We start from the raw sequence: 56,069 nt of genomic DNA, 5'->3' as shown, positions 1-56,069 counted from the left end.
AGCGCGGCGGGAGGCAGGTGCACGCTCCGGCCGAAGCCGAGCTCCGTGACGGTCAGGAACCCCTGCGGGGTCTCGGCGCCCAGGTCGGCGGCGACGATCGCGTCGGCGACCACGAGGGAGCCGGTGGGGGCGGCGGGAACGAACCCGCCGCCGATGCCGGCGGAGACGACGAGGCCGTAGCCGCCCGGGCCCTGCGGCGCGGGGGCCAGGGCCAAGGCGGTCGCGGCGCCGGCCGCCGCGGCGGCCGGGCCGACGCCGGCCACGAGGACGTCGAAGTCTCCCCGGCGGTGGATGAGGTAGCCACCGGGGAGGGTGCGCGGCCCGGGACCGGGGGTGTGGTCCGGATGCGGTGTGGGCTCGGACAGACCGGCGACGACGGAGTCTGCCTCCGCCGTCACCGCGGTCACGATGAGCACGCGCACAGGGGGTACGCGACTAGCTCTTGAGCTTGAGGTTGAACGCCCAGACGGCGAGCGGCTTGCCGTCCTCGCCGACCTGCACGATGTTCAGCTTCTTCGAGGCCGGGGCCTCGCCCTGGCCGCCCGTCGAGAAGACATCGGCGCCCGGGAAGCTGCGGTAGGTGTTGGAGGAGGGCTCGGTGATGGGCTGTCCGTCGAGGACGGCCTGCCACTTCTTGCCGTCCTTGACGACGTCCGGCTCGACGCCGAGACGGAGGGTGTCGCCGCGGGCGTACTCGATGCTCTTGGCGCCCTTGAGGTCGGTGAAGCACTCCTGGACCTTCTCCGCCGTGAGCTCCGTGCCGTCGTTGCAGGCGGACTCGGTGGACACCGACGAGGTGCCGACCGTCACGGTCGCCAGCGGCGTCGGCTTGTCACAGGCGGAGAGGAGGAGGAGGCCGGCGGATACGGCTCCGAGGGCCGCGACGCTGCGGCGGCCCCTACCCGAGAAAAGCGGTGCGGTCATGAGCCGAAGGCTATCGGGCCGGTGCGCTGCGCTGCTGCACGGGGTCCCGGTGTGGCTTCCACCGGGCGGCCGGGATTTCCGATCCGGCCGCGGGACGGCCTCGCAGGGGGCGCGAGGCGGGGTTACGCCACCCGTGGGCGGGACGGCGTACGGGTGTCGCTGGGGTGGGTGAGGACCCCGCGCAGGGCCATCACCGTGCCCAGGGCCACGATCGCGGCGGCCACGGCCATGCCGAGGGCGCCGTTCAGGGGCAGGGCGATGCCGATCGCGCCGCCCAGGACCCACGCCACCTGGAGCAGCGTCTCCGAGCGGGCGAAGGCCGACGTGCGGACGGCCTCCGGGACGTCGCGCTGGATCATCGCGTCCAGCGAGAGCTTGGCGAGGGCCTGGCAGAAACCGGCCGTCGCGCCGAGCACGGCCACGAGGACCCCGCTGAAGAAGACCGCCGCGACGATCGCGACGGCGAGGGTCAGGCACAGCACCGCGGCGATGATCACCTCGGGCGCGCGCGCCCGCAGCCACGCGCCCGCCGCCGTCCCGCAGGCGTTCCCCACGCCCGCCGAGACCCCGACGATGCCCAGCGAGACCGCCGCGCTCTGTCCCGCGAGCGGGTGTTCGCGCAGCAGGAACGCCAGGAAGAAGATCAGGAACCCCGACAGCGCGCGCATCGCCGCGTTCGCCAGCAGCCCGCACAGCACCGGCCGGCTGACCGTCCGCAGCCCCGGCCGCTTCGAATGCGCCTCGTGCGTGGACAGGCGCGCCCGCCGCTCGCCCTTCGCCTCGTCCACCTTGTGCGGAAGGGTGAACGCCGCGAAGGTTCCCCAGATGAAGATCACGCACGCCCCGTAGAGCGGCCACGGCGGTCCGATCGCGTGCAGGCCGGCGGCTACGGGTGCCGCCGCGCCCGTGGCCAGCAGGCCGGCCAGCGTGACCCGGGAGTTCGCCTTGACCAGCGAGAAGTTGGGTGGGAGGAGCCGGGGCACCACGGCGCTGCGTACGACGCCGTAGGCCTTGGAGGCGACGAGGACCCCGAGCGCGGCCGGGTACAGCTCCAGGCCGCCGGTGGCCACCGCGCCCGACATCATCACCGCCAGCAGCGCCCGTGCCAGCATCGCGCCCGCCATCGCGGCGCGCCGCCCGTGCGGCAGGCGGTCCAGCAGCGGGCCGATCACCGGGGCCAGGACGGTGAAGGGGGCCATGGTGATGGCGAGGTACAGGGCCACCCGGCCGCGTGCCTCGTCCGTGGGGACGGAGAAGAAGACGGTGGAGGCGAGCGCGACGGTGATCATCACATCGCCCGCGCCGTTGATCGCGTGCAGTTCGATCAGCTTGCCGAGACCCGATTCGCCGGCCCCGTGCGCGTGCGTGGCCCGCCGGATCCCGCGCGCCGTACCGGTGAAGGGCAGGTGCAGGGCACGCCCGACGGCCCGGCCGGCCCGCCTGGCCGGTCCCGAGCCGTCGTCGGACGACCGTGCGGGTGCCACGTCGCCCATAGTGCCCCAATCGGCCCGTTGAAACCCGTCCCGGCGCGTCGGGCGGAGATGGCCGGTAGTGGGGTTGTCCGCGAATCGGACCTTGCATGTGGGACGAAGGCGCCGGAGGGGGTAGCGTGCGTAGCGCGCCACCGGCGGCTGCTCCTGGCCGCGCGCCTCTTAGCGATCCTGCAAAATGGATCGCAGGTAGGTGCGCCCTGGAACCCGATCGGGCGCGGACGTCGACGCGGCCCTCTGGTCCGCTCCGCCCGCGCTACGTAGGGACAGCCGACGGGTCGTTGTGGACGACAAGTACGGACGGCGCACTCGTGAGACGGCGTAGGAGAGAACGAGACCTGTGAGTGCTGCGACGACGCGAAGCCGTACCCCCGACCGCCTGTGCGTCGAGGCGGTAGACCTCGCCCGCGCGTCGGCTGAGGAAGCCGCCGCCCCCGGAGTGGTGGGCGCACACCTCGCCGCCGTATCGGAGGGTGACAGGGTCGTCACGCACTTCTTCGAGTGCAAGGACCCGGCCTACCGGGGCTGGCGCTGGGCCGTGACGGTGACCCGCGCGTCCCGTGCGAAGAACGTCACGCTCGACGAAACGGTGCTGCTTCCGGGCGACGACGCCCTGCTGGCCCCCGAGTGGGTGCCGTGGAGCGAGCGGCTGCGTCCGGGGGACATGGGCCCCGGGGACCTGCTCCCCACGGACGCCGAGGACCTGCGGCTGGAGCAGGGCTGGTCGGGCGAGGACGCGCCGCCGCCGAACTCGGTGGTCTCCTCGGAGATGGCCGAGCTCGTCGAGGCGGAGGACGCCGACGTCACGGACCGCGCGATCGTCCCGGTACGCGGCTCCATCACCTCGGTGGCCGAAGAACTCGGCATGCGCCGTGCGCGCGTCCTGTCCCGCTACGGCCTGCACAGCGCGGCCGACCGCTGGGACGAGTCCTTCGGCGCGAAGACCCCGATGGCGCAGGCGGCCCCCGCGTCGTGCGTGTCCTGCGGCTTCCTCGTCGCGATCGGCGGCTCCCTGGGCCAGGCGTTCGGTATCTGCGCGAACGAGTTCGGACCGGCCGACGGCCGCCTGGTCTCCCTGTCCTACGGATGCGGCGGCCACTCGGAGGCCGCCGTCATGCCGAAGCCCCCGCGGCCCGCGCCGCCGGTGCTCGACTCCATGGCCGCGGACGAGTTCCCCCTGCGCCCGGCCCCCGACTCGGGCTCGGTCCCCGCGGCGGACGAAGAGGTCCTGGCGGACCTCGGCCACTCCTGACCGGCTGAACGGCTGACCGGCTGACCGGCATGGCGAAGGGCCCGGACCTCCACGGAGGTCCGGGCCCTTCTTCCCTGCCGGTCAGGGGCAGGGGCCGGGTGTCAGGCCGATACCCCGGAGGTTTCCTGGGGCCGCTGCTCCGGATCCGGCTGCTGCGTGCCGGGCCGGCCGGCGGGGGCCGGGTCCGTCCCGGTCGCCGCGACAGCGGCCCGCGCCGCGGCCTCGCGCCGCTTGCGCAGGAAACCGGGGGTCCAGTTCTTCAGCTTCATGGCCGGGGACTCGATCAGGTACCAGGACAGCGCGGCCAGGACCACCGTGCCGGCCATCGCCAGCAGCAGGAACACGGGCTTGCCGTACTTCGCGTAGCCCAGCATGGCCAGCGACTGCTCCACGGTGAACCCGTAGATGTAGATGCCGTACGAGAAGTCGCGCTTGCGCCCGATCTTCTGGAACGGCTTGGGCAGCCTGACCGCGAGCCAGATCAGCAGGTAGGCGAAGGTCGGGTACCCGAAGACGAAGAACCCGCCGAAGACCAGCGAGGCGGCGAGCACCACGACGGAGCCCAGCGCCAGCAGGTCGTTGACCGGCAGCCGGTCGCGGTAGAGCTGGAAGGTGCCGCCGAGGAGGAAGGCGAAGACCAGCACGATCAGGGAGTGCACGCTCATGGCGCCGAGCGCCGGGACCGACACGGCGGAGCCGAGGTCGCCGGGGATGCCCCGCCACTTGGGGGATTCGATCCAGTCGTTCAGGATCACCAGGCCGAGGGCCACGACCGCCAGCGGAAGAAACTTGCGGGCCCGCTGCAGGACTCCGGAGGCGCCGAGTATGCCGACCATGACGTAGCAGAGGATCTCGTACTTCAGCGACCACAGGGCGCCGTTGATGCCCCCGTCGAAGTTGGTGCCGCGGGCCTTGCCCTCGGCGATCACCCCGGATATGTCCCAGCCGTTGCTGATCGCGGTGGTCCAGGTGCCGGAGAGGTACCCGAGGGGACCCTGCGGGTGGTTCCAGTAGCCGTTCAGGCTGCCGTGGAGCCAGTAGTAGAGCGCCGGGATGATGACGAGCGCGGAGAGCAGCAGCGAGCCCCACAGGCCCGGCAGGATGCGCAGCGCGCGGTGCCAGGCGAAGCGCCCGGCGGTGATCCGGGCCCCACTGCCCGTGATCATGAAGCCGGAGAGGACGAAGAAGCCGACCACGGCCATCTTGCCGACGTCGGTCTGCTGGCCGCTGTAGCGCCACAGCGGGTCGAGCGGGCCCCAGCCGAGGGGGTAGACGTGCGAGAGCACGACCGACGAAGCGAGGAGCAGCCGCAGCACGCCGAAGCTGTTGGCCCGTGAGGAGTAGACCTCGGCGAGCGTTCCGCGATGGCCGGGCAGGACTCGTCTGTTGCGGGACATAGGGGGTTCAGGCTTCCTGGGAAGGGGGTTCCGGGGGAGCTCGCCCGGCAACGGGTCGAGGACCTCACCGGATCGTACCGACGGGCGGCCGGGCCGGTGAGGCCCTCGGAGCACGTGCTCGGGTCGGAGCGGTCAGCTTCGGGCGGTGACCTCGGCGGCCCAGAGGGCGGCGACCGCCTCGCGCAGGGTGCGGTCCGGCTTCCAGACCAGGGCCTGCTTGATGGCGGTGATGTCGAGCTGCTGCCACTCGGTCTCCGGGCCGGTGCCGTCCGGCGCGGGAACCTCGGTGACGTTCGTCGGTACGCCGCTCTCCTCGATCAGCAGCTCGACCAGCTCACGGGCCGAGCTGGCCCGGCCCAGGCCCACGTTGAGGACCGGGGGCGCGGGCACCGGGGCGAGCGCGGCCATGATGGCGTCGACGCTGTCCTGGAGGTCCACGAAGTCGCGCTGGGCGGTCAGCGGCGCGAGCGCCAGCTCCGCGACGGTCCCGGCGGACCGGGCCTCGGCCAGCTTGCCGGCCATGACGCCCAGCAGGCTGTGCGAGGGCTGGCCGGCGCCGACGACATTGCCCAGGCGCAGCACGATGGCGTCCAGGCCGTCCTCGCGGACGGCGTCCGCGATCATCGCGGTGGCGCGCAGCTTCAGCTGCCCGTAGACCATCGGCGGCCGGGGCACGGAGTCCTCGGCGAGGGAGACGCCGATCGGGCAGAGGCCGTACTCGTGCACGCTGCCGAGGTGGACCAGCCGGGGCGGCTGCGCCATCGTCCCCAGCGCTTCGAGCAGGCGGGCGACCATGCCGACGTTGGCGCCGACCATCTGCTCGTCCGTCAGGCCCCACATGCCGCCCGCCGCGTTGACCACCACGTCGATCCGGTGCTCCGTGAGCAGCGCGGCCAGGTCGGCCGGCGGGTCGACGGTGAGGTCGAGGCGGGCGAACGCGCCGGGCAGCGGGACGGCGGGCGCCTTGCGCGCGATGGCGAGCAGACCGTGACCGCGCTCGGCGAGCGTGGCGCAGATCGCCCGGCCTATGAAGCCGGTGCCGCCGAGGACTGCTACACGGGGCAGAGAAGGGCTGGTGTCGTGCATGGGCGGGCTCCGGGCGGTCGAGTGGGGGACGGTGGGTGGTGGCGGGCCCTTCGCTGGGTGGTCGAGGGGCCGGGGGGCGCCGCGTGCGGCCGCGGGCGGTACGGCCGCGCCGCGGTGCTATCGGTGGTCGGCGCCGACGGCGTGCCGGAGCAGGGTGCGGGTGCCCTCGCTCTGCTTGTTCTTCAGCGCGCCCGGGACCATGGTCAGCGCGTGGATCCGGGAGGACAGGTGCAGCCGGGAGGCCTTGGCGGCCTTCGTCCAGCCCTGCGCGTCCAGCCGGTCCGCGACCTCCATGAAGAAGCGGTTGGCCTCGGCGAAGCGCTTTCCGGTGAAGGCCTGCTGGGAGGAGATGCTGACCGCGTGCCGGCGGTACTGGAAGCACACCGTGTCGGTGACGAGCATCTGCTCGCCGGCCTGGACGAGGTCGATCTCCAGCGCCAGGTCCTGGGTGACCTCGAGGTTGTCGCGCAGGCCGGCCTTGCGGACCGCGTCGGTGCGCCAGCACATGGCGGGGAAGTACAGCCAGTTGCCGCGCAGCAGGCTGACGGCGAGCCGCTCGCCCTCCATCAGCAGCCGGCCGCGCACCTTGGGCGTGTACAGCAGGCGCTTGGACTGGTCGACGAGCCCGTCGGTGGGCTTGCCGTCGCCGTCGATGACCTGGACGCCGGGCTGGATCATGCCGATGCCCGGGTGCTCCGCGATCAGGGCGCGCACCGTGGCGACGTACTCCGGCAGCATGATGTCGTCGGTGCCCATCATGACGAAGTGCTCTTCCCGGACCAGGCCGATGCACTTGCGGTAGTTGCCGGTGACGCCGAGGTTCTGCTCGTTGCGCTGGTACGAGACGCGCGGGTCGCCGAGGGCGGCGAACCAGCCGGGTACGTCCGGCTCCTTGCCGTCGTCCACCACGGTCAGGCGCCAGTTCGGGTCGCTCTGGGCCAGGATGCTGTGCACCGCGGCCTGCATCAGGGCGACGTCGCCGTAGTACGGCAGCATGATGTCGAGAGTGGTCGCGGACGGCGCACCGGGGGTTTCGGACATGGGTTTCACCATACGGTGCATGGCATCGGGGAGGGTAACCCCCGGTCCGGGGCGGGGAGACGGGCCCGGCCGGGCCGCCGGACGGCGTCCGGTCCGGGGACGAGGGCTCCCGACCGGGCAGTACGCTGAGAAGACTATGTGCGTACTCGCCACCTGTGGCGCCGGTTGTCCTCATGCTCCGGCGGACCCTGTGGCTCAGATCACGGTAACCGGCGCGTCCGGTTCCGGTCCCGGGGAGCAGCTGTGGGTGTGGTGAGTACGGAGGGCGCCGAGGCGAGCGCCGCCGCGGGCGCCGAGGAGGGCGCCGAGGCGAGCGGGTCGCGGTCACCGCTGGCCCGCGTGCTCACGTCCCTGCCGCCGGGCACCCAGCTGGTCATCGGCGGCACCATCGTCATCGGCGCCGCCTCGTACATCCACCTCATGGCGGCCGGCCACAGCCTGTCCACCACGGACGCGGCCTCCTTCTCCGTGCTGTGGACGATCCTGATGTCGGTCGGCCTCGGACTGTTCTTCCCGGTCGAGCAGGAGCTCACCCGGATCGTCGCGGCCCACGAGGTCCGCGGCGAGGGCATGTCCCGGGTCCTGCACCGGATCACCGTGCTCAGCCTGGGCCTGATCGCCCTGCTCGCGGCGGGGGTGGCGCTCGCCGCCCGGCCGCTCGCCGACACGTTCTTCAACGGCCGGCTCGACATGGTCGCGGCGCTGGGGCTGTCCTTCGCCGCCATGGCGGTCACGAACGTGACCCGGGGCGTCCTGGCGGGCCTGGGCCGTTTCGGCCCGTACGGACTCCAGCTGGCCGTCGACGGCGGCCTGCGGATCGCCCTCGCCGCGGCCTTCGCGCTCGGCGGGGTCAGCTCGCCCCTGGCCTTCGCGCTGATCCTCACGGTGGCGCCGCTCGTCTCGGTCCTCGCCACCGCGCGCCCCGTGCTGCGCGGCATCACCCGGGGCGGCCCCGCGGACGGCTGGTCCGCGCTGCTGGGCGGGCTCGGCCCGCTCATCGTGTCGACCCTGCTGGCGCAGGTCGTCGTCAACGCCGCCGTGGTCAGCTCCAAGCTGCTGGCGCCGACCGACGGCGCGCTGGTCGCCGGGCTGCTCAACGCGATCGTGCTGGCCCGCGTGCCGCTCTTCGTCTTCGGCTCGCTCCAGGCCTCCCTGCTGTCCGGGCTGTCCTCGGCCGCCGCGGCGGGGGACCGGGCGGGCTTCTCCAAGCTGCTCGGCCGCACCTGCCTGGTGGTCACCGGCCTCGGCGTGTGCGGAGGCGTGCCCGCCACGCTGCTCGGGCCGTGGCTGATCCACGTGCTCTTCAACGCCGACGACGTGCTCGGCCGCGCGGAATTCTTCTTCATGTCCGCCGGAACCCTCTTCTACATGCTGGCCATGGTCCTCGGACAGGCCCTGATGGTCCTGCACAAGCACCGGCTCCAGCTGGTCGGCTGGGCCGTGGCCACCCTGGTCGTGCTCGGCGCGACCCTCCTGCCGGGCGAGGTCGCCACCCGCGTCTGCCTCGCGTACGCCCTCGGCGCGCTCTCCGCCGTGCTCGTCATGGCGGCCGCGCTCTGGCTGACCTTCCTGCGGGTGCGCCCCGGGCAGGCCGAGCCGTCCGCGGCGTCCGAGGCCGCCGAGCGGACCGCCACCACGGCCTGAGCCGCGGGCCCGCCCGGGCCCGCCCCGCCGCGCCCGTGGCGGCGTACCCTCGGCCCATGGGGGAAGCGGACATGGTGGGACTGGACGGCCGGGTCACCGGAACGGTCGGGCCGGGGCTGGTGGGCGAGGTCATCGTGCGGATCCGGGGCGGGGCCGAGCACTTCCTCGCGTACCCGGCGCCGGGGACGGGGAAGCTGGCGGTCGGGACGGTGGTCACGGTGGTCGAGTACCTGCCGCCGCGCACGGTGTACGTGATGGCCGCGTACGGGGACTGACGCCGTCGGCGCACCCGCCCCGACCTCCGCGTATCAAGATGGCGACAAGAATGCGCCGCCGTCTTCACGCGGCTCCCGCGCGGGCGCAGACTCGCCTTCTCGGTGGCGGACGCCGCCGTGGAACGGGGGGAGTTGCCGATGCCTATCGGCGTACTGGCGGGCGTCGTCGTCGGCGCGATCGTGGTCGTGATCGGCCTGTTCAAGCTCATGTGGCGGGTCGCCGAGCCCAACGAGGCGCTGGTCATCTCCGGCTCCGCGCACAAGACCGAGGGCATCGGGGAAGGCATGGGCTTCCGCATCGTCACCGGGCGCGGAACGCTCGTGGTGCCCGGGGTGCAGGCCGTGCGGAAGCTGTCGCTGGACCTCAACGAGACCCAGCTGAACGTGGACTGCGTGACCCACCAGGGCATCCCCCTGCGGGTCAAGGGCGTGGTCATCTTCAAGATCGGCGACGACTTCGTGTCCATCGCCAACGCGGCCCGCCGCTTCCTGGACCAGCAGAAGATGATGCCCGAGCGGGTGCACATCGTCTTCGCGGGCCACCTGCGCTCCATCGTGGGCGGGCTGACGGTCGAGGACATGATCCGTGACCGCGAGAAGCTGACCGGTCAGACCCGGGCGGCCTGCGGCACGGAGATGGAGAAGCTCGGGCTGATCGTGGACTCGCTCCAGATCCACGAGATCGAGGACCCCACGGGCTACATCAAGAACCTGGCGATGCCGCACGCGGCCGCGGTGCAGCGGGACGCGCGGATCGCGCAGGCCGACGCCAACCTGCGGGCGACGGAGGCCGAACAGGCCGCCTTCGCGCGGATGTCGGAGGCGACGCGGGACAGCGAGATCCTCCAGGCCGGCTACCAGGCCGAGCGGGACAAGGCGGCGGCGACCGCCCGGCAGGCGGGCCCGCTCTCGGAGGCGGCGGCGCGCCAGGAGGTCGTGGTCCAGGAGACCCGGGTCGCGGAGCTCGAGGCGCACCGGCGCGAGCAGCAGCTCCAGGCGGACGTGCGCAAGCCCGCGGACGCGGCGGCGTACGAGGTCAGGACCCGGGCCGAGGCGGACCGCGACGCCCGCATCTCGGCGGCGCAGGCCCGGGCGAGGGAGACCGAGCTCGCGGCGGCCGCGGAAGCCACCCGGGTGACGACGGCGGCCGGGGCCGAGGCGAAGGCGACGGAGGCACGGGGTCTGGCGACCGCGACGGCCACCCGGGCGACCGGTGAGGCCGAGGCGGCGGCGACGCAGGCCAAGGGCCTCGCGGAGGCGGCGTCGGCGAAGGCGAAGGGCCTCGCGGAGGCGGAGGCCATCAAGGCGCGGGCCTCCGCGCTGGCCGAGAACCAGGAAGCGGTGGTCGCTCAGCAGCTGGCCGAGAACTGGCCGGCGATCGTGGAAGCGGGCGCCGGGGCCTTCGGCAACGTGGAGCACATGATCCTGCTGAACGGCGCGGAGGGCATGTCGGACATGTTCGCGAAGGCCCTGACCATGGGCGGCACCGGCCTGGGCCTGGCCCGCCAGCTCCTGTCGTCGATGTCCCCGCCCCCGGCGGCCGCGCCGGCCGCCGCGCCCGCGGCCGCCCCGGCGAACGGAGCCCCGGCCGGGACGGCCCACCCGACGGCCCACCCGATGTCCCACCAGATCCCGATCCAGGAGGCGTAGCCCGTCCCCCGCCCGGCCCGTCCCCCACTCCACCCGGCCCGGCCGGCCCGGGTGGGGGACGGGCCGCCGGTCACCTCTTCGGCGGGCGGCGGCGCAGGATCCGCTTCGCCGCCAGGGTCAGGACCGTGGCCGCCACCAGGACGAACGCGCCCTTCGTGAAGGTGCCGCCCTCGGCGGACGGCGGGGTGGCCGCACCGGGGCCCGGGGCGGCTCCCGGAGAGGCGGGGGCCGGGGACGCCGCCGACGCGGGCGCGGTCACCGGGACCGCCACGACGCGGCTGTTCGCGCCCTCCGCCCCGAACATCAGCGCCTTCCCGTCCGCCGTGTACGTCACGGACTCCGCCTGCCCCTGCCACGGCGCGGCCACCTGCTCCCCGTCCCCGGCCGGCCGGCCGTCCTTCCACGGGTACGTCTTGGCCCACAGGTACCCGCGCAGCGCGAGCCGCCCCCCGTCCGGGGAGAAGGCCCCGTCCGTGACCCACGGGACGTCCCCGATCCGCCGGAAGGTGTTCGTGCCGGACGCGGACAGTGCCTCCGGTCCCTCGTAGAGGCCGCCCGCCCGCTCGTCCTTGCTCGCGATGTACACCCGCCCGGTCACCGGATGCACCATCAGCGCCTCCGCGTTCCGCGGCCCGTCCGCGTACTTCACCGTGAACTGCTCGGCCTTGACCGTGGCGTCGCCGAGCGTCTTCGGCTCGGGGAAGCGGTAGATCCACACGTGGTCCCAGGAACCGCCCAGGTTGTCCCCGATGTCGCCGACGTACAGCTGCCCGTCGGGTCCCAGCGAGATCGCCTCGATGTCCCGGGGCTTGCCGACGCCCGTCATCGTGATCCGGGCGACCGTCTTGCCGGTCGCGGAATCCACGGCGTACACGTACGGCCCGTCGTCGCTGTCGTTGTGGGTCCAGTAGACGCCCGGGTGGACCCGGCTGGCCGCGAGCCCGCTCGACTCCTTGATCCGGGGGTCGGTGAGGGTGAACCCGGACGGGGCGGGACTCGGGGCGGCGACGGAGGCGACGGCGGTGACGGAGGCGACGGCCGCGGCGGCGGGTCCGGCCGTCACGGCCAGAACGGCCAGGGCACAGAAGGCGGTCGACGACAGCAGGTGCGGGCGCATCCCCCTAGCCTGCCAGCCCGCCCCGCGTGTCCGGCATCACAGGGGCGCCGGTCGCGTGATCCGCGATGATGACCGGATGCGTTTCATGTTTGTCGGTGATTCCATGACCATCGGACGCGCCGGCGACTACACGTGGCGCTACCGGATGTGGCAGCACCTCAACGACACCTTCGGCGGCCCGTACGAGATCGTCGGCCCGCGCAGCGAGCTGTACGACACCTCCACGGACGTGCCGGCCAGCCACGCGTACGCCGACCCCGGCTTCCCGGAGCAGGCCCGCCGCCACCTGGCCGGCTGGGGCGAGGGCTGGCAGCACATGGCCCCGCTCATCGGGCCCGCCGCCCGCTCCGGCGGGGCCGACGTCCTGCTCGTCTCCCTCGGGCTCATAGACCTCGGCTTCTACACCGACGCCGAGGCCACCGCCGCCAACGTCCGCCTGTTCGTCGCCGAGGCCCGCGCCGCCCGCCCCGCGATACGGATGGTCCTGCTGCCGGTCATCCCCAACGTCCGGGCCCAGGACGACGCGCCCTTCGCGGCGGAGGTCGAGCGGTTCAACGAGCTGCTCGCCAAGGCGGTCGCCGACCTGTCGACCGCCGCCTCGCCGATCCTGCTGGCCGCGCGACCGGCCTCGTACGAGATCCACCACGACACCTACGACGGCACCCACCCCAACGCCTCGGGCGAACACCGCCTGGCGGGCGAGTTCGCGGCGGTGCTGCACCAGGCGTGGGGCATCGGCGCCCCCTACCGGCCCCGCGAGGACGCCTGACCGGCCTTGCCGGCCCGACCGCCCGGGCGCGACGCGCGGCGGGGCACGCCTACGCCCCGCACGGACGGGTCTTGCTTCGAGTCCACTCCAAGCAGTTGGCTAGTGCCCCATGAAGTACACACAGCTCGGACGCACCGGTCTCAAGGTCAGCCGACTGGTCCTCGGCACCATGAACTTCGGCCCCCAGACGGGAGAGCCCGAAAGCCACGCCCTCATGGACGCGGCCCTCGACGCCGGTATCAACTTCGTCGACACCGCCAACGTCTACGGATGGGGTGAGAACAAGGGCCGTACCGAGGAGATCCTCGGCACCTGGTTCGCCCAGGGCGGCGGGCGCCGGGAGAAGACGGTCCTCGCCACCAAGGTCTACGGGAGCATGGCCGCCGAGGGCGAGCCGTGGCCCAACTACGACCGCCTGTCGGCGCTGAACATCCGGCGGGCCGTCGACGCCAGCCTGAAGCGGCTGAACACGGACTACATCGACCTCTACCAGTTCCACCACGTGGACCGGCTGACCCCCTTCGAGGAGATCTGGCAGGCCGTCGAGGTCCTGATCCAGCAGGGCAAGATCCTCTACGCGGGTTCCTCGAACTTCCCCGGCTGGAAGATCGCCCAGGCCAACGAGACCGCGGCGCGCAACGGGCGGCTCGGCCTCGTCAGCGAGCAGTGCCTCTACAACCTGGCCGAGCGGCGCGCGGAGATGGAGGTCATCCCGGCCGCCGAGGCGTACGGGCTCGGCGTGATCCCGTGGTCCCCGCTGCACGGCGGCCTGCTGGGCGGGGCGATCCGCAAGTCGGCGCAGTCCGGGCGCTCGGCCACGGGCCGCTCGGCGGACGCGCTCGCCAACAGTTCCGTCCGGGCGCAGGTGCAGGCGTACGAGGATCTGCTGGACAAGCACGGCCTGGAGCCCGGCGAGGTCGCCCTGGCCTGGCTGCTGACCCGTCCCGGGGTCACGGGGCCGATCGTCGGGCCGCGGACGGCGGAGCAGCTCGCGTCCGCGCTGCGGGCGGTGGAGCTGGAGCTCTCGGAGGAGGTGCTGGCCGGACTCGACGAGATCTTCGCGGGGCCGGGAGCGGCGCCGGAGGCGTTCGCCTGGTAGGTGCGGGGGCGGGCGGGTGCGGCGGCCCTTCGGCTGCCGCTACTGCCCGACCGCGGCCGCCACGGCCACGACGACGAACATCAGGACGAGCACACCGGCCATCACGCGGTTTCTGGTCTTTGGATCCACCCGTCGAGACTAACGCGGCTGTCGCGGCGCCGTGGACGCAGGGCCCGTGCCGGACGCTCCGCGGCCCTCAGCCGGAGAGCGGCCAGGCACCGACGGTCTCGTAGCGGGGCTGCTCGCCGGGTACTCCGCCGACGGGCAGGTTGCTGCGGACCAGGCTGAGGGTGGAGACCCGCCAGGGGGTGCCCTCGAAGGGGGCGAGCCGCTCGACGTACGGACGCACGTCGGCCGACTCGTCGCGCAGCCGGCCGAGGGTGAGGTGGGGCGTGTACCGGTGGTGCTGGTCCATCGCCACCCCGGCCCGGCGTGCGGCGGCGTCGGCCCGCTCGGCGAGCATCCGCAGCGCGTCGAGGTCCCCGGCGCCGCCGACCCACAGGGAGCGGTGGCCGAAGTGGCCGGCGCCGTGCAGGCGCAGCGCGAAGCACTCGGTGCGGGCCGCCGCGCGGGCGAGCCGCGCGTGCAGCTCGGGGAGCAGGCGCTCCTCGACCTCGCCCATGAAGGCGAGCGTGAAGTGCCAGCCCGCCTCCGCGGTCCAGCGCAGGTGGTCGTCGCGCAGGGGACGCACGGCTTCGGCCAGTTCGGCGACGGCGGTCGCGGGCGGCAGGACGGCGGCGAACAGTCTCATGGGCCGAGCGTAGCGACGCGGTCCGGGTGCGGCACCGGGGCCGGCCCGCGCCCCCGCGCCCCGAGCCCCTGGAGGGCGGGGCCGGGGCCGGGTGGCCCTACGCCGCCGTGACCAGCTCGCGGGCGCGCGGGGCCGGGACGAAGGTGACGCCGTGGCGGTTCACGCTGAGGCGGAGGTTGCCCACGCGGGAGAGCACGAGGCCGATCGCCAGGGCCGCGGCCAGCGAGACCGCTCCGCCCGCTGCCATGCCGATCCGCGCGCCGTAGGTGTCCGTGACCCAGCCGACCAGGGGCGCGCCGATCGGGGTGCCGCCGGTGAAGACCATCATGAACAGGGCCATCACCCGGCCCCGCATCTCCGGGTCCGTGGCCATCTGCACGCTGGAGTTCGCCGTGACGTTGACCGTCAGGCCGAACACGCCGATCGGCACGAGCAGCGCCGCGAACAGCCAGAAGCCGGGTGCGAAGGCGGCCACCAGGAGCAGCACGGAGAAGATCACCGCCGCCGCGACCAGCAGCCGCAGCCGGGACAGGCCCCGCCGGGCCGCGAGCAGCGCCCCGGCGAGGGAGCCCGCCGCGATGAGCGTGTTGAACAGTCCGTACGTGCCCGCGTCCCCGTGGAACACCTCGCTGACGAACGCCGACAGCCAGATCGGGAAGTTGAAGCCGAAGGTGCCGATGAATCCGACGAGCGCGATCGGCCAGATCAGCTCGGGCCGGCCGGCGACGTAGCGCAGGCCTTCCCGCAACTGGCCCTTGGCGCGCGGCTGGACCTCGACCGGGTGCAGCTCGTCCGTGCGCATCAGCAGCAGGCCCACGATCGGGGCCGCGAAGGACAGGCCGTTCAGCAGGAAGGCCCAGCCGGAGCCGACGGCGGTGATCAGGACGCCGGCGATCGCCGGGCCGACCAGCCGCGCGGACTGGAAGTTGGCGGAGTTCAGGCTGACCGCGTTGGCCACCTGGTCCTTGCCGACCATCTCGGGGACGAAGGTCTGCCGGGCCGGGTTGTCCACGACGGTGACCAGGCCGAGCAGGAAGGCGGCGAGGTAGACGTGCCAGACCTGTACGTGGCCGGCGAGGGTGAGGACGGCGAGCGCGATGCCGGTGAGGCCCAACGCGGTCTGGGTGCAGAGGAGCAGCTGGCGCTTCGGGAGCCGGTCGGCGAGTACGCCTCCGTAGAGGCCGAAGAGCAGCATCGGCAGGAACTGCAGCGCGATGGTGATGCCGACGGCCGAGGCGGAGCCGGTCAGGGAGAGGACCAGCCAGTCCTGGGCGATGCGCTGCATCCAGGTGCCGGTGTTCGAGACGACCTGACCCGTGGCGAAGAGCCGGTAGTTCCGGATCTTCAGCGAGCTGAACATCGAGTTCTTCGGGTTCCGGGGCTTCCGCGGGTTCGGTGCCTTGCGCGCGTTCCGCGCTTTCTCGGCGTTCGCGCCCGCGGCGCGCCCGGCGGCGCGCGTAGTGGTGGATGTATGGCCGGGGGCGGAGTCTGCTCCGGGTCCCGTACTCAAAAAGGGTCGCCTCCTGGTGTCGTTCCTATAGGTGCGCGAGCTTGTCCAGGACGGGCGCGGCCTCGCGGAGCTTGGCCCATTCGTCCTCGGTGAGCCCGGCCGCGAGCCCGGCCAGGAAGGCGTTGCGCTTGCGACGGCTCTCTTCGAGCATCGCTTCGGCCTCCTCGGTCTGGCGGACCACCTTCTGGCGGCGGTCGTCGGGGTGCGGCTCCAGCGTGACCAGTCCCTTGGCCTCCAGCAGCGCCACGATGCGGGTCATCGACGGCGGCTGTACGTGCTCGCGTCGGGCCAGCTCACCGGGGGTGGCCTGGCCGCAGCGGGCGAGCGTGCCGAGCACCGACATCTCGGTGGGGCTCAGCGATTCGTCGACGCGCTGGTGCTTGAGGCGCCGGCCCAGCCGCATGACGGCGGAGCGGAGGTCGTTCACGGCGGCGGCGTCGTCGCCATGGGAAAGGTCATGCATGTTCTTTAGAGTAACTCATTACTCTACCTAAGGAACACCAGGTATCTCGTGTCACTCGTACGGGTGAGTCGGTTCCGGAAAGTGACACGCGTCCCCGCCCCGTGCCCCGACTCTTTCGGCATGGGGACACATGTGCTGAGCATGCGCATAGACGGGGAGCTCCTCGACAGGCTCCGGACTCATGCAGCCAAACGCGGAATGAGCGTCCAGGACTATGTGGTCCGGACGCTCATTCGCGACGACTTCGACGAACGCTTCAAGGCGGCCGTCGACGAGACGGAGAAGTTCTACGGGCTCACGTGAGGCCCGCGAGGCCGGTGAGGCTCGTGAGGTCCGTGGGACCCGTGGGATCCGTGGGCCTGTGGCCTAGGCGAGGCCGAGCGCCGGCATCGCGTAGTAGAAGACGAACACCGCCGACACGATGTACATGGCGGTCGGGACCTCGCGGCCCCGGCCGGTCGCCAGCCGCAGGACGGCGAAGGTCACGAAGCCGATGCCGATGCCGTTGGTGATCGAGTAGGTGAAGGGCATCATCACCATGGCCAGGAAGGCCGGCACGGCGATGGTGAAGTCGTCCCAGTCGATGTCCCTGACCGAACCGGCCAGGATCAGGAAGCCGACCGCGACGAGGGCGGGGGTGGCGGCCTGCGAGGGGACCATCGTGGCGAGCGGGGTGAGGAACAGCGACACGGCGAAGAGGCCGCCGGTCACGATGTTCGCCAGGCCCGTCCGGGCGCCCTCGCCGACGCCCGCCGTGGATTCCACGAAGCAGGTGGTGGCCGAGGACGAGGTCGCGCCGCCCGAGGCGACGGCCAGGCCGTCGACGAACAGGACCCGGTTGATCCCCGGGAAGGTGCCGTCCGGCCTGGTCAGCTTGGCCTCGTCGCCGACGCCGAGGATGGTGCCCATGGCGTCGAAGAAGCAGGACAGCAGCACGGTGAAGACGAAGAGGATGCCGGTCAGCATCCCGACCTTGCCGAAGCCGCCGAACAGGCTGACCTGACCGACGAGCCCGAAGTCGGGGGCGGCCACCGGATTGCCCGGCCATTCCGGGACGGTCAGGCCCCAGGCCGCGTCGGGGAGCCCGACGATCAGCTGCACGGCGACGGCGGCGAGGGTCATGACCACGATGGAGATCAGGATCGCGCCGGGGGTCTTGCGGATGATCAGCGTCAGCGTCAGCAGCACGCCGATCACGAAGATCAGTACGGGCCAGCCGTGCAGGTGTCCGTTGCTGCCGAGCTGGAGCGGGACCGTGGTGTGCGCGAGGTCGGGCACGCGGGTGACGAAGCCCGAGTCGACCAGGCCGATCAGCATGATGAACAGGCCGATGCCGATCGCGATGCCCTTGCGCAGGCTGAGCGGGACGGCGTTCATGACCCGCTCGCGCAGGCCGGTGGCGACCAGCAGCATCACCACGAAGCCGGCCAGGACCACCATGCCCATGGCGTCGGGCCAGCTCATGCGCGGGGCGAGCTGGAGGGCGACCACGGTGTTGACGCCGAGGCCGGCCGCCAGCGCGATCGGGACGTTGCCGATGACCCCCATGAGGAGGGTGGAGAAGGCGGCCGTCAGGACGGTGGCGGTCACGAGCTGGCCGCCGTCGAGCTGGTGCCCGTACATGTCCTTCGCGCTGCCCAGGATGATCGGGTTCAGCACGATGATGTAGGCCATCGCGAAGAACGTGGCAAAGCCGCCGCGGACCTCGCGGCCGATGGTCGAGCCGCGCTCGGAGATCTTGAAATAGCGGTCCACGGGGGCCGACGTGCTCATACGGTCCTGGTCCTCATTGGTGGTTCATACGGCGAAAATGGGCCATTCGCAAACCGTTTCAGTATGAACACATGAACGAAGCGTCGTCTATCTCCGCGCGTAGACCTTGGGCCGGGCGGCCTAGACTGGTCCCCATGGCGAAATGGACTGCGCAGCACGAGGCCCCCGAGCCCCTTGAGGGCCCGGTCGTCGGGACCGTCCTGGGCGGCACGATCCTGTGGTTCGCCCTCTTCGTCGTCCAGCTCCCCTTCTACGGGTGGTTCGCCGACCGGGACCTGCTGTGGTGGGTCTGGACCTGCGCGGCCGGCGGCGTCCTCGGCCTGATCGGCCTCTGGTACGTGCGGGGCCGCGACGCCGCCCTCAAGCGCCACGCCGCCGCCGCGGCCGAGTCGGCCGCGCGGGGCGAGGACGGGCCGGCGGGTACGGCGCCCCAGGCGGGCTAGGTGTACTGCCCCGGCCGGACCGGCCGGACCGGCCGACCGGCTGGGGCCCGTCGGACCCCGGGGGCTACCAGGGGAGGATCCGGCTCATCCCGAAGTCGGATCTTCGGGCCTCTCGGCGGGTGAACCGTTGAATCGCCCTTTACCGTCGAAAGCATGACGCAGCGGGCGAGGATCGAAGCAGAGGGACCGGAGCCGGGCCCCGGTGGCGGCGGCGTGACCGCCGGGACCGCGATCGACGCGGGCGCCGAGCTCGATCCCGTCCACCCGGTCAAACCACCCGCACCACGGTTCAAGCCCGCCGGGCTGACCACCGCCGAAGTCGCCGAGCGCGTCGCGCGCGGCGACGTCAACGACGTCCCCGTCCGCAGCAGCCGCTCCACCACCGAGATCGTCCGCGGCAACGTCTTCACCCGGTTCAACGCGATCATCGGCGTGCTCTGGGTGATCATGCTCCTCGTCGCACCGATCCAGGACAGCCTCTTCGGATTCGTGATCATCGCGAACACCGGCATCGGCATCATCCAGGAGATGCGGGCCAAGAAGACCCTCGACGGCCTCGCCGTCATCGGCGAGGCCAAACCCAGCGTCCGCCGCGACGCCAGGGCCGCCGAGATCTCCACCTCCGAGATCGTCCTCGACGACGTCATCGAGCTGGGCCCCGGCGACAAGGTCGTCGTCGACGGTGTCGTCGGCGAGGCCGACGGCCTGGAGATCGACGAGTCCCTCCTGACCGGCGAGGCCGACCCCGTCCTGAAGAAGCCCGGCGACCCGGTCATGTCCGGTTCGTTCGTCGTCGCGGGCGGCGGCGCCTTCACCGCCACCAAGGTCGGACGCGAGGCCTACGCCGCCCAGCTGGCCGAAGAGGCCTCCCGCTTCACGCTCGTCCAGTCCGAGCTGCGCTCCGGCATCTCCACCATCCTCAAGTACGTCACCTGGATGATGATCCCGACCTCCATCGGCCTCATCGTCAGCCAGCTGATCGTCAAGGACAACAACTTCAAGGACGCCGTCGCCCGGACCGTCGGCGGCATCGTCCCGATGATCCCCGAAGGCCTCGTCCTCCTCACCTCCGTCGCCTTCGCCATCGGAGTCATCCGGCTGGGCCGCAAACAGTGCCTGGTCCAGGAGCTGCCCGCCATCGAGGGCCTCGCCCGCGTCGACATCGTCTGCCTCGACAAGACGGGCACCCTCACCGAGGGCGGCATGGACGTCACCGAGTGCCGCCCGCTCGGCGGCGCGGACGCCGCGTACGTCGAGAAGGTGCTCGGTGCCCTCGGCGAATCCGACCCCCGCCCCAACGCCAGCCTCCAGGCGATCATCGACGCCTACCCCGACAGCGCCGAGTGGCGCTGCACCGAATCGCTGCCCTTCTCCTCCGCCCGCAAGTACAGCGGCGCCAGCTTCAGCGAGGGCGACGGCGAGAACAACACCTGGCTGCTCGGCGCCCCCGACGTGCTGCTCCCGGCCGGGGACCCGGCCCTGGAGGAGATCGACGAACTCAACGAGCGGGGCCTGCGGGTCCTCCTGCTGGGCAGGGCGGCCCGCGAACTCGACGACGCGGCCGTGGCCGCCGGGGTGAGACCGACCGCCCTGGTCGTCCTGGAGCAGCGGCTGCGCCCCGACGCCGCCGACACGCTGCGCTACTTCGCGGACCAGGACGTCAAGGCGAAGGTCATCTCCGGCGACAACGCGGTCTCCGTCGGCGCGGTCGCCGGCAAGCTCGGGCTGCCGGGCGCGCAGAACACCGTCGACGCCCGCTCGCTCCCCACCGATCAGGCCGCCATGGCCAAGGTCCTCGACGAGAACTCCGTCTTCGGCCGCGTCACCCCGCAGCAGAAGCGGGACATGGTCGCCGCCCTCCAGTCCGGGGGCCACACGGTCGCGATGACGGGCGACGGGGTCAACGACGTGCTCGCGCTCAAGGACGCCGACATCGGCGTGAGCATGGGCTCGGGCTCCGAGGCCACCCGCGCCGTGGCCCAGATCGTGCTGCTGAACAACAGCTTCTCCACCCTCCCCTCGGTGGTCGCCGAGGGCCGCCGCGTCATCGGCAACATCACCCGCGTCGCCACGCTCTTCCTCACGAAGACGGTCTACTCGGTGCTGCTGGCCGTCCTGGTCGTCTGCTCCCAGGTCGAGTACCCGTTCCTGCCGCGCCACCTCACGCTGCTGTCCACGCTGACCATCGGCATCCCGGCCTTCTTCCTGGCCCTGGCCCCGAACACGGAGCGGGCCAGGCCGCACTTCGTGAAACGCGTGATGCGGTACGCGATCCCCGGCGGTGTGATCGCCGCCGTCGCCACCTTCGTGACGTACCTGGTCGCCCGGCACCACTACACCGGCCCGGACGCCCTCCAGGCCGAGACCAGCGCGGCGACGCTCACGCTGTTCCTGACCTCCATGTGGGTGCTGGCGATCATCGCCCGCCCGTACACGTGGTGGCGGGTCGGCCTGGTCGGCGCGATGGGCGGGGCCTTCCTGATCGTCCTGGTCGTGCCGTGGCTGCAGGACTTCTTCCAGCTCAAGCTGGAGGGCGCGGTGATGCCGTGGACCGCCGTGGGCATCGCCGCCGCCGCGGCCGTGCTCATCGAGTTCACCTTCCGCTGGGTGGGCCGCAAGTTCCCGGTGTAGCAGCCGGCCCCCGGGGGCCCGCACCACCGGCCGCTCGGACCGTCTCCCCGGCGGGCCGTCAGGCCGCCAGCGCGTGCTCGGTACGGGCGCTGATCCGGGTGCGCAGCGCCAGGGTGCCCGCCGCGCCGAGCAGGCCGGTGACGAGGGCGCCCCACCACAGCGTGCTCGCCCCCAGGCCGGTGTAGAGGGCGACGCCCAGGGTGAGCGCGGCGAAGCGGGCGACTCCCCAGGTCCAGGAGAAGGCGCCCTGGTAGCGGCCGCGCGCGTCGGCGGGGGCCAGGTCGGCCACCACGGAGGCCGCGATGCCGGCCACGGCCACCTCGCCGGCCGACCAGACGGCCACCGAGACCACGTACCCGGTGACGGAGTCCGCGAGCCCGGTCAGCGCCACCCCGGCGGCGATCAGCGCGCTGCCGGCCGCCTGCACCGGCAGCTGCGGCAGTCCCGCGAGCCGGGCCGTGACGAACGGCTGCAGCGCCACCACCAGCACGGCGTTGACCGCCGCGAGGGACCCGTACACGGCCGGCGAGAACCCGCTGTCGCGGACGGCCAGCGGCAGGGCGACCTCGGTCAGCGAGTAGACGAACAGCTGGATCCCGAGCAGCGGGAGCAGGGCGAGCAGCAGCCGGTCCCGCAGGACGACCCCGTAGCCCAGGCCCGTGCCCGCGCGCGGCGCGGTGCGGGCGGGCTCGCGCAGCCGGGTCGCGACCACGACCGCGTAGACGAGGGCCGTGCCGGCGTCGACGGTGAAGAGCAGCCAGTACCCGTGCGCGGCCAGGAAGCCGCCGAGCACTCCGGCGACGGCCGTGCCGATGTTGACGCCCCAGCCGAACAGCGCGTACGCGGGCTGGCGCCAGCCGGTGTCGACCGCGTCGGCCATCAGCGCGTAAGCGGCGGGCGGGACGGTCGCCCCGGCCGCGCTGAGCAGCAGGGCCGCCGCGGCCATCGTCCACACGCCGGGGGCCAGGAACAGCGCTCCCTGCGCGACGGCGGAGCCGACGAGCCCGATCAGCATGGCCGGGCGGCGCCCGATCCGGTCGGCGAGCAGCCCCCCGAGCGCCGGGCCGAGCAGGTTTCCGGCGCCCAGGGCGCCCAGGACGAAGGAGATGTCGGATCCGGTGATGCCCCGGTCGGCCATCAGGAAGACCAGGAAGGGGGTGACGAGGTGCCCGAGCCGGTTGACGACCGTGCCGGCGAAGAGGGTCCACACGGTGGGCGGGAGACCGCGGAAGGAGGAGAACATGCGGGCAGCCTGCGCCCTGGCCACCCGCGGTCCGTATTGATTAAGCTCAGGACGAATCCAACGGGCATACGGGGGCTGGCAGATGGACTCGGGACTCACGTTCTCCGCCGCGGACCTGGCGCAGACCCGCTTCGCGGTGTCCCCGATGTGGGAGGTCGTCACCAGCTTCCGGCTGCTGAAGGACGAGGCCGAGCCGCCGCTGCACCGCCGCTGGGCCGCGCAGGTGCGGCCCCGGCTGTTGCGCGCGGGCCTGCACCGGGGCTGGCTCGCCGCCCTGATCCCGGGCGACGGCTACCTCGCGGACTTCCTCAACCCGACCCCCGCCGGGCCGTTCCCGCAGCTCCCCGCCGAGCTGGCGGCGATCCGGCGCAGCAGCCCGGAGCAGGTGCGCGCCGATCTCGCCACCCTGGCGCTCAAGTCCTCGCCCTCGCCGCGGCTGCGGTTGCTCCACGAGGAGCCCGGGGCCGTGCTGGAGAAGGTCACCGCCGAGATCGAGACGTACTGGGAACTCGCGCTCGCGCCCTACTGGCCGCGCATCAGCCAGGTCCTCGAGGCGGACGTGTTCCACCGGGCCCGGCAGGTCGCCGAGCACGGCTCCGCGCACGTGCTGAACGAACTCCACTCCAGCGTCAGCTGGGACGCCGGAACCCTGCGCATGGTCCGCCGGCAGTGCTCGCTGAACCGGGCCGAGGCCGGTTCCGGACTGCTCCTGGTGCCCTCGGCCTTCGCCTGGCCCCGCGTGCTGACCCGGTCGGTGGCCCCCGAACCGCCCCAACTGGCCTATCCCGCGCGGGGCATCGGCACCCTGTGGGAGCCCCGGTCCACCAAGGCCTCCGACGCGGTCGCCGCCGTACTGGGCCGCTCCCGGACCCTGCTCCTCGCCGAGCTGGACACCCCGGCCTCCACCACGCAACTGGCCCTCCACACCGGCCTGTCCGCCGCCGCGGTCTCCCAGCACCTCACGGCGCTGCGCGACGCGGGCCTGGTCACCGGCCACCGTGCGGGCCGCTCGGTCCTGTACGCCCGCACGGCCATCGCGGACGCGCTGCTGACACCGGCGGGCGCCGGTCCTTCCCGGCCGTCGCCGATCCGTCCGCCGGGCCGGTCCTGACCACCCCGGGCCGGTCCTGACCACCCCGGGCCGGTCCTGACCACCCCGGACCGGGCCGCCCGGGGAGCACGGCGGCCGGGTCTCCGGCGCCCGCGGCGGGCGCCGGAGGCGTTGCTCAGTCGAACCAGCGGTCCCGGGCCAGTTCCGCCGTGCGGGACGGGTCCTCCAGCAGGGCCGCCACCTCGAAGCGGCGCGGCCACTGGCCCGCCGACCAGGCGAGGGCCGCGGCCACGCCCTCCAGGGTGGAGGCGTGCAGGGTGCCGTCGGGGGTGCGCCGCCAGTCGAGTTCGATGCCGCCCGCGAGCAGTTCCTCGTGCTCCAGGTAGCGGAGCGGGGTGGCCGGCCCGAGGAGCTGGAGGACGGATTCGGGGACCTCGTGCTCCTCGCCCTCCGTGGTGACCTCCGCCGGGACCGTCTCCGAGAGCCGGCGGACCTGGAACAGCTCGGCCAGGTCGGCGGCCCGGGAAGGGGCCACGGGCAGGAGCGGGAGTCCCGCCGTCAGGGGGAGCAGGTCGGGAGCGTCCGCGATCACCGCGTCCCCCGCGTCCACCACGACCACCTCGCCGTCGATCACCGCGCGCAGCTCGTCGGGCAGGGTGACCTGCTCGGGGTCCAGATCGGCCAGCGCCCCGTACAGGGCGTGCAGCTGGCGGCCGCCGACCTCGCGGTCCGGGTCGGCGAGCCGGCCCAGGAGCTCGGCCGCGCCGCCGGGTTCGTCCAGCAGGGCGGCCACGGAGGTGCGTACGCCGAGGGCCCGCAGGACCTGCTCGTCCTCGAAGCCGGTGGCGTCCGCCGGGGTGTAGAGGCCCGCCAGCAGCGGATCGCCGCCCGCCGCGCGCAGGCCGGCCGGGCGGCGGCCGTCGAGGACCGGGTGGTCGCGCAGCCACCAGGCGGTGTACGGGCGCACGGAGCGGGTGGTCCCGTCCGGGAGCAGGATCCGCACGGGCTGGGTCAGGGCGTCGCGCAGCGGGGGCTGGGCGAGCATGGCCAGGGCTTGCGGCCAGCAGTCGTCGTCGACCAGGTCGAGGTCCCGTACGGCGATCAGCTCGGTGGCCACGGGCGGGACGGGGGTGTCGGGGAGCTGGTCCAGCACGTCCTCGCACCACACGTCGACCGCGTCGAGCAGGCCGGCGTCGTCGGGTTCGGCGAAGTCCCCGTCGCGGGGCTCCATTTCGTCCGGGTCCAGGACCACGTCGGTGGCGCGGACCAGCTGGAACCCGGCCAGGACGCCGACGGCCGTAAGGGTCCGCGCGTCCCAGCGGGCCACCAGCTCGGCGTCCACGTACGGGATCTCGTCCTCGCGGATGACGGAGGCGAGCGGGGAGCCGGGCAGCAGCAGTTCGCCGGCCGGGGTCGGCTCGCCGTCCTCGTCGGGCAGGGCGAGCGCGCCCAGCCACGGCTCGTCGCCGGGCGACAGCTCGGCGTCCCGCACCAGTCCGAGGACGATGTCGGCCAGTTCGTCGGGGTCGGGCGCGTCCTCGTCCCAGATCTCCCCGGCGTCCAGGGAGGCCGCGACGGCCGCCCGCACCTGCGGGGTGGTCAGGACGGCGCGGGCGGTCGCGGGGAGCGCGCCGAGCTTCTCCAGCAGCGGGTGCACCGCGTCCGGGTGGGCCACCTTCAGGCCGAGCCGGGCCAGGCTCCCCGGGGTGTCCGGGCCGGGAAGCATGATGTGCCGGGGGCCGATGGCGGTGCGCCCGTCGGCCAGCGGCACCGGCAGGCCGGAGAGCCGGTCCGGGTCGACGCCGGCGAGGCTGTCGTAGAGGCGGTGCCACCAGTCGGGGGTGCGCTCGATGCCCGCGATCCGCTCGATGGCCTCACCCAGGGGCAGCCGGCCGACGCCCAGGGTGCGCAGCTCGGGGCGGCGCTCCAGCCCGGCCGGGAGCAGGGTCGGGAGCACCTCCGCGAGGACCCGTACGGTGTCGGCGCCCGCGCCCTCGACCACCTCGGCCTCGAACGGGCGCAGGGCGGCGCGCTCTTCGGGCTCGCCCGGCGCGGGTTCCTCGGGCGGGGCCGCGGGAGCGAGGAAGGCCGTACGGGGCAGCCGGGCGAGGATGGCGCCGCGCAGGGCCCCGTCGAGCTCGCCCTTGCCGAGCTGTCCGGGTACGAGGTCCACGAGCGCGGTGCTCACCGGGTCCCAGGATCCGAGCAGTTCGGCGTAGGCGTCGGCCGCGCGTTCCACCAGGAAGTCGGTCAGGGGTCCCGGCGCGGGATGCCGGCGGACGGTGTCCAGCGGCAGGGTCGCGATGAGCAGGGCGGGGATGCCCAGGGGCTCGTCGGTCGGGGTCGGCGCGTGCACCACGCCCGCGGTGGCGGGGCGGACGGGGGCGCCCTCGGCGTCGACGGGCACGGACCAGGACACCGCCCAGGCGGGCCGCAGCCGTTCCTCGACGGGGCGGTCGGCGAGCAGCGCCTTCTCGATGGGGCCGCCGTGGCGGACGGTGCGCCAGCGCTTGGTGTCCGAGGCGGAGTCCGCGATGACGGTGTACGGGCCTTCGGTGTGGCGCGTCAGCGTCCGCACGCCCCCGGTCGGCGTGTCGACGACGACCTCGGCCAGTCCGGGCAGGGTCAGCAGAAGGGCGTCGTCGACGGCGGCGAGCAGCCGCTCGACCAGGGCCTCGGCGGCGGCGTCGCGCAGCGGGAGGACCACGACGGTGTCGTACGCGTCGGGGGCGGTGCCCTCCGCGGGCAACGGGAGGCGCAGCAGCGGGACGTGGCCGTCGCGGCGGCGCAGTTCGTCGCCGAGTCCGGGGCTGCCGACGGCGGCGCCGCGGGCCAGTTCCCGGGCCTCGGCCAGGGACCAGCGGACTCCGCCGTGGCGGCCGAGGACGGCGGGCTCGTCGCAGACGGCCAGGACGGCGGCGAAGCCGACGCCGAAGCGGCCGACGCTGCCCGAGTCGTGGTCGCGCTTGGCGGAGGCGCGCAGGGTGGAGAGCGACTCCACGCCGGTGGCGTCCAGCGGGGCTCCGGTGTTGGCGACGGCGAGCAGCGCGTGCTCCCCGGCCCCGCCGGCATGCAGGGTGAGCCGCAGCCGGCCGGGGACGCCGGCGCGGGCGGCCGCGTCGGCGGCGTTCTGCGCGAGCTCGACGACGAGCCGGTCGCGGTAGCCGCCGAGCGCCAGGTCCTCCTCGGCGTTGGCGTCCTCGCGGAACCGGGCCGGGCCCGCGCCCCACGCGTCGAGCACCCCGCGCCGCAGCCGGGCCGTGCCGAAGGGGTCGATGCCACCCTGGGCCGCCGTTACTCGCACGCTCACGCCGCTGCCTCCAAGCTGCCGTACCGCGCTCGCCGAATGCCGGGTGCGGAGGTCCTGAAGGTATCGCGTGCGGGCCGGGCCGCCCCCACGGGCCGGGTCCGCGTCTCACGGGCCGGGCGGGTGGGGTGTGGGTCCGTGCCCGCCCGGGGGAGGCCCCTGCCGAAGGTCCCGACGCACAGAACCGCAGGCGGTGCACCCGGTTGAGATCTTCCGTTTGCGGGCTCTTTGCCCCGATGTTCGGGACCAAGGTCCCGGGGCCCGGCACACGCGCCGGGCCGGGCCGGGCCGGGCTTCTTTAGGACTGCTTCAGGACCGGCTCAGGGGCGGTGCGGGGAGTGGAAACCAAAACGCAAGGACCACTGTGTACCAGCCCCTCCAAGCCCCTCGCCCTGGGCGAAGGACGGCTTCTGCATTTCCGGGCTCTGTTACTCGCCCAGGAAGGTCTTCCGCCATTCCAGCGGTGACATGGTCAGTGCGGCCTCGGCGAGGGCCTGCGCCGACGCCGTCTTGAGGCTGTTCAACGAGGTGTCGATCCAGTCTTGCACCAGGCTGTACCCCTGGGCGCGGTACTCAACCGCTTGGACCAGGCATTCGAGCTTGTCGGCGTCCTTGGCCACGATCGCCTCTGGGGTGTCGCCGTTCTCGTACTCGCCGACGACCCGCTGTACTCCGGCCTTCACGGCGGGGTGCGCGGCAGAGACCTGGTCCGCGGTGACCTTTTCGTTCGACGCGGCGTCGATGTAGCGGCGGCCGATGTGCGGGATATCCCCGATCCGGGTTTCCTGCGTGTCGTGGAAGAGGCACATCAGGGCGACCTTGGCGGGGTCCACGCCCTCCATCATGGCCAGGACGGCGCCGACGATGCCGACACGGAACGAGTGCTCGGCGATGGACTCCGGGTTGTTGTTCCCGGTGAACCACCACCCCGTCCGCTTCGCGTTCTTCAGCACCCCCATCTCGAAGAGGAATCCGGCCGTGCCCTGGGCGTTCGCCATCTCGTCTGCCATGTAGTCCTCCGGTCTCAGTGGTGCCGATCATCAAGAACCTTACGCACGGTGGCGAGTTCACGCCGGGACCTTTCGGAGACACCGCCCCCGTCCAGAAGCAGCTCTGTACGCTCCGACAGGTCCCGCACGAGCGGGACGGACGCCTGCGGCAGCCACGGATGGGCCGTCAGCAGGGCCCACATGGTGTGTGCGTACAGGTCGACGTATCCGGGGGCATGGTGAAGGCCGTAGGTCAGCCCCCGCAGAAGCGTGACGGGGTCCCAGCCGGTCAGCTGCCGGTCCCGCATGAACAGGTCGTCGGACTGCGGTAACGGGGTGCCGCCCAGCCAATAAGCCCAGTAGTTCAGGTTTGCGGCCTCGCCCGCGTCGTCGTCCACCATCGCGCGCTCGATGAAGTCCAGCAGGGGGACGGGGTCCCCGAGCCGGGCCAGAGCAGTGGCCGTCGACCGGGCCTCCGCCCACTGCGGTGTCCACCCCCGCCGAGCGAGGAGCCCCCTGCGGGCGTGGAGTGCCTGCGCGGTCCAGGTCACCGCCTCCGGGGTCTTGTCGTACGAGGTCAGATACAACGCCTGGCGGTGAAGGAGGATGCCCTGGGGGTCGGTCCTGGAGGCGGCCTCCGCTGTGGTCCGCAGCTGCTCGAAGAACGCGGCCCGATCCGGTGAGGGAAGGAGTGGCGAGGCTGATGCCGGCCCCCTGCGGCGGGGAGGCGGAATCGCGGTAAGGGAGGGCGGCCGGGTCCCTGTGAGCGCCCACGCGAGCATGTGGGCGGTGTCCCGGGTGTGTACCCACTCGGCGAGAGGGTGTGGCCCGCTGGTGGGCTGGAGTGTGGCACTGATGATCCGGTCCGCGTCCATCGCCGCGTCAAGCAGGGCGACGATTGCCGCGTCTGCGCCGAGCCCGGCCAACCGCCGCCGCAGGCCGAGCAGATCCACCGCGCGCATGTTCGCGACCGGCCGTCGGCCCGACTCCCACCCCTGCACCGTGGCGAGATCTACACCCAGTGCCTCCGCCATCGCTGCCTGCGTACGAGGGATGGACTCTCGCGCCGTGCGCAGCACGAACCCCGCGATCGTGCCGGTGTTTGATCTCGCGGTCATTGAGCGCTCCCCGGGTGCGGCCTCTGAGGTAACTCGTACCCGTAGTCAGTCCTACTGCACGCAGAGCGACCGTAGGTTCATCACGCGGAATCGACCAGGCTCCTACGACGACCGAGGTTGACGCCGCTCCCCCCTCCCGACCGAGGAGTGCGCCATGCCCCAGCAATCTCTGCCCCATTGCCCGCTCACTTGTCAGCTCCGTGACCAGCCTGCGTACGGCTCCTTGAGCCCGCGCATGCGGGAGGTGGCTGAGGACGGTTGGCAGCGCTTCCTGGACCGTGCCGTCGGCGAGGACGACGACGGGGGCGACGACCAGTGAGGCCGGTGGACGCCTTCGACCACGAGCGAGACCCCCGCATCGGCAGGCAGGTCCGCGACATCGCCAGTGGCACCGAGGGCGAGCTGATGGCGATCGTCCGGGAGGAGGTCCCCAACTATGGCGGGGTGCCCATGCCCGTGTGTCTCGCCTACATCCGCCCCAACGGCGGGGGCCGGGAACTGTCCACGGCCCCGACGAACGTCGAAGTCCTTCAGTGAATCCATTACGGGGCTGGCGCCAGCGGCTCGCCGTTCTGGCCTATGTCGTCCTCGTCGGCGCCTTGGCCGTCACGCTCGCCCTGGCCGGCACGCCCGACCGATAGATCAGACAAGTCCCAGGCCCCGCCGATCTCGCAGGCGTGGCGCGGCCGGGTATCCAGCACCATCCCGTGCACCACGGACCGAGGAGGACGTGTGACCATCACGATGCCGGACATCAAGACCTTACGAATCGGAGTCCTCTGCGGCGGGAACTCCCCTGAACGGCCCGGCTCCATCGCCTCCGGTGAGGCCGCCTCCAAGGCCCTCGCCGAGGCCGGTCTGACGACCGAGCTGATCGACATGGCGGACACCCCGCTGTCCTCCCTCCGCGACCGGATCGACGTTGCCCTGTTGGGTCTTCACGGCCTTGGCGGGGAGGACGGGAAGATCCAAGGGGCGCTCGACACGCTCGGCATCCTCTACACCGGTTCTGGGGTCATGGCTTCCGCGATCGGGATGCACAAGCCGACGTTCAAGACCCTGCTGACTCGCGACAGCCTCGACACGCCCCGGTGGGTGATGAGGCACCCGAACGTGTCGGTGGAATCCACCATCAGCTCCGTCCGTCTCACCCTCGGGTTCCCCGTGTTCGTCAAGCCGTCGTCCGGCGGTGGCAGCCTGTCGGCGGGCATCGCGCACGACGCGAACGGGCTGCGGGAGCTGCTGACCCCGGCCGACGGGGAACCGTACGCCGAGTTCATGATCGAGGAGTACATCCAAGGCATCCCCTGCACCGTCGGGCTGATCGAGGTGGACGGCCGGCTCCGCACCCTCCCGGTCCACGACGTCCACACCGACCGGGCGTTCTACGACTACGAGGCCAAGCACGACCCGGCACAGCGCACCGAGCACTGCCCGTCGATCCTGCCCAACCCGACCACCGAGAGCATGCAGTACATGGCCCGGCGCGTGCACCAGATCCTCGGGGCGCACGGCGTGCTACGGGTGGACTTCATGGTCGGCCCGAACAATCGGACGGTGATCCTGGAGGCGAACACGCTCCCTGGTCTGTCCACGCGGGGGAACCTGGCGACGATGGCCCGCGCGGGTGGCATCGCGTACTCGGACCTGATCCAGCACGTGGTCCGGACCGCGTTCACCAAGCCCGGCTACCTCCCGTAGGCCAGACTGTGGAGGCATGACCGGCTCCACGATCAAGCACCCCGTCCCGTACTACTCCCAGTGGGAGTCGGCCGCGCTGGTACCGGAGTTCATCACCGGTACGAGCGCGGCCGACGATCCCCTGTGGCCTAAGTCCGGCGCCGACTCCCCGGAGGAGTACGCGTTCTGGGCGCCCCGCATGTGCGGAGTGGCCTGCCTGCGGATGACGCTGGACCACCTGAAGATCCCAGTGCCGCCGTCGGTGCCGCTGGTGAAAGACCTCTGTGAAGCGGGGGCGTACGTCCGCGAAGGAGACACGGTAAAGGGGCTGATCTATCAGCCGTTCGCGGAGTACGTCACTGCTCGCTGGAGCCTGTATGCCCGCTCAGCGCCTGTGCTGGCCCACGAGACCATCCGGGAAACACTCGCCGAGGGAGGCCTGGCGATGATGTCGGTCCACAAGACGATCCGCACCCTGGATCCCGCACCCACAAGCAAGGGCGGCCACCTGGTCCTCGCGGTCGGGTTCACTGAGCACGCTGTACTGCTGCACAACCCCTCCGGGTTCCCGGACCGGTCCCAGGAGTACGCGGCCGTCCCCTGGGCGGACCTGGACCGGTTCTACGCCGGACGCGGCGTCGTGCTGGGAGTCAGGGGTGTCTGAGGAACGAGGCCGGAGGATCGCCGTCCTCGGGGAGATGCTGGAGCTGGGTGAGCAGTCCGTGGATGAACATCGCGGCCTCGGCCGCTTCGCCGCCGAGCAGGGCATCGACCTCGTGGTAGCCGTCGGCGGCCACCTCGCCAAACAATTGGCCCTGGCAGCCGGCGAGGCGGGCGTACCGGATGTGGCGATGGTCGGGGACAACGCGACTGCCGCGCGGTTCGTCCAGACCTACCTGCGGTCCGGTGACGTCGTGCTGGTGAAGGGCTCCCGAGGCGGGATGCGCTGGCAGATCGCACAACTGCTCACCGGGGAGAACGTGGCCGAGTGGGGCGCCTGGAACGGCGACTGACCCACGCACCGATGCCCCCCAGCGGCCGGAAGGCCGCTGGGGGGCATCGGAGTCGTCAGAGCTTCTCGATGACGAAGTCGACGCACGCGGTCAGCGCCTGCACGTCCGCCGGGTCCACCGCCGGGAACATCGCGATGCGGAGCTGGTTGCGGCCGAGCTTGCGGTAGGGCTCGGTGTCCACGATGCCGTTGGCGCGCAGCACCTTGGCGACCGCGGCCGCGTCGATGTCGTCCGAGAAGTCGATCGTGCCGATGACGGCCGAGCGCTTGGCGGCGTCCGCGACGAACGGGGTGGCGTACTTCGACGCCTCCGCCCAGCCGTACAGGTGGGCCGCGCTGGCCGACGTACGGCCCGTCGTGAACTCCAGGCCGCCCTGGCCGTTCATCCACTCCAGCTGCTCGTTCAGCAGGAAGAGGGTGGACAGCGCCGGGGTGTTGTACGTCTGGTTCTTCAGCGAGTTGTCGATCGCCGTCGGCAGCGAGAAGAACTCCGGGATGTGCCGGCCGGAGGCGTGCACGCGGGCCGCGCGCTCCAGGGCCGCCGGGGAGAACGCCGCCAGCCACAGGCCGCCGTCGGAGGCGAAGGACTTCTGCGGGGCGAAGTAGTAGACGTCGGTCTCGGTGATGTCCACCGGCAGACCGCCGGCGCCCGAGGTCGCGTCCACCAGAACGAGCGCCCCTTCGTCGGCGCCCGTGACGCGCTTGATCGGCGCCGCGACACCCGTCGAGGTCTCGTTGTGGGTGTACGCGTAGACGTCCACGCCCGCCTCCGCCACCGGCTCCGGGTGCGTACCCGGCTCGGAGGAGATCACGGACGGCGCGTCCAGCCACGGCGCGGCCTTCGCGGCCGAGGCGAACTTGGAGGAGAACTCGCCGAAGGTGAGGTGCTGCGACTTGCGCTCGATGAGACCGGCGGTCGCGATGTCCCAGAAGGCGGTGGAGCCGCCGTTGCCCAGGATCACCTCGTAGCCCTCGGGGAGGGAGAAGAGGTCCCGGAGACCCTGGCGCACCGAGCCGACCAGGTTCTTGACCGGGGCCTGGCGGTGTGAGGTTCCGAGCAGGGAGGTACCGGTGGCGGCGAGGGCGTCCAGCGCCTCGGTCCGCACCTTGGAGGGGCCCGCGCCGAAGCGTCCGTCGGCGGGCTTGATGTCAGCGGGAATCTGGATCTCAGCCACGGACCGAGCGTATCGGTTCCCGGTCCACGCCTCGGAGGCGCGTCCACCGGATGAGACGCGAGGGAGCGGTGGGAGGGTGTCGGTGTGAAGGCACCCGGAGAACTCGAACGGACATTGCGGGCGAACCTGCGCGGCGAGGTCGACTTCGGCGCCGCCGCACGGGCCCTGACCACCATGGACGCCTCGAACTACCGCCGCGTCCCGGTCGGCGTGGTCGCCCCGTACGACGCGGCCGACGTGGCCGCCGCGCTCGCCGTGTGCGCCGAAGCGGGCGTACCGGTCGTCCCGCGCGGCGGCGGCACCTCGATCGCCGGACAGGCCACCGGCACCGGCGTGGTCCTGGACCTGACCCGGCACATGGACTCCCTCGTGTCCCTGGACCCGGCCGCCCGCACCGCCGTGGTCCAGCCCGGCCTGGTCCTCGACCGGCTGCGGGACGCGGCGCGCCCGCACGGGCTGACCTTCGGACCGGACCCCTCCACGCACTCCCGCTGCACGCTCGGCGGGATGATCGGCAACAACGCGTGCGGGGCCCACTCGGTGGCCTGGGGCACCACCGCCGACAACGTGGCGGAGCTCGCGGTGACGGCGTACGGAGGCACCGAGCACCGCCTCGCCACCGGCTGGGCGGGCACCCCGGCGGGCCTGCGGGAGCTGGTCGAGGGGAACCTGGCGGTCCTGCGCACCGGCATGGCCGGCGGCTTCTCCCGGCGGATCTCCGGCTACGGCGGGCTGGACGCGCTGCTGCCCGAACGGGGCGTCCAGGCCGCCCGCGCGTTCTGCGGCGCCGAGGGCACCCTCGGCGTGGTCACGCAGGCGGTGGTGCGCCTGGTCGAGGCCCCGCGCGCGCCGGTGCTCGCCGTGCTCGGGTACGCCGACGAGAGCGCGGCCGCCGACGCGGCGGCGGGGCTGCTGCCGCACGGCCCCCTCACGGTGGAGGGCATGGCCGCCGACCTGGTGGGACCGGCGGCCGGCCGGCTGCCCCGCGGCGGCGCCTGGCTGTTCGTGGAGATGCGGGACGAGGGGGCCGCGCGGTCCCTCGTACGGGCCGCGGACGCGGTGGACGGCCTGCTGGTCACCGACCCCGCGGGGCAGCGGGCGCTGTGGCGGATCCGCGAGGACGCGGCGGGCACGGCCACCCGGATGCCAGGAGGCGCGATGGCCTGGCCGGGGTGGGAGGACTGCGCGGTCCCGCCCGCCCGGCTCGGCGCCTACCTGCGGGAATTCCGCGCGCTGCTGACGCGGCACGGGCTGCGGGGATCCCCGTACGGCCACTTCGGCGAGGGCTGCGTGCACGTCCGCATCGACTTCGACCTGGTGACGGCGCCGGGCGTGGCGCGCTTCCGCGCCTTCTCCTCCGAACTGGCCGATCTGGTCGTCGCGCACGGCGGCTCCCTGTCGGGGGAACACGGGGACGGACAGGCGCGGGCGGAACTGCTGCCGCGCCTGTACGAACCCGCGGTGATCTCCCTCTTCGAGGCCTACAAGGGGATCTGGGACCCGTCGGGCGGCATGAACCCGGGCATGCTCGTCCGCCCGGCCCGCCTCGACGAGAACCTCCGCTTCGCCGTCCTCCCGGCCTCGCCCTTCGCGCAGGAGGTCGCGCGCTGCGTCGGGGTCGCGAAGTGCCGCTCCGAGGACGTCGGCGGCCCGGCGGTGATGTGCCCGTCGTACCGGGCCACGGGGGAGGAGCGGCACTCCACGCGGGGCCGGGCCCGGCTGCTGCACGAGATGCTCGCCGGAGAGATCGTCACGGACGGCTGGCGCTCGGCGGAGGTCGCCGAGGCGCTCGGTCTCTGCCTGGGCTGCAAGGGCTGTCTCAGCGACTGCCCGGTGGGCGTGGACATGGCCTCGTACAAGGCGGAGTTCCTCCACCGGCACTGGTCCGGGCGGCTGCGGCCCTTCGCCCACTACGTCCTGGGCGGGCTGCCGGCGTGGCTGCGGGTGATCGCCGCGCTGCGCCTCGCCCGCGCGGCGAACCGGGTGTCCCGCTTCCTGCGGATCCCGGGCCTGGAGCGGGCCCGGCCGCTGCCCGCGCTCGCGGTCGAACCCTTCACCCGGTGGTGGGGGCGCGCCGCCCGGTCCGGGCGGGGTCCGGGCGTCACGCTGTGGCCGGACACCTTCACGCAGTACCTGGCCCCCGAGGCCGGAAAGGCGGCCGTACGGGTCCTGCGCGCCGCCGGCCTGGACCCCGCCCCGCCCGCGGGCCCCGTCTGCTGCGCCCTGACGTACGTCTCCACCGGCCGCCTGGACCGCGCCCGCGCGGTCCTGCGCCGCACCCTCGACACCGTGGGCGACCCGGGGGGCCCGGTCGTGGTCCTCGAACCGAGCTGCGCGGCCGCCCTGCGCACCGACCTCCCCGCCCTCCTCCCGGAGGACCCCCGCGCACACCGCCTCGCCGCCGCCGTCCGTACCTTCGCCGAGACCCTCGAGGAGTACGCCCCACACTGGCAGCCGCCCCGCCTGGACCGGCCGGTCGCCGGGCAGACGCACTGCCACCAGCACGCCGTCCTCGGCGACGCCGCCGACCGCCGGCTCCGCGAGCGCGCCGGCCTCACCGGCGACCTCAGCGGCGGCTGCTGCGGCCTGGCGGGGAACTTCGGCTTCGAGCCGGGCCACCACGAGGTCTCCGTGGCCTGCGCCGAGGAACAGCTGCTGCCGTCGCTGCGCGCGGCCGGCCCCGGAACCGAGGTCCTGGCGGACGGGTTCTCCTGCCGGACCCAGATCGCCCAGCTGTCCGCCGGCCGGGCCCGCCACCTGGCGGAGGTGCTGGCGGAGGCCCTGCCCGAGACGCAGCCCACCCCGATGTAAGGCAAAACGTGCAAGCACGGTCCTTACGGACCCCCTAATCTGGATAAATGCCCGCACCTACCTCACCCGTCTCCCCGACCCGCCCCACCTCCGCCCCGGGCGGATCCGCCGCCGGGTCCGCCGCCGGGTCCCGCGCCAGATCCACCGCTCCGGCGGACGCCCCCGGGCTCCCGCCCGTGGACGGCTCTCCGCTGGCCCGGTTCGGTCCGGTCGCGCTGGTGGTGACGGCCGGCGTCTCGGTGCAGTTCGGTGCGGCCCTGGCCGTCATGATCATGCCGAGGGTGGGCGCGGCGGGCGTGGTCACGCTGCGGCTCGCCGCGGCCGCGCTGGTGCTGCTGCTCCTGTGCCGGCCCAAGGTGCGCGGGTACTCCCGCGCCGACTGGACCACGGTGGTGTGGTTCGGCGTGACCATGGCGGGCATGAACGGGCTCTTCTACCAGGCCATCGACCGCATCCCGCTCGGCCCCGCCGTCACGCTGGAGGTACTGGGTCCGCTGGTGCTGTCCGTCGTCGTGTCCCGCCGCCTGACGAACCTGCTGTGGGCCGGGCTGGCGCTGGCCGGCGTGGTCCTGCTCTCCACCCACGGCGGAGGCGGCTTCGGCGCACTCGACCCGCTGGGCGCGGCGTTCGCGCTCGGCGCCGGCGTCATGTGGGCCGCGTACATCGTCTACAGCGCGCGGACCGGGCGACGGTTCCCGCAGGCGGACGGGCTGGCGCTGGCGATGGCCGTGGCGGCCGTGCTCTCGCTCCCGCTCGGCGTGATCGAGGCGGGCCCGGCGCTCCTCCTGCCCAGCACCCTGGCCCTCGGCCTGGGCGTCGCGGTGCTGTCCTCGGTCCTGCCCTACACGCTGGAGCTGCTGGCCCTGCGCCGGCTGCCGGCGCCGACGTTCGCGATCCTGATGAGCCTGGAGCCGGCGATCGCGGCCGCCGCGGGCTTCCTCGTACTGAACCAGGCGCTGTCGGCGCTGGACGCGGCGGCCATCGCGCTGGTCATCGCGGCGAGCATGGGCGCGGTCCGCTCGCAGACGCGCCGCACCCGGCCGCGGGGTACGTCGGCCTGATCCGGCGACGGCCCCCGGAGCCCGCATGGGGCCTGATCCGGGGGCCGGGGTCCGTGGGATCCGGAACCCGCGGGAGGCGGGATGCGGGTCAGGCCGCGACGCGGTCCAGGGCGGGCAGGAACTGGTCGTAGAAGCCCGTCTTGAGCTGGAGCGTGCGCTCCTCCATCTCCTTGAAGCGGTCCGTCGTCGCCTCGCGCGCGAGGAGTTCGATCACCCGCGTGGCCAGCCGGTCGGAGTGGGTGCCGGACAGCAGGGACACCGTCGCGAGGGAGTGCGTCTTCGCGTCGTGGACGAGGTGCGGGTGGTAGAAGCGCGAACGGTTGTGGCCCTCGCGCGTGAACACCGGCCCCATCCGCTCCCACAGCCGCCCGTACTCGACGGACACCAGCACCTCGCCCCAGAACCGCAGCACGGCCAGCAGCCGCAGGTCGGCGTCCTCGTGGCCGCCCGCGTCGGCGATCAGCCCGAGGGCGTCGGTGACGGCGCGCAGCGTCGCGGCCGTCGGCCGCGAGGCCACCAGGGCCTCCCTGGACACCCCGAGCCCGTACAGGTCCCGCGTCATGTCCTCGCGGTGCGAGGGCGTGTGGCCGTGGTCCTCGTCCGGGTACTCCTCGCGCAGGATGATCCGGGCGATGCGCAGCCCCTCCTCGTCGCGCAGCAGGTCGATCGCCAGGTCGTAGGACGGGGTGAACGCGAGCGAGACGAAGCGCCGCTGGAGCAGGATCGCGGCGAAGTCCTCCTCCGGCAGGCGCGTGATGTTGGCCAGGACCGGATGCTCCTCGAACCGCTTGATCAGCGTGTCCTCGAACGCGTCCAGCTCGTGCAGATCGTGCATGGCCGTACCTTCCGTGGATCGGTGGACCGTTGGACCGGCGGACCGCCGGCTCAGAGGCCGATGGTGCGGAGCGACTCGCGCCAGTCGGGGAAGGCCACGTCGTGGCCGATGTCCCACAGGGTGTCCAGCTCCTGCTGGACCTGCCGGCCCATCGTGGTGTCACTGCCGTCGATCTCCATCTGGGCGGAGTCGATGGCGAGCTGGCGGTGCAGGAACGAACTGACCAGAAAGTGTTCGTCGGCCTTGTGCACGGCGATGGACGGCAACGAGTTGTACACCCGCACGCGCAGCAGTTCCCGGTTCTCGGCCGGGACCGCCGCGTGGAGTTCGGCGAGACCGGCCAGGCACCGCTGCACGCTCGCCCGCACGTCCACCGCGAAGGCGGGGTCCCGTACCCTGCGCAGCGCCTCGTCGCGCAGTCCCGCCACCGGGGACGCCGGGTGCAGCAGCATGACGCGGACGGGGATCCGCTGGTCGGCGAGGGCCTTCTCCAGCGACTGCCGGAGCAGCTCCAGGTTGGGCATCCAGGTCTGGAGGATGACCACTTCCTGGGTCGCGCCGTCCACGAAGGCGTTGAACTCGGCCGCGGGGAAACGATCGTGCACCCGGATGACCCCGAGGTAGTTCTCCTGCTTGAGCTGCTGCGCGACGGTGTCGATGTCCAGCTTGGCGAGCTGTGTCCGGAAACTGCTGTCGAGCCGCTCGACTTGGGCCCGGACGGTGTCGTCCAGCCGGGCGATCCGCGTCTGGACCGCGTCGTCCAGGGAAGTGACCTGCTCCTGCACGACGTCGAGTTTGCGCAGACGGTCGATCTCCAGGAGGAGGAACACCGTGACCGTGCTGAGGATGAGCAGGGTGACCTTGGGAAGCGCGCCCCCGGGAGCCAGCGCGTCGAGCCATCCGAGGAGGTCCGCGATGAGCACGACGACGCCGGACGCGGCCATCAGGGCCAGCGCGATCCGCTCCACCCGATAGCGAATGTCCCCGTTCATACCGCTCCCGCCCCTGGGCCGCTCCCGTCGGCGCCGACGCTATACCGAGGTGGCGCCGACTGGCGCCGGTCCAGGGGGAGTTCAAGCCACGGGCGGGCTTCGGCGCGCGCTCGGGAAGCTCAGTTCCAGACGATGTCGCCGTCCGTCCGCGCCGTCACGGCCGCGTGCTGGACGTCGGCCTCGACGCGGAACGACTGCGCCGGCCGCTCCGAGGGGGAGACCCGGGGCGGGGTGGCGGTGCCCGCCCCCGTACCCGCCCCCGTACCCGCCCCCGTACCCGTTCCCGCGGAGTCTCCGTCCGGGAAGTCCTGGCCCCAGCCGCTCGCCACGGTCACGCCCAGCGCGAGGACGCTCAGCGCGGCCGCGGCGAAGTACATCCGAGGAGTCGTCATGCGCGGAGCATTTCAGCCCCCCTCGGGCGGAGGGAAGGCCTCGGCCGACTCCTTCGTGAACCGTTTACCTTCCCTTCCCGCTCGGGCTCCGTCCCGGTCCCGTACCGGGCCGCGATGGCGGCCGCCGCCGCGCCTCAGAGGAGCTCGAGCACCGGGGCCAGCCCGTCCGGCCGTTGGTCGGCCGGCAGGTGGTCGACGAACCGGACCGGGCAGCCGAGGGCGGCGGCCCCCGCGTCCGCGACGCGGTCGTCGCCGACCATCAGGACGTCGGCGGGCGCCAGTCCGAGCGCCTCGCAGGCGGCCGCGAAGAGCTTCGGGTCCGGCTTCTGGACCCCGTGCTCGAAGGACAGCAGGTAGGCGTCGACGAGGTGGCCGACGCCGTGGGCGGCGAAGACCGGGCGCAGGTCCCAGCCGATGTTGCTGACGACGGCGACCGGGACGCCCCGCTCGCGCAGCGCGGCGAGCGTCGTCGCGGTGTCGGGGTAGGGCCGCCAGGCCGCCGGGGTGAGGTGGCGGTCGTACAGCGCGTCCGCCAGCTCCGGCGAGGGCAGCGCGACCTCGCGGGCGAGGGCCGTGTAGACGGCGCGGTGCTGCGCGGCGCCCAGGTCGCGCTCCCGCCACGGCGTGGCCAGCCGGGGCGGCAGCTGCCGGGGACTGGCCCCGCCGGGCAGGGCGCCGGCCTCCTCAAGCCGTGCCGCGCATTCCACGAGCTCGGCCTCGGCCATGCCGATCCCCGCTTCGGCCACCACGGCGCGCAGCCAGTCCTCGGTGGGTTCGACGCGGAAGAGGGTGCCGGAGAAGTCGAACATCACGCCCTTGATCATGAGGCCGATCCTCGCCGTGCTGACGGCCGCCCGCAAGCCCCTCCGGGCGGGGCGGCGAGGGCGCCCCGCCTCAAGGCCGCTCCGTGCGGCCCCAGTTGGCGGGGACCGGTTCGGATCCCGGGCGGGCCGGCATCCGTCCGAAAATAAATGCAAGCACGCTTGATTGTTTTCTCGGCGGCTGCCAGGCTTCCCCCCACGCCGAGAAGGGGAGCGCACCCGTGCCCGATCCGTCCGCTGTCGCCGTCTTCACCGATCTCCGCGAGGAGGGCCGGGAACTGGACGCCCTCGTGGGCGAGTTGCCCGGCCCCGCCTGGGCGAGGCCCACGCCCGCGCCCGGCTGGAGCATCGCCCACCAGATCGCCCACCTGCACTGGACCGACCGGGCCTCGCTGCTCTCCCTCACCGACGCGGACGCCTTCGCGGGCTTGGTCGAGGAGGCCCTCAAGGCCCCGGACTCCTTCGTGGACGCCGGCGCCGAGGAGGGGGCCGCGCTGCCGCCCGCCGAACTGCTGGCCCGCTGGCGGGCCGGCCGCGCCGACCTCGACGCAGCGCTCGCGGCGGCCTCGCCCGAGGCCAGGTTCCCCTGGTACGGGCCGCCGATGAAGGCCGCGTCGATGGCGAGCGCCCGCCTGATGGAGACCTGGGCCCACGGCCAGGACGTGGCCGACGCCCTCGGCGTGCGCCGCGTTCCGACGGCGCGGCTGCGGCACGTGGCGCGGATCGGGGTGCGGGCGCGCGACTACGCGTACGCGGTACGGGGCCTGACGGCGCCCCCGGCGCCGTTCCGGGTGGAGCTGACGGCTCCGGGGACCTCCGGGGAGGTGTGGACGTACGGCCCCGAGGACGCGGAGCAGCGCATCACGGGCCCGGCGCTCGACTTCTGCCTGCTGGTGACCCAGCGGGCCCACCGAGCCGATCTGGCCCTGACGGCCACCGGCCCCGACGCCGACCGCTGGCTCGGCATCGCCCAGGCCTTCGCGGGCCCGGCCGGTCCGGGCCGCGAGCCGGGAGCCGCCCGATGACCCGGCGCCCGCTGCGGATCGGCAACGCGTCGGGCTTCTACGGGGACCGCTTCAGCGCCCTCCGGGAGATGCTGACCGGCGGCCCGCTGGACGTGGTCACCGGGGACTACCTCGCCGAGCTGACCCTGCTGATCCTCGGCCGCGACCGGCTGAAGTCCCCCGAGCTCGGCTACGCCAAGACCTTCCTGCGCCAGCTGGAGGAGGGCCTGGGCCTCGCGCACGAACGCGGCGTACGGATCGTCGCGAACGCGGGCGGCCTGAACCCGGCGGGACTGGCCGACGCGATCAGGACGCTGGCCGCGAAGCTGTCCCTCCCGGTCGCGGTCGCCCACGTCGAGGGCGACGACCTGATGCCGTACGGCGAGGGCGCGCTCACGGCGAACGCCTATCTCGGCGGCGCGGGCATCACCGCCTGCCTGCGGGCGGGCGCGGACGTGGTGGTGACCGGCCGGGTCACGGACGCGGCGCTGGTCAGCGGGGCGGCGGCCTGGTGGTTCGACTGGGAGCCGGACGACCACGACCGGCTGGCGGGAGCGGTGGTGGCGGGCCACGTCCTGGAATGCGGGACGCAGGCGACCGGCGGCAACTACGCCTTCTTCACCCGGCACGACGTCTCCCGGCCGGGCTTTCCGCTCGCGGAGGTCTCGGCGGACGGCTCCTCGGTGATCACCAAGCACCCCGGCACGGGCGGCACCGTCTCGGTCGGCACGGTCACGGCCCAACTCCTCTACGAGACCCAGGGCGTGCGCTACCTCGGCCCCGACGTGACGGCCCGCCTGGACACGGTCCGGCTGGCGGACGCCGGTCCGGACCGGGTGGCGGTCTCCGGCGTCCGGGGAGAGGCCCCGCCCTCGACCCTCAAGGTGGGCGTGACCCGGATCGGGGGCTGGCGCAACGAGGTGGTCTTCGTCCTGACGGGCCTGGACATCGAGGCGAAGGCGGCCCTGGTCAAAGAGCAGTTGGCGCCGCTCCTGGCCCCGGTGGACTCCGTCGCCTGGACGCTCTCCCGCACGGACCACGAGGACGCGGACACCGAGGAGACGGCGAGCGCGCTGCTCCGGCTGGTCGTCCGGGACCCGTCGCCCGACCGGGTCGGCCGGGCCCTGACCTCGGCGGCGATCGAGCTCGCGCTCGCCAGCTATCCGGGCTTCCACGTCACGTCCCCACCGGGCGCGGCCCAGCCCTACGGCACCTTCGCCTCGTCCCTGGTCCCGGCGGACTCGGTCCCCCACACGGCCGTCCTGCCGGACGGGTCCCGCCAGCAGCTCGGCACGCGGCCCCCGTCCCCGGTGAAGGGCGGGGTGGAGGAACGCCCCACCGCCTCCACGGACCCCGGCTCCGAGCCCGGCCCAGGCCCCGGCACCGAGTCCGGCCTCAGCCCCGAGCCCGGCCCCGAGTCCCCGGCTCCGGCCGACTCCGCCCCGCCGGCCCCCGCCGCTCCGACCTCCACCCCCACCCCCACCCGCAGAGCCCCCCTGGGGGCCGTCGCGGGAGCCCGCAGCGGCGACAAGGGCGGCGACGCCAACATCGGGGTATGGGCCGAGAGCGGCGAGGCCTGGGACTGGCTCCACGCCACGCTCACCGTGGACGCCTTCAAGGCCCTGCTCCCCGAGACCGCCCCCCTGGAAGTGACCCGCCACGTCCTGGCGAACCTGCGCTCCCTCAACTTCACCGTCACCGGCGTCCTCGGCGCCGGCGTCGCCTCCGGCCACCGCTTCGACCCCCAGGCCAAGGCCCTGGGCGAGTGGCTGCGCTCGCGCCACCTCGACATCCCCGTCCACCTGCTCCCCGAGCCGACCACCCCGGAGGGGACTCCGTGACCCGCCTCAAGACCGCCGTCGACCCGCTCGCCCCCGAGCACACGCGGGCCCGTACCGCCGCCCTGGACCGCCTCGCCGAGCTCGGCTCCGCGCACGACGGGGCGCTCCTCGGCGGCGGCGAGAAGTACACCGCCCGCCATCGCGGCCGCGGCAAGCTCCTGGCGAGGGAGCGCATCGAGCTGCTGCTCGACCCGGACACCCCGTTCCTGGAGCTGTCCCCGCTCGCCGCCTGGGGCAGCGACTACCCGGTCGGTGCCTCCATGGTCACCGGCATCGGCATCGTCGAGGGCGTCGAATGCCTGGTCACGGCCAACGACCCCACCGTCCGCGGCGGCGCCTCCAACCCCTGGACGCTGAAGAAGGCCCTGCGGGCCAACGAGATCGCCCGCCAGAACCGGCTGCCCTGCATCAGCCTCGTCGAGTCCGGCGGCGCCGATCTCCCCTCCCAGAAGGAGATCTTCATCCCGGGCGGCGCCATTTTCCGGGACATCACCCGGCTCTCGGCCGAGGGCATCCCCACCGTCGCCGTCGTCTTCGGCAACTCCACCGCCGGCGGCGCGTACGTCCCCGGCATGTCCGACCACACCATCATGATCAAGGACCGTTCCAAGGTCTTTCTCGGCGGTCCGCCGCTGGTCAAGATGGCCACCGGCGAGGAGAGCGACGACGAGTCGCTCGGCGGAGCCGACATGCACGCCCGGACCTCAGGTCTCGCCGACTACTACGCCCTGGACGAGCACGACGCCATCCGTCAGGCCCGCCGCGTCGTCGCCCGCCTGAACCACCGCAAGGCGCACCCCGATCCGCTGCCGGCCGAGGAACCCCTCCACGACCCCGAGGAACTCCTCGGCATCGTCCCGGCCGACCTCAAGACCCCCTTCGACCCCCGCGAGGTCATCGCACGCATCGTCGACGCGTCCGACTTCGACGAGTTCAAGCCGCTCTACGGCACCAGCCTCGTCACCGGCTGGGCCACCCTCCACGGCTATCCGGTCGGCATCCTCGCCAACGCCCAGGGGGTGCTGTTCAGCGCGGAGTCGCAGAAGGCCGCCCAGTTCATCCAGCTCGCCAACCAGCGCGACATCCCGCTGCTCTTCCTCCACAACACCACCGGCTACATGGTCGGCAAGGAGTACGAGCAGGGCGGCATCATCAAGCACGGCTCGATGATGATCAACGCGGTGTCGAACTCGAAGGTCCCGCACCTCTCCGTCCTCATCGGCGCCAGCTACGGCGCCGGCCACTACGGCATGTGCGGCCGCGCCTACGAGCCCCGCTTCCTCTTCGCCTGGCCCAGCGCCAAGTCCGCCGTCATGGGTCCCGCGCAGCTCGCCGGGGTGCTCTCCATCGTGGCCCGCCAGTCCGCCGCCGCGAAGGGGCAGGCGTACGACGACGAGGCCGACGCCGGCATGCGCGCCTTCGTGGAGGCGCAGATCGAGTCCGAGTCCCTGCCGATGTTCCTCTCCGGGCGGCTGTACGACGACGGGGTCATCGACCCGCGCGACACCCGCACCGTCCTCGGCCTGTGCCTGTCGGCCGTCCACAACGCCCCCGTCGAGGGCGCCCGTGGCGGCTTCGGCGTCTTCCGGATGTGAGCCCGTACATGACGAACCTGACCTCCCTCCTCGTCGCCAACCGCGGCGAGATCGCCGTCCGCGTCCTGCGCACCGCCCGGGCGCTGGGCCTGGACACCGTCGCCGTCCACTCGGACCCCGACGTGGACGCCCTGCACGTCCGCGCCGCCGACGCGGCCGTACGCCTGCCCGGCGCGTCCCCCGCGGACACCTACCTGCGCGGCGACCTGGTCATCGAGGCCGCCCTCGCGGCGGGCGCCGACGCCGTCCACCCCGGCTACGGATTCCTCTCCGAGAACGCCGGCTTCGCCCGCGCGGTGCAGGCCGCCGGGCTCACCTGGGTCGGACCGCCGCCGGCCGCCATCGAGGCCATGGCCTCCAAGACCCGGGCCAAGGAGCTCATGCGGGCCGCCGGGGTCCCGCTCCTCGACCCCGTCGACCCGCACGGGGCCACCGCCGCTGACCTCCCCCTGCTCCTGAAGGCGGCGGCCGGCGGCGGAGGCCGCGGCATGCGGGTCGTACGGGACCTGGACGCGCTCAAGGAGGAGCTGGAGGCGGCCTCCGCCGAGGCGCGCTCCGCCTTCGGCGACGGCGAGGTCTTCGCCGAGCCCTACATCGAGCGGGGCCGCCACGTCGAGGTGCAGGTCCTCGCCGACTCCCACGGCACCGTCTGGGCGCTCGGCACCCGCGACTGCTCCCTCCAGCGGCGCCACCAGAAGGTCATCGAGGAGGCCCCGGCACCCGGTCTGCCCGAGACCCTGCGCGCGAGCCTGTACGAGGCGGCCACGGCCGCCGCGCGCGCGGTCTCCTACGAGGGCGCGGGCACCGTGGAGTTCCTCGTCACCGCCGACGGGCGCCCGTACTTCCTGGAGATGAACACCCGCCTCCAGGTGGAACACCCGGTCACCGAGGCCGTCTTCGGGATCGACCTCGTCGCCCTCCAGCTGCGGATCGCCGAGGGCGCCGCCCTGCCGGCGACCCCTCCGCAGCCCGCCGGCCACGCCGTCGAGGCCCGTCTCTACGCCGAGGACCCGGCCCGGGACTGGCGCCCGCAGACCGGGGTCCTGCACACCCTCTCCGTTCCCGGCGAGGTGCGCGTGGACACCGGGTTCGCCGACGGGGACACCGTCTCCGTCCACTACGACCCGATGCTCGCCAAGGTCGTCGCCCACGCCCCGACCCGCGCCGAGGCGGTCCGCGCCCTCGCCGCCGCCCTCGCCGGAGCCCGGATCCACGGCCTCACCACCAACCGCGAGCTCCTCGTACGGTCGCTGCGGCACCCGGACTTCGCGGCCGCGCGGCTCGACACCGGCTTCTACGAGCGCCACCTGCCCGCCCTCACCGAAGCCGCCCCGGACGACCCGGCCCCCGCGCTCTCCGCGCTGGCCGCCGCCCTCGCGGAGGCCTCGCCCGGCCCGGACGCCCCGCTGGGCGCCCGCCTCGGCGGCTGGCGCAACCTGCGCTCCCAGCCCCAGACCCGGCGGTACACCCGGGCGGGCGCCGCCGACGGCGCCGTGTACGAGGTCCGCTACCACCCCGCCCGCAGCGGGCCCCCGGAGCTCGTGGACACCCCCGGCGTCCGCGTCCTGGCCGCCGCGCCGGAGCTCGTCACCCTCGAAGTCGACGGCGTCCGGCGCGTGTTCCACGTGAAACGCCCCGCGAACGGGGCGGGCGCCGGCGGGACCGGCGACCTCTTCGTGGACTCCGCGTACGGCGGCGGCCACACGCTGACCCCCGTACCCCGGTTCGCGGACCCCCAGGACCGCACCGAACCGGGCTCCCTGCTCGCCCCCATGCCCGGCACCGTCGTCCGCGTCGCCGAGGGCCTCGCCCCCGGCGACGCCGTCACCGCCGGGCAGCCCCTGCTCTGGCTGGAGGCCATGAAGATGGAGCACCGCATCCTCGCTCCGGCCTCCGGCACGCTCACCGCGCTCCACGCCGTCACCGGCCAACAGGTCGAATTCGGCGCCCTGCTCGCCGTCGTCCAGGAGGAACCGCCCGCATGAGCAACACCGCTGTGGAATCCGATGAGCACCAGGCCCTGCGCGCCGCCGTCGCCGCCCTCGGGCAGCGCTACGGCCGCGCGTACCTCGCCCGCATCGCCGACGAGGGCGCCCACCCCGACGAGCTGTGGGCGGACGCCGCCAAGCTCGGCTACCTCGGGGTCAACCTCCCCGAGGAGTACGGCGGCGGGGGCGGCGGCATCGCCGAGCTCTCCATCGTCCTGGAGGAACTGGGCGCCGCGGGCTGCCCCCTCCTCATGATGGTGGTCTCGCCCGCCATATGCGGCACGGTCATCGCCCGCTTCGGCACCGAGGACCAGAAGCGGGCCTGGCTGCCCGGCCTCGCCGACGGCACCCGCACCATGGCCTTCGGCATCACCGAGCCCGACGCCGGATCCAACTCCCACCGCATCACCACCACCGCCCGCCGGGACGGCGACGCGTGGGTGCTGAACGGCCGCAAGGTCTTCATCTCCGGCGTGGACATCGCCGACGCCACCCTCATCGTCGGCCGCACCGAGGACGCCCGGACCGGCCGCCTCAAGCCCTGCCTGTTCATCGTCCCGCGCGACACCCCCGGCTTCACCCGCTCCGTCATCGACATGGAACTGCACGCGGCGGAGAAGCAGTTCGAACTGGTCCTGGACGACGTGCGCCTCCCCGCCTCCGCCCTCGTCGGCGACGAGGACGCGGGCCTCCTCCAGCTCTTCGCCGGCCTCAACCCCGAGCGCGTCATGACCGCCGCCTTCGCCATCGGCATGGGCCGCTACGCCCTCGCCAGGGCCGTCGACTACGCCAAGACCCGCCAGGTGTGGAAGGAGCCCATCGGCGCCCACCAGGCCATCGCCCACCCCCTCGCGGCCGCGCACATCGAGCTGGAACTGGCCCGTCTGATGATGCGCAAGGCCGCCCTGCTCTACGACGCGGGCGACGACATGGGCGCCGGCGAGGCCGCGAACATGGCCAAGTACGCGGCCGGCGAGGCCTGCGTACGGGCGGTGGACCAGGCCGTCCACACCCTGGGCGGCAACGGCCTCACCCGCGAGTACGGCCTGGCCGCCCTGATCGTCGCCTCCAGGGTCGCCCGCATCGCCCCCGTCAGCCGCGAGATGATCCTCAACTTCGTCTCCCACCAGACCCTGGGCCTGCCGAAGTCGTACTGACCGCCCCGTTGCCGCGTGCGGCGCCGCTGCCGGGGCCGGCCCCGGCCGAATCCAGCCCCGCCGGCGTTTGAGGCGCGGGGTCCGGGCGGAACCCGGGGAGCGGTGGAAGAGGGGGTCCCCCGGACGGAGTCCGGGGGGAGGGCGGGGGACGGGCCCGCCCACCGGTGCCCCGACCCCCCCCCGCCCCCCCCCCCGGCGCCCCCCCCCCCCCCCGGCCCCCACCGCGGGCGCCCGCCTCCCCGCAAGGGATACTGCCGACCGAACCACCCCTCCGGAGGAGACATGCCCCCACTGGTCCACGCCGCGCGAGCGACCGTCACCACGCTCACCCTCGACTCCCCGGCCAACCGCAACGCGCTCTCCGCCGACCTCGTCGCACAGCTGCGCGCAGCGCTCGCCGCGGCCGCCGCCGACCCGTCCGCGCGGGCCGTCGTCCTCACCCACACCGGCAACACCTTCTGCGCCGGCGCCGACCTCAAGTCCCCCTGCGACCCGGCCGACTTCCTGACCCTGCTCCGGGAGATCAACGACCTCCCGCTGCCGGTCGTCGCCCGCGTCACCGGACACGTCAGGGCGGGCGGACTCGGGCTGCTCGGCGTCTGCGACATCGCCGCCGCCGGGCCCGGGTCCACGTACGCCTTCACCGAGACCCACCTCGGCGTCGTCCCGGCCGTCATCTCCGCGCCGCTGCTCCCGCGCCTGGACCCGCGCGCCGCCGCCCGCTACTTCCTGACCGCCGAGACCTTCGACGCCGCCGAAGCCGCCCGGATCGGCCTGCTGACCCTCCACGGAGACGAGGTGGACCAGGTCCTCGCGCCCGTCCTGGCCGGCCTGGCCAAGGCCGGACCGCTGGCGCTCGCCGCGACGAAACGCCTGGTCACCGAAGGGGTGAGGACCGCCCTGGACCGGGACGGAGCCGCGCTCACCGAGCTGTCCGCCCGGCACTTCGCCTCCGCCGAGGCCCGGGAGGGCATCACCGCCCGCTTCGAGCGCCGGGACCCGTCGTGGCTGCGCTGACCGCGGCCGGCGGCCCCAAGCAGGCCCGCAGCCGGGTCACCCGCCGTCACCTGCTCGAGGCCGCCGTCGCCTGCCTCGCCGAACAGGGCTGGGCCCGTTCCACCGTCTCCGTCGTCGCCGAGCGCGCCGGAGTCTCGCGCGGAGCCGCCCAGCACCACTTCCGCACCCGTGAGGAACTCTTCACGGCCGCCGTCGAATACATGGCCGAGGAACGCTCCGCCGCCATCCGGGACCTGTTCCCGCACGGCGCGGCGGGCGCCGCCCGCGCCGACGTCGTCGCCGCGCTCATCGACATGTACACCGGCCCGATGTTCCGCGCCGCCCTCCAGCTGTGGGTCGCCGCCTCCCACGAGGAGCCGCTGCGCCCCCGTGTGGCCGAGCTGGAAGCCCGCCTGGGCCGCGAGACCCACCGCATCGCGGTGGAGCTGCTCGGCGCGGACGAGTCGGTCCCCGGCGTACGGGAGACCGTGCAGGGCCTGCTCGACATGGCCCGCGGCCTGGGCCTGGCCAACGTCATCACCGACGACGCCGCCCGCCGGGCCCGCGTGGTCGCCCAGTGGTCCCGGATCCTGGACGCGACCCTCACGCCGTGAACGCGCGACGGGCGCCGCACCCCCCGGAAGGGGTGCGACGCCCGTGGATCGCGGCGGCCCTGTGCGGTGGCAGCCGGTGCCGGACCGCCCGGATCAGGCGGTCTCGGCCATGTCGGCGTAGCCGGCGATCTCGTGCGGGTTGCGCACGCCGGGCCCGGTGTAGCGGGCCGACGGGCGGACCAGACGGCCCGTGCGCTTCTGCTCCAGGATGTGCGCCGACCAGCCGGCGGTACGGGCGCACGTGAACATCGAGGTGAACATGTGCGCCGGGACCTCCGCGAAGTCCAACATGATCGCGGCCCAGAACTCCACGTTGGTCGCGAGCACCCGGTCGGGGCGGCGCTCGTGCAGCTCCTTCAGGGCGGCCTTCTCCAGCGCGGCCGCCACCTCGTAGCGAGGGGCGTTCAGCTCCTTGGCCGTGCGCCTCAGCACGCGGGCGCGCGGGTCCTCGGCGCGGTAGACCCGGTGGCCGAAGCCCATCAGCCGCTCGCCCTTGTCCAGCGCCTGCTTCACGTAGGCCGTGGCGTCGCCCGAGCGCTCGATCTCCTCGATCATGCCGAGGACGCGGGACGGCGCCCCGCCGTGCAGCGGCCCGGACATGGCCCCGACCGCGCCCGACAGGGCGGCCGCGACGTCGGCGCCGGTGGAGGCGATGACGCGCGCGGTGAAGGTGGAGGCGTTCATCCCGTGCTCGGCGGCCGAGGTCCAGTACGCGTCGACGGCCTTGACGTGACGCGGGTCCGGCTCGCCCCGCCAGCGGATCATGAACCGCTCGACCACGGACTCGGCCTTGTCGATCTCGCTCTGCGGGACCATCGGCCGGCCCTGGCCGCGGGCGGACTGGGCGACGTACGACAGCGCCATCACGGCCGCGCGCGCCAGGTCGTCCCGTGCGGTCCGCTCGTCGATGTCGAGGAGCGGTTTCAGACCCCACACCGGGGCGAGCATGGCGAGGGCGGACTGCACGTCCACCCGGATGTCACCGGAGTGGACCGGAATGGGAAAGGGCTCGGCGGCCGGCAGGCCGGGGTTGAAGGCACCGTCGACCAGCAGGCCCCAGACGTTCCCGAAGGAGACGTGGCCCACGAGGTCTTCGATGTCGACGCCCCGGTAGCGCAGAGACCCACCTTCCTTGTCGGGTTCGGCGATCTCCGTCTCGAACGCGACGACCCCTTCGAGCCCGGGTACGAAGTCGGACATCAGGCGGCTCCTCAAATAGTGCGAACACGCGCGGCTCCCGGCGTGATTCGCGGTCCGGCGCGGTCATCCCCGTTGATGCCCGGCACGGCCGATGGTCACCCGTACGGGACCGTCGGACCGGCCCCAAGATTTTGTCCGTTCCCCATGGCGCGGGGAAGCGTGACATACGGCACACTCGTATCCGCCCTGCTGCGGCAGGATGGCCGTGTGACCGATCAGCACCTTGACCCAGCCGTCATGCGCAAGCAGTACCGCTCCCACCTCGTTGCCGAGGAGAGCCTCGCCGAAGACCCCATGGGCCAGTTCGCCCATTGGTTCAAGGACGCGGCCGAGGCGAACGTCTTCGAGCCGAACGCCATGATCGTCTCGACGGCGACGCCCGACGGGCGTCCCAGCTCCCGCACGGTGCTGCTGAAGCAGTTCGACGCGCGCGGCTTCGTCTTCTTCACGAACTACGGCTCCCGCAAGGGCCTCGAGATCGCCGCGAACCCCTTCGTCTCGCTGCTCTTCCCCTGGCACCCGATCGCCCGCCAGGTCGTCGTGACCGGCACGGCCGCGCGCATCGGCCGCGACGAGACGGCGGCGTACTTCCGCTCCCGCCCCCACGGCTCCCAGCTGGGCGCCTGGGCGAGCGAGCAGTCGACGGTCGTCGCCTCGCGCGCGGAGCTGGACCGCCGCTACGCGGAGCTGGAGGCCCGCTACCCGGAGGGCGAACAGGTCCCGGTCCCGCCGCAGTGGGGCGGCATCCGGGTGGTCCCGGACGCGGTGGAGTTCTGGCAGGGCCACGAGAACCGCCTGCACGACCGCCTGAAGTACGTCCTGGACGGGGAGAAGTGGCGCGTGGAGCGCCTCTGCCCGTAGCCGGGGCGCGGTCCGGCGGGGAAACCCCCGCGGAACGCAGACGACCCGCGAGCTCGGGTTTCCCCCCTGCAGTGGGGGAAGCCGGCCGGACGTACCGGCGAGCCCGCGGGTCGGGTGACTGCTTGGGATTGGCCGACGCTTGCGCCGGCACCGCACTAGGTGCGTGGACGACGGGCGTTAACCCGCAGTCACCTCGCTTGTCCGAGTGGAAATCACTTCGGGACACCTCCTTTCTGAGCGTGGCGTCAGCCTAGGAGCGTGCTGGTCCCGGCTCAACCGATTATTTCGGCGGAGATTCCGTACGCGTAGCCGTCGCCTCGCCGCACCACCCGAAGATTCCTGTGACTGACGTCGAACCTGCAGGTCGCAGTGGTCAGCCGGTGCTGGCCGGAGGCCCGTACGGCGATCTTCCCGACCCATCGGCCGGGCCACTCGCCTCGCGGGAGGTCCACCCGGACGAGATCGCCGGTGGCGAAGCCGTAGTGCTGCTTCTTCCTGGGGCGTAGCAGGCGGGGGAAGCCGTGCCGGTCCGGAGTGGTCCGGGCGTACGAGCCATGGCCGGTCGCCGTCACCACCAGAGCCTGTCGAGGTACGCGGGCGACCACGGCGCCGCCCTCGTGGTCCAAGTGCTCGACGAGCCGGTTGCGGGTCGCGTTCATGGCGGCGGCGTCAATGCGGTCCACTGTTTATTCTTGCCGCCGAATCAGGGGGGCACATGGAACAGGGAGCGCTGCCGCGCGCGTACCGGAGCAGGCCGGGATCGGGGGCCGGGACGTACGGCTACCTGGCGCTCCTCTGGATTTGGGGCGCCTACCAGATGTCGACCGCCCGCCACCTGCCGGTCTGGCTCAGGGTGGCGCTGCCGGTCCTGATGGCGGGCTTCATCGCGTTCTTGGCCTACGCGCGCCCCCGCCGGTTCACGGTGGTCGACCGCGAGGGGATCTCCGTACGCAGCGCCCTGCGGGTGCGGCGGATGCGCTGGGCGGAGCTGCACGACATCCGGGTCGAGTCGCCGGGCGAGCGGTCCGGGGCGAGGGGTGGTCCCAGGGTCCTCGCCTGCGTCTACCTCGCTGACGGCAAGCGGGTGGGGCTGCCGTGCGTGGACGATCTCGAGACGTCCGCGATCCGTACCGAGGGGGCCCTCATCAGGTCGGTGTGGACCGAGCTGCGCGGGCCGCAGTGGCGGCCCGAGCCGGACGCGGAGGCGCGGATCGCCCGCGCCGCGGCCCGGCGGGGGTGGTGGACGGGGTCGGGGTCGGGGCGATGGGGCGTACCCGTCGTCTGCGCCGCGTCGGCCGTCGCCCTCATCGCGCTCATCGTGGTGCTGACCGGCTGACCGGCTGACCGGCTGACCGGCTGACCGGCTGACCGGTGGCCCCGAAGATGAGACAAAACGGGAGGATTGCAGGAATCGGGTGTGGGCTGCGTCACGTTCCAGTTCAATTGCGTGACGTGCCGCACACGCGAACACCTGTAGGGGGCCCAGGTGACTGCTTCCGGGCGTAGTGAGACCGCCGACGATCTGCTCGCAGCGCTGCTGGACGGGATGGACGCGGCCTTGTGCGCGTTCGACGGCTACGGCGTGATCACCCACTGGAACCGCGAGGCCGAGCGGATCCTGGGCTGGTCCGCGGCGGAGGCCGTGGGGCGCAAGGGGTTCGCGGGGTGGGCCGTCCGGGCCGCCGACGCGCAGGACGTGCAGGACAGACTCATGTCCGCCCAGGAGGTGTCCGGCCGGCAGGTGCACGAGTTCGCGCTGCTGACCAAGGACGGCGGTCGCGTCCTCGTACGGACCCAGTCCGCCGGGGTGCCGGGCGCGGACGGGAGGCCGGCGGGGGTCTACTGCGCGTTCAGCGAGGTGCACGCGCAGATCGACCTGGAGCGCGCCATCGCGCTGAGCGAGTCCCTGATGGACGACGCCTCCTGGGGCGTCGTCCTCGTCGACGTGGACCTGCGCCCCGCCGTCGTCAACGCCCACGCCGCCCGCGCCTTCGGCTCCGGGCGCGGCACGCTGCTCGGCCGGCCGCTGGGAGAGCTGCTGGCGCAGGGCGTGGAAGAGCTGGAGGGGGCCCTGCAGCACGTACTGGCCGAGGGCGCGCCCCCGGCCCCCGTGGAGCTGTGGGTGTCCGTACGCACCCCCGAGGGCGTGCGGCGGCGGTGCTGGCGGTGCGGGTTCCTGCGCCTCGCGTCGCCCCTCGCGGAGGAACCCGTACCGCTCGGGGTCGGCCTGCTGTTCCAGGACGTCACCGAGGCGCGGCAGGCGCAACTGGACACGGCGCAGCTGCGGTTCCGCTCCCACCAGCTGTACCGGGCCGGGCGGGCCGCCGGTGAGTGCGAGGACCCGGCGGAGGCGGCGGCCGTCCGGCTGGAGTTCGCCCTCGCGGGCTTCGCCGAGCACGCGCTGCTCGACGTACTGGACCACGGGCCCGCGCCGGAGGCCGGCTCCGGCGCCGATGCCGCCGCGGGCGCCGGGCGGAGGCGGCTGCTGCGCTGGGCGGTGTGTCCGCCGGGGCTGGAGGGCCTGCCCGAGCCCGGGGCGATCCCCGTGCCGTACGAGGCCGGGCACCCGGCGGTGCAGGCGCTGGACCGGGCCGGCTCGGTGCGTGCCAGTGCGCCGCCCGGGGAGGCCGAAGGGCAGGCGGCCGGAGCGTGGGCGCAGGCCCGGCGCTGGCCCGAGGGCGCGGCGCACGCGCTGTGCACGGTGCTGCGCAGCCGGGGCCGGAGCCTGGGGACGCTGACGTTCCTGCGCGGGCCTTCGCGGGCCGCCTTCGAACGCGCGGACGCGGCGTACGCGGAGGAGGTCGCGGCCCGGATCGCGGCGGACCTGGACCTGCTCGGGAGGTGAGCGGCGGGCGGCGTCCTGGACGCCCTGGACGCCCCGGACGCCCCGGGCCGACTAGTGGCGGAAGAAGATCCGGTCGCCGTACTCCTGCATGACGCGGCCGTTCCACTCGTGGCCGCCGTCGACGTTGCCCGAGCGCAGCAGCGGCGGCTCGACCCCGCGGGCGACGAGCTCGCCGGCCGCGGCGGCCATGACCGCCTGCATGATGGCGCTGGTGACGACGGTGGAGGCGGGCGCGAAGGGCGCCTCGATGCCGTCGAGGGTCAGCTCGGCGTCGCCGACCGCGATCTTGCTGTCGAGGACGATGTCGCAGTGGTCCTTGAGGAAGGTGCCGGAGACGTGCCGGGACTTGGTCCCGGTCGCGTACGCCACCGAGGTCACGCCGATGACCTTGAGGCCGATCGCGCGGGCGTTCATGGCCATCTCGACCGGCAGCGCGTTGCGTCCGGAGAGCGAGATGATCACGAGGACGTCGCCGTCGGAGGCGGGGCTGCTGTCCAGGACCGCCCCGGCGAGGCCGTCGACGCGCTCCAGGGCGCTGCCGAGGGTGGCCGGCATGACGTCGATGCCCGCGGTGCCGGGGACGGCGAGGAAGTTCATCAGGGCGAGTCCGCCGGCCCGGTACACGACGTCCTGCGCGGGGAGCGAGGAGTGCCCGGCGCCGAAGGCGAAGAGCTTGTTCCCGGCGGCGACGGCGTCCGCGATGACCGCACCGGCCTCGCCGATGCGCGCGGACTCCTCGTCCCGTACCCGCTCCAGCAGGCCGATCGCGGCGTCGAAGAACTGACCGGCCAGCTTGCTCTCGCTCATACGCCGATGGCCTTCCGGGGTGGGGAGTTGGGTGAGGTGGTCGTCCGTGTCCGCCGCTCACCGTGCGGTCTGGACCAAGGGCGTGTCAATACGAGCGTCAACCCGTGGGACGAAAGGCCCGGTGAGAGGCGTGACGCGACGCGTGGGGAGATGACGCGGGCGTGTCGCCCGTCTGTCCGGTACACGTCCGGATCGGGCCTTGACCTCCGGTACGGGACGGTTCCCGGTGTGATGCGTCAGAATTGGGTGCAGGGCCAGCGCACGATATCCGAGGGGCACGAATGTCCGGACTGATCGATACCACGGAGATGTATCTCCGCACCATCCTCGAGCTGGAAGAGGAAGGCGTGGTCCCCATGCGCGCCCGTATCGCCGAGCGGCTCGACCAGAGCGGTCCGACGGTGAGCCAGACGGTGGCGCGGATGGAGCGCGACGGGCTGGTGGCCGTCGCCAGCGACCGGCACCTGGAGCTGACCGAGGAGGGGCGGCGACTGGCGACGCGCGTGATGCGCAAGCACCGGCTCGCGGAGTGTCTGCTCGTCGACGTGATCGGCCTGGAGTGGGAGCAGGTGCACGCCGAGGCCTGCCGCTGGGAGCACGTGATGAGCGAGGCGGTGGAGCGGCGGGTGCTGGAGCTGCTGCGCCACCCGACCGAGTCGCCGTACGGCAACCCGATCCCGGGCCTGGAGGAGCTGGGGGAGAAGGCCGAGGCGGACCCGTTCCTGGAGGACGGCATGGTCAGCCTGTCCGAGCTCGACCCGGGCACCGAGGGCAAGACCGTGGTCATCCGCCGGATCGGTGAGCCGATCCAGACGGACGCCCAGCTGATGTACACGCTGCGGCGGGCGGGCGTGCAGCCCGGCTCGGTGGTCAGCGTGACCGAGTCGCCGGGCGGCGTGCTCGTCGGCAGCGGCGGCGAGGCCGCGGAGCTGGCGGCGGACATCGCCTCCCACGTCTTCGTGGCGAAGCGCTGAGGAGCTGAAGTGTTGAAGCCCGGACGCGCCGAAGCGTTGACGCGGTGATGGGCTGATGGGCTGATGGAGGGAGCGTCGCCCCGTCGGACGCTGACTCATCGGGTGCTCGCTCGTTGAGTGCTGGGAGTCGGGCGCCACGGGGTCGAACGCGGGGCGTTGGGGCGCTCCGCACGGAGAGTGCCGCGCAAAGTGTGGATTGACGGACTGACGTTCGAAAGGGTCGCCTGTGCGAGCGGATCAAGCCGGTGTCGATCGTCGTGGACCGGCGAGGGTCGGTATGGATGGTCCCGGGGGGGGGGGGGGGCGCGGGCCCCCCCCCCCCCGGGCCCCGGGGCCCCCCCCCCCCCCCGGAGGCCCCACCCGGCCCCCGTCCCCCCCCCCCCCC

Annotated in this window: 50 protein-coding genes (1 of these 50 only partly in view); 27 read left to right on the top strand and 23 right to left on the bottom strand. The window is 73.2% G+C overall.

Translation table 11 applies throughout. The annotated features are described in order from the left end of the window. The 3 genes from ACWF9Z_RS03380 to ACWF9Z_RS03370 form a co-directional block, all read right to left on the bottom strand. Positions 1-422: the 5' portion of a futalosine hydrolase gene (locus ACWF9Z_RS03380; protein ID WP_453596947.1), read on the bottom strand. 316 nt of this gene lie to the left of the window's left edge; 422 of the gene's 738 nt are visible here — the first part of the coding sequence; its start codon is at positions 420-422; its stop codon lies off the left edge, out of view. Between the two features lie 13 nt (positions 423-435). Further along, positions 436-924, bottom strand: coding sequence for a DUF2771 domain-containing protein (locus tag ACWF9Z_RS03375; protein WP_453596945.1), 489 nt, complete (start codon positions 922-924; stop codon positions 436-438). Positions 925-1,046: 122 nt separating this feature from the next. Continuing rightward, complete coding sequence (locus ACWF9Z_RS03370) at positions 1,047-2,417, bottom strand: MFS transporter (protein ID WP_453596943.1); 1,371 nt, start codon at positions 2,415-2,417, stop codon at positions 1,047-1,049. Positions 2,418-2,754: 337 nt separating this feature from the next. On the opposite strand from ACWF9Z_RS03370, the gene ACWF9Z_RS03365 reads away from it, so the two are divergent. Further along, positions 2,755-3,666 (top strand): DUF3027 domain-containing protein, encoded by a 912-nt coding sequence (locus ACWF9Z_RS03365; RefSeq protein ID WP_453596941.1) that lies wholly within the window; start codon positions 2,755-2,757, stop codon positions 3,664-3,666. A gap of 101 nt (positions 3,667-3,767) precedes the next feature. Here ACWF9Z_RS03365 and ACWF9Z_RS03360 read toward each other — a convergent pair whose 3' ends face one another. The 3 genes from ACWF9Z_RS03360 to ACWF9Z_RS03350 form a co-directional block, all read right to left on the bottom strand. Beyond that, positions 3,768-5,063 carry an acyltransferase family protein gene (locus ACWF9Z_RS03360; RefSeq protein WP_453596939.1) on the bottom strand — a complete coding sequence of 432 codons (1,296 nt, stop codon included), beginning with the start codon at positions 5,061-5,063 and terminating at the stop codon, positions 3,768-3,770. A gap of 132 nt (positions 5,064-5,195) precedes the next feature. Continuing rightward, positions 5,196-6,149: an NAD-dependent epimerase/dehydratase family protein gene (locus ACWF9Z_RS03355; protein WP_453596937.1), complete on the bottom strand. Its 954-nt coding sequence runs from the start codon at positions 6,147-6,149 to the stop codon at positions 5,196-5,198. 117 nt (positions 6,150-6,266) lie between these two features. Then, complete coding sequence (locus tag ACWF9Z_RS03350; protein WP_453596935.1) at positions 6,267-7,190, bottom strand: glycosyltransferase family 2 protein; 924 nt, start codon at positions 7,188-7,190, stop codon at positions 6,267-6,269. A 249-nt stretch (positions 7,191-7,439) separates the two neighbouring features. On the opposite strand from ACWF9Z_RS03350, the gene ACWF9Z_RS03345 reads away from it, so the two are divergent. The 3 genes from ACWF9Z_RS03345 (at position 7,440) to ACWF9Z_RS03335 (ending at position 10,759) form a co-directional block, all read left to right on the top strand. Next, a complete protein-coding gene (locus ACWF9Z_RS03345; protein WP_453596933.1) occupies positions 7,440-8,834 on the top strand; it encodes a lipopolysaccharide biosynthesis protein in 1,395 nt (464 codons plus the stop codon). A gap of 56 nt (positions 8,835-8,890) precedes the next feature. After that, complete coding sequence (locus tag ACWF9Z_RS03340) at positions 8,891-9,109, top strand: hypothetical protein (protein ID WP_356650561.1); 219 nt, start codon at positions 8,891-8,893, stop codon at positions 9,107-9,109. A gap of 138 nt (positions 9,110-9,247) precedes the next feature. Beyond that, positions 9,248-10,759 (top strand): SPFH domain-containing protein, encoded by a 1,512-nt coding sequence (locus tag ACWF9Z_RS03335; RefSeq protein ID WP_453596931.1) that lies wholly within the window; start codon positions 9,248-9,250, stop codon positions 10,757-10,759. Between the two features lie 70 nt (positions 10,760-10,829). On the opposite strand, the gene ACWF9Z_RS03330 is transcribed toward ACWF9Z_RS03335, so the two are convergent. Beyond that, positions 10,830-11,876: a WD40 repeat domain-containing protein gene (locus tag ACWF9Z_RS03330; RefSeq protein WP_453596929.1), complete on the bottom strand. Its 1,047-nt coding sequence runs from the start codon at positions 11,874-11,876 to the stop codon at positions 10,830-10,832. A 76-nt stretch (positions 11,877-11,952) separates the two neighbouring features. Between ACWF9Z_RS03330 and ACWF9Z_RS03325 the strand changes: the two genes are divergently transcribed. Next, complete coding sequence (locus ACWF9Z_RS03325) at positions 11,953-12,645, top strand: GDSL-type esterase/lipase family protein (protein WP_453596927.1); 693 nt, start codon at positions 11,953-11,955, stop codon at positions 12,643-12,645. Between the two features lie 109 nt (positions 12,646-12,754). Then, positions 12,755-13,744 (top strand): aldo/keto reductase, encoded by a 990-nt coding sequence (locus ACWF9Z_RS03320; RefSeq protein WP_453596926.1) that lies wholly within the window; start codon positions 12,755-12,757, stop codon positions 13,742-13,744. Between the two features lie 196 nt (positions 13,745-13,940). Here the strand turns inward: ACWF9Z_RS03320 and thpR are convergent, their stop codons facing one another. From thpR to ACWF9Z_RS03305, 3 genes are all read right to left on the bottom strand, one after another. Next, positions 13,941-14,495: an RNA 2',3'-cyclic phosphodiesterase gene (gene thpR, locus ACWF9Z_RS03315; RefSeq protein ID WP_453596924.1), complete on the bottom strand. Its 555-nt coding sequence runs from the start codon at positions 14,493-14,495 to the stop codon at positions 13,941-13,943. 97 nt (positions 14,496-14,592) lie between these two features. Further along, positions 14,593-15,855, bottom strand: coding sequence for an MFS transporter (locus ACWF9Z_RS03310; protein ID WP_453596922.1), 1,263 nt, complete (start codon positions 15,853-15,855; stop codon positions 14,593-14,595). A gap of 175 nt (positions 15,856-16,030) precedes the next feature. Next, a complete protein-coding gene (locus tag ACWF9Z_RS03305) occupies positions 16,031-16,468 on the bottom strand; it encodes a MarR family winged helix-turn-helix transcriptional regulator (protein ID WP_328299437.1) in 438 nt (145 codons plus the stop codon). 120 nt (positions 16,469-16,588) lie between these two features. Between ACWF9Z_RS03305 and ACWF9Z_RS03300 the strand changes: the two genes are divergently transcribed. Further along, positions 16,589-16,771: a hypothetical protein gene (locus tag ACWF9Z_RS03300; RefSeq protein ID WP_030156886.1), complete on the top strand. Its 183-nt coding sequence runs from the start codon at positions 16,589-16,591 to the stop codon at positions 16,769-16,771. Between the two features lie 63 nt (positions 16,772-16,834). Here ACWF9Z_RS03300 and ACWF9Z_RS03295 read toward each other — a convergent pair whose 3' ends face one another. Beyond that, positions 16,835-18,241, bottom strand: a complete 1,407-nt coding sequence (locus tag ACWF9Z_RS03295; RefSeq protein WP_453596919.1) for an NCS2 family permease — start codon at positions 18,239-18,241, stop codon at positions 16,835-16,837. Positions 18,242-18,375: 134 nt separating this feature from the next. Between ACWF9Z_RS03295 and ACWF9Z_RS03290 the strand changes: the two genes are divergently transcribed. Then, the gene (locus tag ACWF9Z_RS03290; RefSeq protein ID WP_453596917.1) at positions 18,376-18,684 is read left to right on the top strand and encodes a DUF2530 domain-containing protein; all 309 of its coding nucleotides are present in this window, start codon (positions 18,376-18,378) and stop codon (positions 18,682-18,684) included. A gap of 153 nt (positions 18,685-18,837) precedes the next feature. Beyond that, on the top strand, positions 18,838-21,315 hold the full coding sequence (locus ACWF9Z_RS03285; RefSeq protein ID WP_453596915.1) for an HAD-IC family P-type ATPase: 2,478 nt from the start codon (positions 18,838-18,840) through the stop codon (positions 21,313-21,315). Between the two features lie 58 nt (positions 21,316-21,373). Here ACWF9Z_RS03285 and ACWF9Z_RS03280 read toward each other — a convergent pair whose 3' ends face one another. Further along, the gene (locus ACWF9Z_RS03280; RefSeq protein WP_453596913.1) at positions 21,374-22,558 is read right to left on the bottom strand and encodes an MFS transporter; all 1,185 of its coding nucleotides are present in this window, start codon (positions 22,556-22,558) and stop codon (positions 21,374-21,376) included. Positions 22,559-22,640: 82 nt separating this feature from the next. Here ACWF9Z_RS03280 and ACWF9Z_RS03275 point away from each other — a divergent pair, with 82 nt between their 5' ends. Next, a complete protein-coding gene (locus tag ACWF9Z_RS03275) occupies positions 22,641-23,669 on the top strand; it encodes a DUF5937 family protein (RefSeq protein WP_453596911.1) in 1,029 nt (342 codons plus the stop codon). Positions 23,670-23,784: 115 nt separating this feature from the next. Here ACWF9Z_RS03275 and ACWF9Z_RS03270 read toward each other — a convergent pair whose 3' ends face one another. The 3 genes from ACWF9Z_RS03270 to ACWF9Z_RS03260 all read right to left on the bottom strand — a co-directional run bounded on the left by ACWF9Z_RS03270 (position 23,785) and on the right by ACWF9Z_RS03260 (position 29,023). After that, positions 23,785-26,919: a sacsin N-terminal ATP-binding-like domain-containing protein gene (locus ACWF9Z_RS03270; protein WP_453596909.1), complete on the bottom strand. Its 3,135-nt coding sequence runs from the start codon at positions 26,917-26,919 to the stop codon at positions 23,785-23,787. Between the two features lie 425 nt (positions 26,920-27,344). Further along, a complete protein-coding gene (locus ACWF9Z_RS03265; RefSeq protein ID WP_453596907.1) occupies positions 27,345-27,926 on the bottom strand; it encodes an HD domain-containing protein in 582 nt (193 codons plus the stop codon). A gap of 14 nt (positions 27,927-27,940) precedes the next feature. Continuing rightward, positions 27,941-29,023: a helix-turn-helix domain-containing protein gene (locus ACWF9Z_RS03260; protein WP_453596905.1), complete on the bottom strand. Its 1,083-nt coding sequence runs from the start codon at positions 29,021-29,023 to the stop codon at positions 27,941-27,943. Positions 29,024-29,347: 324 nt separating this feature from the next. Here ACWF9Z_RS03260 and ACWF9Z_RS03255 point away from each other — a divergent pair, with 324 nt between their 5' ends. The 4 genes from ACWF9Z_RS03255 to ACWF9Z_RS03240 all read left to right on the top strand — a co-directional run bounded on the left by ACWF9Z_RS03255 (position 29,348) and on the right by ACWF9Z_RS03240 (position 31,716). Next, the gene (locus tag ACWF9Z_RS03255; RefSeq protein ID WP_453596903.1) at positions 29,348-29,560 is read left to right on the top strand and encodes a hypothetical protein; all 213 of its coding nucleotides are present in this window, start codon (positions 29,348-29,350) and stop codon (positions 29,558-29,560) included. 195 nt (positions 29,561-29,755) lie between these two features. Beyond that, on the top strand, positions 29,756-30,724 hold the full coding sequence (locus ACWF9Z_RS03250; protein WP_453596901.1) for a D-alanine--D-alanine ligase family protein: 969 nt from the start codon (positions 29,756-29,758) through the stop codon (positions 30,722-30,724). Positions 30,725-30,740: 16 nt separating this feature from the next. Then, on the top strand, positions 30,741-31,367 hold the full coding sequence (locus ACWF9Z_RS03245; protein ID WP_453596899.1) for a C39 family peptidase: 627 nt from the start codon (positions 30,741-30,743) through the stop codon (positions 31,365-31,367). Beyond that, positions 31,360-31,716: a glutamate ligase domain-containing protein gene (locus ACWF9Z_RS03240; RefSeq protein WP_453596897.1), complete on the top strand. Its 357-nt coding sequence runs from the start codon at positions 31,360-31,362 to the stop codon at positions 31,714-31,716. Before ACWF9Z_RS03245 ends, ACWF9Z_RS03240 begins: the two co-directional genes overlap by 8 nt. Positions 31,717-31,771: 55 nt before the next feature. Here ACWF9Z_RS03240 and serC read toward each other — a convergent pair whose 3' ends face one another. Then, positions 31,772-32,890: a phosphoserine transaminase gene (gene serC / locus ACWF9Z_RS03235; RefSeq protein WP_453596895.1), complete on the bottom strand. Its 1,119-nt coding sequence runs from the start codon at positions 32,888-32,890 to the stop codon at positions 31,772-31,774. Between the two features lie 84 nt (positions 32,891-32,974). Here serC and ACWF9Z_RS03230 point away from each other — a divergent pair, with 84 nt between their 5' ends. Both ACWF9Z_RS03230 and ACWF9Z_RS03225 read left to right on the top strand, forming a co-directional pair. Further along, positions 32,975-35,701, top strand: a complete 2,727-nt coding sequence (locus ACWF9Z_RS03230) for an FAD-binding and (Fe-S)-binding domain-containing protein (RefSeq protein ID WP_453596893.1) — start codon at positions 32,975-32,977, stop codon at positions 35,699-35,701. A 47-nt stretch (positions 35,702-35,748) separates the two neighbouring features. Then, positions 35,749-36,762 carry an EamA family transporter gene (locus tag ACWF9Z_RS03225; RefSeq protein ID WP_453596891.1) on the top strand — a complete coding sequence of 338 codons (1,014 nt, stop codon included), beginning with the start codon at positions 35,749-35,751 and terminating at the stop codon, positions 36,760-36,762. An 88-nt stretch (positions 36,763-36,850) separates the two neighbouring features. Here ACWF9Z_RS03225 and ACWF9Z_RS03220 read toward each other — a convergent pair whose 3' ends face one another. From ACWF9Z_RS03220 to ACWF9Z_RS03205, 4 genes are all read right to left on the bottom strand, one after another. After that, on the bottom strand, positions 36,851-37,597 hold the full coding sequence (locus ACWF9Z_RS03220; RefSeq protein WP_453596889.1) for a hypothetical protein: 747 nt from the start codon (positions 37,595-37,597) through the stop codon (positions 36,851-36,853). A gap of 50 nt (positions 37,598-37,647) precedes the next feature. Further along, the gene (locus ACWF9Z_RS03215) at positions 37,648-38,589 is read right to left on the bottom strand and encodes a hypothetical protein (RefSeq protein ID WP_453596888.1); all 942 of its coding nucleotides are present in this window, start codon (positions 38,587-38,589) and stop codon (positions 37,648-37,650) included. A 119-nt stretch (positions 38,590-38,708) separates the two neighbouring features. After that, positions 38,709-38,981, bottom strand: a complete 273-nt coding sequence (locus ACWF9Z_RS03210; RefSeq protein WP_453596886.1) for a hypothetical protein — start codon at positions 38,979-38,981, stop codon at positions 38,709-38,711. Between the two features lie 134 nt (positions 38,982-39,115). Beyond that, entirely contained in the window at positions 39,116-39,805 is a 690-nt protein-coding gene (locus ACWF9Z_RS03205) for an HAD family hydrolase (RefSeq protein WP_453596884.1), read from the bottom strand. 218 nt (positions 39,806-40,023) lie between these two features. Here ACWF9Z_RS03205 and ACWF9Z_RS03200 point away from each other — a divergent pair, with 218 nt between their 5' ends. From ACWF9Z_RS03200 to ACWF9Z_RS03170, 7 genes are all read left to right on the top strand, one after another. Next, positions 40,024-40,827, top strand: a complete 804-nt coding sequence (locus ACWF9Z_RS03200) for a TIGR03084 family metal-binding protein (RefSeq protein ID WP_453596882.1) — start codon at positions 40,024-40,026, stop codon at positions 40,825-40,827. Beyond that, positions 40,824-42,647 (top strand): acyclic terpene utilization AtuA family protein, encoded by a 1,824-nt coding sequence (locus ACWF9Z_RS03195; RefSeq protein ID WP_453596880.1) that lies wholly within the window; start codon positions 40,824-40,826, stop codon positions 42,645-42,647. The genes ACWF9Z_RS03200 and ACWF9Z_RS03195 overlap by 4 nt, the downstream gene beginning before the upstream one ends. Then, a complete protein-coding gene (locus ACWF9Z_RS03190; RefSeq protein WP_453596879.1) occupies positions 42,644-44,242 on the top strand; it encodes an acyl-CoA carboxylase subunit beta in 1,599 nt (532 codons plus the stop codon). The genes ACWF9Z_RS03195 and ACWF9Z_RS03190 overlap by 4 nt, the downstream gene beginning before the upstream one ends. Before the next feature lie 8 nt (positions 44,243-44,250). Then, on the top strand, positions 44,251-46,227 hold the full coding sequence (locus ACWF9Z_RS03185; RefSeq protein ID WP_453596877.1) for an ATP-binding protein: 1,977 nt from the start codon (positions 44,251-44,253) through the stop codon (positions 46,225-46,227). After that, positions 46,224-47,387, top strand: a complete 1,164-nt coding sequence (locus tag ACWF9Z_RS03180) for an acyl-CoA dehydrogenase family protein (protein ID WP_453596875.1) — start codon at positions 46,224-46,226, stop codon at positions 47,385-47,387. Before ACWF9Z_RS03185 ends, ACWF9Z_RS03180 begins: the two co-directional genes overlap by 4 nt. A 282-nt stretch (positions 47,388-47,669) precedes the next feature. Continuing rightward, complete coding sequence (locus ACWF9Z_RS03175; RefSeq protein ID WP_453596873.1) at positions 47,670-48,404, top strand: enoyl-CoA hydratase family protein; 735 nt, start codon at positions 47,670-47,672, stop codon at positions 48,402-48,404. Continuing rightward, the gene (locus ACWF9Z_RS03170) at positions 48,392-48,997 is read left to right on the top strand and encodes a TetR/AcrR family transcriptional regulator (protein ID WP_453596871.1); all 606 of its coding nucleotides are present in this window, start codon (positions 48,392-48,394) and stop codon (positions 48,995-48,997) included. Before ACWF9Z_RS03175 ends, ACWF9Z_RS03170 begins: the two co-directional genes overlap by 13 nt. A 93-nt stretch (positions 48,998-49,090) precedes the next feature. On the opposite strand, the gene ACWF9Z_RS03165 is transcribed toward ACWF9Z_RS03170, so the two are convergent. Next, entirely contained in the window at positions 49,091-50,197 is a 1,107-nt protein-coding gene (locus tag ACWF9Z_RS03165; protein ID WP_453596869.1) for a citrate synthase 2, read from the bottom strand. Between the two features lie 237 nt (positions 50,198-50,434). Between ACWF9Z_RS03165 and pdxH the strand changes: the two genes are divergently transcribed. Beyond that, positions 50,435-51,058 (top strand): pyridoxamine 5'-phosphate oxidase, encoded by a 624-nt coding sequence (gene pdxH, locus ACWF9Z_RS03160; protein ID WP_453597216.1) that lies wholly within the window; start codon positions 50,435-50,437, stop codon positions 51,056-51,058. Between the two features lie 272 nt (positions 51,059-51,330). On the opposite strand, the gene ACWF9Z_RS03155 is transcribed toward pdxH, so the two are convergent. Beyond that, positions 51,331-51,741 (bottom strand): hypothetical protein, encoded by a 411-nt coding sequence (locus ACWF9Z_RS03155; RefSeq protein ID WP_453596867.1) that lies wholly within the window; start codon positions 51,739-51,741, stop codon positions 51,331-51,333. A 32-nt stretch (positions 51,742-51,773) separates the two neighbouring features. Between ACWF9Z_RS03155 and ACWF9Z_RS03150 the strand changes: the two genes are divergently transcribed. Further along, entirely contained in the window at positions 51,774-52,394 is a 621-nt protein-coding gene (locus ACWF9Z_RS03150; RefSeq protein ID WP_453596865.1) for a PH domain-containing protein, read from the top strand. A gap of 150 nt (positions 52,395-52,544) precedes the next feature. Continuing rightward, a complete protein-coding gene (locus ACWF9Z_RS03145) occupies positions 52,545-53,903 on the top strand; it encodes a PAS domain-containing protein (protein WP_453596863.1) in 1,359 nt (452 codons plus the stop codon). 51 nt (positions 53,904-53,954) lie between these two features. Here the strand turns inward: ACWF9Z_RS03145 and ACWF9Z_RS03140 are convergent, their stop codons facing one another. Then, positions 53,955-54,710 carry an SIS domain-containing protein gene (locus tag ACWF9Z_RS03140; RefSeq protein WP_453596861.1) on the bottom strand — a complete coding sequence of 252 codons (756 nt, stop codon included), beginning with the start codon at positions 54,708-54,710 and terminating at the stop codon, positions 53,955-53,957. Between the two features lie 281 nt (positions 54,711-54,991). Here ACWF9Z_RS03140 and ACWF9Z_RS03135 point away from each other — a divergent pair, with 281 nt between their 5' ends. Further along, complete coding sequence (locus ACWF9Z_RS03135; RefSeq protein WP_453596859.1) at positions 54,992-55,684, top strand: metal-dependent transcriptional regulator; 693 nt, start codon at positions 54,992-54,994, stop codon at positions 55,682-55,684. Positions 55,685-56,069 lie beyond the last annotated feature (385 nt).

Source organism: Streptomyces sp. NPDC054961 (assembly GCF_053609145.1).
Note: the sequence above shows the minus strand (reverse complement) of the source record. Positions and strands in the feature narration are given on the sequence as shown.

What these genes read in the sequence shown, in the direction of transcription:
- ACWF9Z_RS03265 (WP_453596907.1), bottom strand. Translation starts at nt 27,926, where the DNA reads ATGGCAGACGAGATGGCGAACGCCCAGGGCACGGCCGGATTCCTCTTC.
- ACWF9Z_RS03320 (WP_453596926.1), top strand. Translation starts at nt 12,755, where the DNA reads ATGAAGTACACACAGCTCGGACGCACCGGTCTCAAGGTCAGCCGACTG.
- ACWF9Z_RS03335 (WP_453596931.1), top strand. Translation starts at nt 9,248, where the DNA reads ATGCCTATCGGCGTACTGGCGGGCGTCGTCGTCGGCGCGATCGTGGTC.
- ACWF9Z_RS03140 (WP_453596861.1), bottom strand. Translation starts at nt 54,710, where the DNA reads ATGAGCGAGAGCAAGCTGGCCGGTCAGTTCTTCGACGCCGCGATCGGC.
- ACWF9Z_RS03290 (WP_453596917.1), top strand. Translation starts at nt 18,376, where the DNA reads ATGGCGAAATGGACTGCGCAGCACGAGGCCCCCGAGCCCCTTGAGGGC.
- ACWF9Z_RS03150 (WP_453596865.1), top strand. Translation starts at nt 51,774, where the DNA reads ATGGAACAGGGAGCGCTGCCGCGCGCGTACCGGAGCAGGCCGGGATCG.
- ACWF9Z_RS03260 (WP_453596905.1), bottom strand. Translation starts at nt 29,023, where the DNA reads ATGACCGCGAGATCAAACACCGGCACGATCGCGGGGTTCGTGCTGCGC.
- ACWF9Z_RS03340 (WP_356650561.1), top strand. Translation starts at nt 8,891, where the DNA reads ATGGGGGAAGCGGACATGGTGGGACTGGACGGCCGGGTCACCGGAACG.
- ACWF9Z_RS03375 (WP_453596945.1), bottom strand. Translation starts at nt 924, where the DNA reads ATGACCGCACCGCTTTTCTCGGGTAGGGGCCGCCGCAGCGTCGCGGCC.
- ACWF9Z_RS03295 (WP_453596919.1), bottom strand. Translation starts at nt 18,241, where the DNA reads ATGAGCACGTCGGCCCCCGTGGACCGCTATTTCAAGATCTCCGAGCGC.
- ACWF9Z_RS03300 (WP_030156886.1), top strand. Translation starts at nt 16,589, where the DNA reads ATGGGGACACATGTGCTGAGCATGCGCATAGACGGGGAGCTCCTCGAC.
- ACWF9Z_RS03330 (WP_453596929.1), bottom strand. Translation starts at nt 11,876, where the DNA reads ATGCGCCCGCACCTGCTGTCGTCGACCGCCTTCTGTGCCCTGGCCGTT.
- ACWF9Z_RS03360 (WP_453596939.1), bottom strand. Translation starts at nt 5,063, where the DNA reads ATGTCCCGCAACAGACGAGTCCTGCCCGGCCATCGCGGAACGCTCGCC.
- ACWF9Z_RS03215 (WP_453596888.1), bottom strand. Translation starts at nt 38,589, where the DNA reads ATGAACGGGGACATTCGCTATCGGGTGGAGCGGATCGCGCTGGCCCTG.
- ACWF9Z_RS03185 (WP_453596877.1), top strand. Translation starts at nt 44,251, where the DNA reads ATGACGAACCTGACCTCCCTCCTCGTCGCCAACCGCGGCGAGATCGCC.
- ACWF9Z_RS03325 (WP_453596927.1), top strand. Translation starts at nt 11,953, where the DNA reads ATGCGTTTCATGTTTGTCGGTGATTCCATGACCATCGGACGCGCCGGC.
- ACWF9Z_RS03210 (WP_453596886.1), bottom strand. Translation starts at nt 38,981, where the DNA reads ATGACGACTCCTCGGATGTACTTCGCCGCGGCCGCGCTGAGCGTCCTC.
- ACWF9Z_RS03310 (WP_453596922.1), bottom strand. Translation starts at nt 15,855, where the DNA reads ATGTTCAGCTCGCTGAAGATCCGGAACTACCGGCTCTTCGCCACGGGT.
- ACWF9Z_RS03305 (WP_328299437.1), bottom strand. Translation starts at nt 16,468, where the DNA reads ATGCATGACCTTTCCCATGGCGACGACGCCGCCGCCGTGAACGACCTC.
- ACWF9Z_RS03275 (WP_453596911.1), top strand. Translation starts at nt 22,641, where the DNA reads ATGGACTCGGGACTCACGTTCTCCGCCGCGGACCTGGCGCAGACCCGC.
- ACWF9Z_RS03205 (WP_453596884.1), bottom strand. Translation starts at nt 39,805, where the DNA reads ATGATCAAGGGCGTGATGTTCGACTTCTCCGGCACCCTCTTCCGCGTC.
- ACWF9Z_RS03370 (WP_453596943.1), bottom strand. Translation starts at nt 2,417, where the DNA reads ATGGGCGACGTGGCACCCGCACGGTCGTCCGACGACGGCTCGGGACCG.
- ACWF9Z_RS03355 (WP_453596937.1), bottom strand. Translation starts at nt 6,149, where the DNA reads ATGCACGACACCAGCCCTTCTCTGCCCCGTGTAGCAGTCCTCGGCGGC.
- ACWF9Z_RS03350 (WP_453596935.1), bottom strand. Translation starts at nt 7,190, where the DNA reads ATGTCCGAAACCCCCGGTGCGCCGTCCGCGACCACTCTCGACATCATG.
- ACWF9Z_RS03135 (WP_453596859.1), top strand. Translation starts at nt 54,992, where the DNA reads ATGTCCGGACTGATCGATACCACGGAGATGTATCTCCGCACCATCCTC.
- ACWF9Z_RS03180 (WP_453596875.1), top strand. Translation starts at nt 46,224, where the DNA reads ATGAGCAACACCGCTGTGGAATCCGATGAGCACCAGGCCCTGCGCGCC.
- ACWF9Z_RS03165 (WP_453596869.1), bottom strand. Translation starts at nt 50,197, where the DNA reads ATGTCCGACTTCGTACCCGGGCTCGAAGGGGTCGTCGCGTTCGAGACG.
- ACWF9Z_RS03195 (WP_453596880.1), top strand. Translation starts at nt 40,824, where the DNA reads ATGACCCGGCGCCCGCTGCGGATCGGCAACGCGTCGGGCTTCTACGGG.
- ACWF9Z_RS03175 (WP_453596873.1), top strand. Translation starts at nt 47,670, where the DNA reads ATGCCCCCACTGGTCCACGCCGCGCGAGCGACCGTCACCACGCTCACC.
- pdxH (WP_453597216.1), top strand. Translation starts at nt 50,435, where the DNA reads ATGCGCAAGCAGTACCGCTCCCACCTCGTTGCCGAGGAGAGCCTCGCC.
- ACWF9Z_RS03220 (WP_453596889.1), bottom strand. Translation starts at nt 37,597, where the DNA reads ATGCACGATCTGCACGAGCTGGACGCGTTCGAGGACACGCTGATCAAG.
- ACWF9Z_RS03280 (WP_453596913.1), bottom strand. Translation starts at nt 22,558, where the DNA reads ATGTTCTCCTCCTTCCGCGGTCTCCCGCCCACCGTGTGGACCCTCTTC.
- ACWF9Z_RS03285 (WP_453596915.1), top strand. Translation starts at nt 18,838, where the DNA reads ATGACGCAGCGGGCGAGGATCGAAGCAGAGGGACCGGAGCCGGGCCCC.
- ACWF9Z_RS03245 (WP_453596899.1), top strand. Translation starts at nt 30,741, where the DNA reads ATGACCGGCTCCACGATCAAGCACCCCGTCCCGTACTACTCCCAGTGG.
- ACWF9Z_RS03225 (WP_453596891.1), top strand. Translation starts at nt 35,749, where the DNA reads ATGCCCGCACCTACCTCACCCGTCTCCCCGACCCGCCCCACCTCCGCC.
- thpR (WP_453596924.1), bottom strand. Translation starts at nt 14,495, where the DNA reads ATGAGACTGTTCGCCGCCGTCCTGCCGCCCGCGACCGCCGTCGCCGAA.